The sequence below is a fragment of the Sulfitobacter sp. W027 genome (genome assembly GCF_025143985.1).
In the GTDB taxonomy this organism is placed as follows: domain Bacteria; phylum Pseudomonadota; class Alphaproteobacteria; order Rhodobacterales; family Rhodobacteraceae; genus Sulfitobacter.
This window is the reverse complement of sequence record NZ_CP083564.1, coordinates 3,060,001-3,113,434: the sequence shown is the minus strand read 5'-3', so window position 1 is coordinate 3,113,434 and position 53,434 is coordinate 3,060,001. Positions and strand designations below refer to the sequence as shown.

Genomic DNA, 53,434 nt, shown 5'->3' with positions numbered 1-53,434 from the left:
CGGTCTTGTGAGAGACGATCTCGACCGCATCGAACCTCTCCCTCAGTCCCGATAGCGCCAGTTTGCGCTCTTGATCCAGCAGGTCGCCCTTTGTCACCACGATCAGTCGATATTGGCCGCGCAGGGTTTCCAGTACCTCCTCAACATGGGGCAGCAGTTCAATCGGATGGGCCAGCATCTCTCGCCCGGCGGCGAGCAGATCGTTAATCACCTCAGCGGGAAGTTTGCCGTCTGTCACCTCGATCGCGGTCTCGATCATCGACAGAGTAAAGCCTTTGATGCCGTAGCCGTAATGCGGCAGATTGCGCCGCTCGGCCTCCAGCAGACGGGCCATCAGGTGGTCGCGTTCACTATGTTCGGCCAGAAGGGCTGCAAAACGGTCATGGGAGAGTGCAAAGTAGCGTTCATTATGCCACAATGTGTCATCCGCATCGAAACCGATGGTGGTGAGTGCCCCGCCCATATGTGCTGCCTCTTTCCTAAATTGGTTTAGGGGTTATATAGACGGCTGCACGACGAACAAGCTCTACCCCCAGCCGCAGGAGCAGCAATGCACCGTGACGACGTGAAAGCAGATTGGACGACCCAAGCAACAGACCGGCCCGCGCCGGGCTGGCAGTTGATGGCGAATGGCCCGAAAGACGGTGACGATACCGAGTTGTTGACCAAGACCCGTCCCAAGACCAAACGCCCGCCGCTTTATAAAGTGATGCTGCTGAACGATGATTTCACCCCGATGGAATTCGTGGTGCATGTGCTGGAGCGGTTCTTTGGCCTGAACCACGCGCAGGCCTTTGAAATCATGTTGACGGTCCACAAAAAAGGGCTGGCCGTGGTTGGCGTCTTCAGTCACGAAATCGCGGAGACGAAAGTGGCGCAGGTAATGGATTTCGCCCGGCGTCACCAGCATCCGCTGCAATGCACTATGGAAAAAGAAGAATAACACGTGATTGATCCGCGACTGGAACTGGCCCTGAACGGCGGTGGGCTGGAACTGCCCGAAACAGGCACGATTGTCCTTTTTCAGCCCCCCGTGGATGCCGATTTGGCCGATCTGCCGGTAGAGCGTTGCAAGATCATCCACGATTTCAAACCGGCCTATGACGCTTGGACCGCCCGCGGCTATGACGCCGCGCATTCGGTGGAGGGGCGCTATGCCGCCGCCATCGTCTGCTTACCACGCGCCAAACATGAAGCCCGCGCCCTGGTCGCGCAAGCCTGCGCCGTCAGCGATGGGCCGGTAGTGGTTGATGGGCAAAAGACCGATGGCGCGGATTCGATCCTGCGCGAGATGCGGGCGCGGGTGACGGTTCAGGGGCCGATCTCAAAAGCACATGGCAAGCTTTACTGGATCGACGCCAGCAGCAGCGATTTCTTCACCGATTGGGAAGCGGGCCCAGCCCAGACCGAAGCGGGCTTTTGGACCGCGCCGGGGGTCTTTTCGGCGGATGGGGTTGATCTGGCCTCGGCGCTTTTGGTGGATGTGCTGCCCGATAACCTCGGGGCCGAAGTGGCTGACTTGGGCGCGGGCTGGGGGTTCCTTTCAGCGCATATCCTGACGCGGCCCAAGGTGAAGACGGTGCATCTGGTCGAGGCGGGGCATATGGCGTTGGAATGCGCGCGCCATAATGTGACCGACGACCGGGCGTTGTTCCACTGGGAAGACGCCACCGAATGGCAGCCGCCACATCGAATGGACACAGTGGTGATGAACCCGCCTTTCCATACCGGCCGCGCCGCCGAGCCGCAGATCGGTCAGGCCTTTGTTGCCGCCGCCGCGCGTATCCTGTCGGGGCAGGGCGATCTGTGGATGGTTGCAAACCGGCATCTGCCCTATGAGGCGGAACTGAAAAAACGCTTTGCGCAGGTGGCGGAACTGGGGGGCGATGCGCGGTTCAAACTGTTCCATGCCACGCGCCCGCTGACCCGCCGCCGCTAAGCCTTTAGGGGGTATCCCGATGTCTTTCTCGATCTCTGGTAAAACGGCCATCATCACCGGTGCGGCAGACGGCATCGGCCTTGCCATTGCCCGGCATCTGGCCGACCGGGGCGCCAATGTAATGTGTGCCGACTCTAACGAGAAAAAGCTGATGGAGGAGTTGGGCGACACGCCGGACGAGGGCAATATCCGCGTCTTCGCGGGAGATTTGCGGCAACGTCTGACCATTGCCAATCTCGTCTCAGCCACCATCGACGCATACGATCAGGTCGACATCCTTGTGAACGCCTCGCGGCAGGTGATGCCGACCGATCCGCTGGATGTTGACGACACCTCCGTCGAGACGCTGCTGCAGCAGAACCTGATGACAGCGCTGCAGCTGTCGCAGCAAGTCGCGCGGCGCATGATTAAACAGGCCGAAGGGCAGACCGAGGGGCAGGTGGGGTCGATCATTAACCTCAGCTCCATCGCGGCGCAGCGGCACCAGCCGGATATGATGGGCTATGCCATCGCCTCGGCTGGTGTGCAGCAGATGACCCGCTCTCTGGCGCTGGTACTGGCGCAGCATCGGATTCGGGTGAATGCGATTTCCTTTGGATCGGTGATGAGCGCCTCACTCCGCGCTGCCGTGGCTGACAACCGCGACTGGCGCGAGGACATACGCGCGCATACGCCACTGGGCCGCATTGCGGGGCCGAATGAGCTTTGTGAGGCGGTGCAGTTCCTCGCGGCCGAAAGCTCGGGCTTTATGACGGGTGAGATAATGACCATCGACGGCGGGCGTACGCTGTTGGATGTGGTTTCGGCGCCCGCGCACTGAGGAAAGCCGTCTAGGGCGGCACGCGGTGTTGCGGCATTTTTATAAGGCAAAATCACGATGATCCGGTTTTCGCCCTTGACCCCAATGCGAAGCTGTCTTATCCGACGCGCCACGGCGTTATAGCTCAGTTGGTTAGAGCGAACGACTCATAATCGTTAGGTCCCTGGTTCAAATCCAGGTAACGCCACCATCCTCCCCCTTTTTCGTATGGCCCTTCGGCTTTCGCACGCTGCGCGCCGTTTGCCCTCGGGTTGCACGCCGGGCTGGAAGGGATAGAAGATAGCCAACGTCCCGCGCGGCACTGCGCAGGCCTGAGCAGATGAAGGCAGCCTTATGACCACGGAAAATTTTGTTCACGAGATCAACGTCACTTGGGGCGATTGCGACCCGGCGCAGATCGCCTATACCGCGCGGCTGCCCTATTTCGCACTGGATGCGATCAACGCGTGGTGGGAGGCGCATTTCGACGGCGATGGCTGGTTCCAGCTTCAGATCGACCGCAACATCGGCACGCCTTTCGTGAACCTTTCAATGGATTTTCGCAGCCCGGTCACTCCGCGCCACAAGCTGATGTGTGAGACCTATCCGACCCGGCTTGGCAACAAGTCCATCACCTTCGGCATGAAGGCGCGGCAGAATGGGGCGCTGTGCTTTGAGGGGTCGTTTACCTGCGTCTTTACCATCGCGGATGTGTTCAAAAGCCAATCCGCGCCCGAAGAACTGGCCCACGTGATCAAGCCACTGGTCCGCGCCGACCTCGCCTGAGGCAATCGCCCCGCAAGCAGTTGAAGTTCCCCCGAATGCAGCGTCTTATCGCGCGGCATATCGAGGGAGACGAAGATGACAATCAGAACGGCGGTAATCGGATTGGGGATCATGGGGCGGCGCATGGCCGAGAACATGGTGCTGCACCCCGACTTCACGGTCACCACCATGTGGGATCCGGACCCTGCGGCCTGTTCCGCCGCGCAAGAGGTCGCGCCGGAGGCGGTGGTATCCCCCACGGCGTCCGAGGCGATGGCCGATGTCGATCTGGTCTACCTCGCCTGTCCTCCAGTGCCCCGCAAAGCCTATGCGCTTGAGGCCGCGGCGGCGGGCAAGGCGATCTTCCTCGAAAAGCCGCTCGGGGTGGACATCGCGGAAAGTCGTGCGTTGGTGGCCGAGTTGCAGGCCGCGAGCGTCCCGGCAGCGGTCAACTTCACGCAAGCGGCGGGGGCAGCGCTGACCGATCTGACGCGGTCGATCCGTGAGGGCGCGCTCGGTGATCTTTGCGGTATCGACATTATCGTGACCTACCCGGCTTGGCCGCGCGCATGGCAGGTGGATGCGGATTGGCTGCGCTTTGCCGAAGAGGGGGGCATGACGCGCGAGGTGATCTCGCATTTTCTGTTCCTGAGCGAGCGGGTGTTGGGGCCGCTGACCCTGCAATGGGCCCACGCGGAATACCCCGACGAAAAGCTATGCGAGACCCATGTCGCGGCGCGGCTGTTTAACGCCGAAGGTTTGCCGGTTTCGATCCTCGGCAGTATCGGCGGCGCGCAGCCGGACCGGCAGGAGGTAACGGTAAAAGGTGCGAAAGCCAGCCGCCGCATCTCGGAATTCTCCATCGACACCGTCTCGACCGGAGAGGCATTCGCGCCGACCAACACCAGCCCCGCCGACACCCGCGCCACCAGCCTCAAAGCGCAGCTTGATGACATGGCGCTGCTGATGGCGGGCAAAACCAGCCGTCTGGCGGCACCAGAGGAGGCTCTGCGCGTGCAGGAGCTTATCGAAAGCATCTTGTCCAACGGAGGGGTGCAGTCATGACAGCCACGCTGAATGCATCACCCAAGACTTGCCACTGGGGCTATTTCGAGGCCAGCCGCCCGCCCGCGCTGACCATCCAAAGCGGCGACGAGGTGATCATCAACACCGTTTCCGGCGCGGCCAACTGCCTGCCGCCGGAGGGGTTCCACGTCCCGCCCGAACTTTACGACATCCACGATGCTGGACCGCCGCCGCTGCCCGGTCACATTCTGACCGGCCCGGTGGCCGTCGAAGGCGCGATGCCCGGTGATGTGCTGAAGGTGGATATCCTCGATGTCGCGCTGCGGCAGGACTGGGGGTATAACTTCATCCGGCCCTTGGCTGGCACGCTGCCGCAGGATTTTATCGAGACCTATCACACCAATATCCCGCTGGACGCAGAGCGGGGCATCGCCCGGCTGCCATGGGGGCTGGAGTTGCCCTTGGCCCCGTTCTTTGGCGTCATGGCCGTGGCACCGCCGCCGGAATGGGGCCGGATCGCCACCATTGAGCCGCGCAAGCATGGCGGCAATCTGGATAACAAGGAACTGGTGGCGGGCAGCACGCTTTACCTACCCATCTTCAACGAAGGGGCGCTGTTTTCCTGCGGGGATGGGCATGGCGCGCAGGGCGATGGCGAAGTCTGCGTCACGGCGATTGAGACGGCGCTACAGGGGCGCTTCCGTCTGACCGTGCTAAAGGATCGGGCAGTCAGCTATCCGCAGGCCGAAACGCCAACCCATGTGATCACCATGGGCATGGCCCCCGACCTTGACCGCTGCGCGGAGATGGCCCTGAGGGACATGATCGCGCTGGTGTCTGAGCGCACAGGGATCAGCCGTGAGGATGCCTATGTGCTCTGTTCGCTGGCCGGGGATCTGCGCATCACCCAGACGGTGAACCGCGAAAAGGGCGTGCATATGATGATGGCGAAAGAGTTGATTGGCGGGTAACTGCGCCGCCGCGCAAAGAAAAAGGGCCGCATCGCTGCGGCCCTTTCGCGTTTCTACCTAGTGGCAGATCACTCTTCCGCCCAAGCCATCCGCGCCGGGTGGTATTCAAACCCGATGTGGTGCGCCGCGCCAACCAGCCCCTCACGGGTGTGGTTGTAGAGCGAGCGCCAATAGGGCTGGATCGTGACGCCATCGTCCTGCAGCATCTTCTCGCCCCGCGCCATGATCTCGCGCCGTGCATCGACATCAGCCGTGGCCAGTGCCTCAGATAGCAGGGCGTCGAATTCGGGGTTCGCATAGCCGAACTCGTTCCATGCCTCGCCCGAGCGGTAGGCCAGCGCCCAGATTTGCACGCCCAAAGGCCGCGCGTTCCAGTTGGTGGAGGAGAAGGGGTATTTCACCCAGTCGTTCCAGAAGGTCGAACCGGGCAAGATGGTCCGCTTTACCTTGATGCCTGCGTCACGCAATTGTGCGGCGACGGCATCGGTGGTGTCCTTGCGCCACGCATCGTCGATCGAGAAGAGCTCATGCTCGTAATCGGCCATGCCAGCCTCTTCCATCAGCGCACGGGCGGCTTCCGGATCGGTTTTCAGTGGCTCGATCTCGGCATATTCAGGGTGCATCGGGCCGATATGATGGTTCTCGGCCACGATCCCACGCCCGGCATAACCCAGTTCCAGCAGCACGGCATTGTCCACCGCGAGTTGCAGTGCGTTGCGCACGCGCTTGTCCTCATAGGGCTTCATGCCGTCGATTTCTGCCAGTTGGTTAGGGCGGATCACGATGGTTGCCGCGGTGGCGATCTCGTTCTCGACCCAGCCTTCAAGCGTGCTCATCACGTCGATGTATTCGCCCTCCATAGAGTAGAAGGCGTCAACCTCTTCGGCCTCGGCGGCGGCGATCCATGCGGAAGGGTCGGTGCCGTAGTCGATATATTCCAGACGGTCGATGTAGGGTCCACCGAAGACCTCAGTGCCCCACCATGTGTGGTCTGGGTTCTTCACTAGAACGCTTTTCACGCCGACTTCCAGCGATTCCGGCAGGTAGGGGCCGGTACCCTTGGGGTTGTCCAACATGGTGTCGGGGTCGAAACCCTCGGGTGTGATCGCGGCGGGGTAGTCGGCCATGCCGGGGATCAGCGTGATGTCGGACTTGGGTAGCTTCAGTTTGACCGTGTGATCATCCACCACCTCAATCGCGCCCTCGACAGCTTTGCCGGTCTCTTCATCAACCAGCGTGGCAAAACGGCCCGCCATGGAGTTGCCTTCGAGCGATTTGTCACACCAGCCTTCGATGTTGCGCGCGACGTCCTGCGCGGTGAAAGCGGTGCCGTCGTTCCACGTGACGCCCTTGCGGACGTTCAATGTGTATTCGGTGGCGTCGTCATTGATCTCCCAGCTTTCCAGCAGGCCGGGGGTGAAGGTGCCGTCATTCTCCCAAATCGCAAGGTACTCTAGCCAGCCGCGGCTGAAGTTGGCGATCTGCGACCAGTCGTAGGTGCGTGGGTCTTTCAGGGCACGCACCTCCATCTGCATCCGCACCGTGCCGCCCTCTTTGAGGTTGGCATGGGCCGCGGCGCGTGCGGGCGCGGCCATGCCAAGCATCGCATAGGCCGTGGCGGACGTGGCGCCGAAGGCGCTCGCAATCGCCAGAAACTCGCGCCTGTTGACGGGGTCTTTCTTGGCGTTCTCGGCTGAATTCAGCACGGATTGCGGCAGCGGTTTTCCGGTGCGTGTCAAAAATTCCATGATTTTCCTCTCTGTTGGTGCGATGGCCGGGTGCCGCCACAAATCCCGAGTTTGCGTCGGGTCAGGTGATGCAGTTGACCTGCGTTAATCACGCCTCTTGAGGTGGGCGCGGGGTGTTAGTCTGCCGATCAGGCGCGTTGCGTCAAGCCTGTCGCGGTAAGGTGAACAGCAAGTTAGCGCAGGAAAGCGGCCCGACAAGCGGGGTTGATCAGGGAAATTTGTCTTAAACGGGCGGTTTAAGCCAGATCGCGTGCCGCCGCAAAAAGCGCTTCGAGCCGCGCGCGATCGCCGACTTCATTGGCCAGCATCAAGACCAGCCGTGCGTTGAGGGCGTGGCTTTCGGCCTCGCTCAGCCCTTCGTGGGTGGCCATGAGGACGGCATAGACGCTGTCACCATCGGTTCCGAGGTTGTCGTCAAGGATCATGCGGCAGCTCCTTTTGCACGGTCAAAGGCGCGGGCGATTGCGGCCTTGTCGGGCTGGTCAAAGACGGCGCAGACATGGCCATCAGGGCGCAGCAGATAGAGGAACCCGCTGCCATAGCGCCGCCGCGCATGGCCATCCTTGCCCGCGAAACAGGGGTAGGCATCCTGTGATTGGTCGATGCCGATGCGGATGACACCGGGGAGATCGGGGGCGGTAATGCCGCCTATCGCGAGCAGGGCGAACTGCCCCTGAACCTCTCCCAGAAGCCAGCATTCCCCAGCAGGTCCGACAAGGGGCGCGTCGATGAGGGCGGTGCCGGGGCGCAGAGGCGCATCGCCGGCAGTTTGCAGCGGGCTGTCGTGCAGTGTGCAGGGCTGTGAGAGGCGGCCTGAGTTGATCAGCTTGCGGGCGAAGGGGTGCCGCGCGGCAAGGGTTAGCACCTCATTGCGAAACAGGGTCTCGATGGCGGATTTCGGCGTCATGAAATTGGTCGCGCGGGCGGAGTTGCGCATGTTCTCATCCGCGCCATGGCCGCGTTCGCTGTCATAGGTGTCGATCAGACTGGGCTGAGCCTCGCCCCGTACCACGGCGGCGAGTTTCCAGCCGAGATTATCAACATCCTGCACCCCGCCGTTGCCGCCCCGCGCACCAAAGGGGCTGACCACATGGGCACTGTCGCCGACAAAGATCACCCGGTCATGGACGAACTTTTCCAGCCGCGCACAGCGAAATTTGTAAACGCTCATCCAATCCAGCCGGAAAGGGGCGTCGCCCAGCATCTGTTTCAAGCGCGGTACAACCTTTTCTTCGGTTGCCTCGGCCTTCGGGTCGGTCTCTGGCCCAAGTTGCAGGTCAATGCGGTAGATATTGTCAGGCTGTTTGTGCAGCAAAGCAGATTGGCCGTTGTGGAAAGGCGGCGCGAACCAGAACCAGCGCTCCGGTGTGTCATGGTCGCCGAAGGGGGAGGTTTCCATCTCCACATCAGCGATCAGGAAATGCTCGGCAAAGGTCTGGCCCTCGAAAAGCAGGTTCATGCGTTTACGAGTGGCAGAGCCCGCGCCGTCGCAGGCAATGTACCAGTCGGTTTCCAGTGTATATGGCCCGTCCGGCGTCTCAACCGTAAGTTCGACGTGGTCGGCGTGGCCCTTGTGATCGGTCACTTTATTTAGAAACCGCAGGTCGATCAGATCGGGGAAATCCTGCGCGCGTTCCACTAGATACTCTTCGACATAGTATTGCTGGAGGTTCACGAAAGCGGGGTATTTATGCCCCGGCTCTGGCAGAAGGTCGAAGTTGTATACCTCCCGCTCGCCGTGAAACTGGCGGCCCACTTTCCACGTCACGCCCTTTTCCAGCATCCGCTCACCGATGCCCAGACGGTCGAAAATCTCCAACGTCCGTTTCGCCCAACAAATCGCGCGGGAGCCGAGGGAGACGACGTTGTTATCGTCGAGCACCACGGATTTCACGCCCTTCAGCGCCAAGTCGACAGCCATCGACAGACCAATGGGGCCCGCGCCAACAATCACCACCGGATGCCGCGGCTCGGGCGCGGTCAGGCCGGGCGGCGGGCTGTAGGGGAAAGGGGTGTAGGTATAGGCCATGGCAGCTCCTTTGCTGTTAGGTCACGAGCGTCCGGGCGGCAATCACTGCCAGCAGGATCAGCGAAGCCCAGACCAACCTCCACCGTGCTCGGTGATGGTCAGACGAGCGCAGCCAATGCAGCCAAGACCGCCCTTCATCGCGCAGCCCGGCAAAGGGTTGTCGACTGCGCCGTCCCGCGTCGCGGCGCTGGTCCATCACCATTGCAAAGACAAGATAGGCCCAAACGGCCACGGCCAGCACCAGCAGCGCATTGAGGATCGCGGGCAGCATATCCATCAGTCCGACAGCGCCTCCCACATCTCTTTATCGCGTTTGGCGGTCCAGATGCGCGGGGTGTCGATGTCGAGCGCTTCGTCATAGGCGCGGGCGACGTTGAAAGGCAGGCAGTGCTCATAGATCGCGTAGTCGCCGAACTTGGGGTCACATTCGGCGCGCACGGCGTCCCATGCCTCTTTCAGCGTGCCACCGCGGAGGGCCACACGGGCTGCGGGGCGGTAGGTTGACCTCACAAAGTCTGCAGTGCTGTCGATCGCCGCGTTGACCCTCTCGCGGCCAATGAGCGCGTCGCCGCGACCCGGTGCGATGGCATCAAGGTCAAAGGCGCGGATGCGTTCCAGCGTGCCGGGCCAGTCGTGGAAATGCCCATCCCCGCAATAGCAGGCGGAGTGGTATTCGACGATGTCACCGGTGAACATGACGTTTTGATCCGGCACATAGATCACCGCATCCCCTGCCGTATGGGCGCGCCCCAGTTGCATAATGTCGACCCGGCGCTTGCCGAGGTAAACGCTCATCCGCCCGTTGAAGGTGGTGGTGGGGTAGGTCAGGCCGGGGATGCTCTCGTGGCCTTCAAACAGGCGGGGGAAGCGTTCGAATTCGCTGTCCCAATCTTCTTGGCCGCGCTCGGCGACCATGGCGCGGGCTTTCTCGGACATGATGATTTGCTGCGCGCCAAAGGCCGATGCCCCCAACACGCGTACGGCGTGGTAGTGGGTCAGCACCACATGGCTGATCGGTTTGTCGGTGACAGAGCGGACGCATTCAATGACCTTATTCGCCAGACGCGGTGTGGCCTGCGCTTCGATGATCATCACGCTGTCGTCGCCGATGATGACGCCAGAGTTCGGATCGCCCTCGGCGGTGAAGGCGTAAAGTCCCTCGCCAACTTCGGTGAAGGAGATTTCCTTTTCGGTCATGTCGCCTTGGGATGCGAATTGCTTGGCCATGTGATGTCCTTCTGTCTTGGTTTGTCTGCGCGGTTGCGCGGCCTGTTCAGGAAAAGTCGATTGCCGGGCGGATTTTGCCGGTACAACTGCCGAAACCCACGCGGAAGCCGTCGCCCTGCGCATGCCCGGTGAGGGTTAGCGTGTCGCCGTCTTCGACAAAGCTGCGGCTACTGCCGTCTGCGAGGGTGATCGGCTCCTTGCCGCCCCATGACAGTTCCAACAGCGACCCGCGTTGTGATTTTTCGGGGCCGGAGATCGTGCCGGACCCCAGCAAATCGCCCGCGTTCATCGCACAGCCGGAGGAAGCGTGATGCGTCAGCTGCTGCGCAGCGGAGTAATACATCTCGCGGTAGTTGGTGCGGGCGATTTCCTCAGCCTCGCCACCCTCGGGTTGGAGGATCACGGAAAGCTCGATGTCATAAAGGCCGGGTTTGCTTTCGCGCAGGTAGGGCAGCAGGTCTTTCTCCCGCTCCGGCGTCGAAGTGCGAAACGGCTCAAGCGCGTCGCGGGTCACGATCCACGGGGAGATCGACGTGGCAAAGGCTTTGGCCTGGAACGGGCCCAAGGGCTGATATTCCCACGCCTGAATGTCCCGCGCGGACCAGTCGTTGAGCAGGACGTAGCCAAAGATCATCTCGTCCGCTTGGTCGATGGTGATGGGCTGGCCCATCTCGGTCGAGGTGCCGACGATCGCGCCCATCTCCAATTCAATGTCGAGTTTCTGGCAGGGACCGAAATGGGGCATCTCGGCGTCGGGGGCTTTCAACTGGCCATTGGGCCGTGTGATGTCGGTCCCCGAAACGACGACGGTAGAAGCGCGGCCATTGTAGCCAATGGGAATGTGCAGCCAGTTCGGCGGCAGGGCATTCTCGGCCCCGCGAAACATCGTGCCGACATTGGTCGCGTGATGCTTACCGGCGTAGAAATCCGTGTATTCCGAGACCATCATCGGCATGTGCAGCCGCGCTTCGTCCATCGGCACCAGATGCGGGGCGACAGCGGCCTGATCCGGGGCATCGGCGCTGAGCAGTTCCACCAGCCGCGCACGCAACGACGCCCATGCCGCAGGGCCAAGGTCCATCACATCGTTCCAATAGGGCACATCAAACACCGGCTCTTCGGCGAGGGTGATCAGACCCTCTTCCTCCAGCGCGGCCATGTCCACGATCTGATCCCCAATCGCCACGCCGCAGCGCGCTTCCAGCCGATTTGTCGTAAACACACCGTAAGGCAAATTGTTGAGGGGGAAGTCGGTTTCAGCGCTGTTGGCGCTTTCCACCCAAGAAGTCATCAGGGTCATGTCGGTCCTTTCAGGGGGCAGGCGGGCTTATTTCTTGCCCGGCGTGCCGTCGAATTTCTTTTCTAAGCTCTCCCAGCAGTCGATGTAGTCATCCTGCAAGGGCGCTTCCTTGGCGGCGAATTCGGTCAGGTGCTGCGGGAAGCGAGTCTCGAACATGAAGGACATCGTGTTGTCGAGCTTATGGGGCTGCAGGTCAGCGTTCGACGCGCCCTCAAAGGCGTTCCGATCCGGCCCATGCGGCAGCATCATGTTGTGCAGGCTCATGCCGCCGGGGACGAACCCCTTGGGCTTGGCGTCATACTGGCCGTGAATGTTGCCCATCAGTTCGGACATGATGTTTTTGTGATACCACGGCGGGCGGAAGGTATCCTCGGCCACCATCCAGCGGTCGCGGAACAGAACGAAATCGATATTGGCGGTGCCCTCGACGCCCGAGGGCGCGGTTAGCACAGTAAAGATCGATGGATCAGGATGATCGAACAGCACCGCGCCCACCGGGCAATAGGTGTTCAGGTCGTATTTCACCGGCGCGTAGTTGCCATGCCATGCCACCACGTCGAGCGGCGAATGCCCGATCTTGGTCTCGTGGAACTGGCCGCACCACTTGATCGTCACGGTGGAGGGCACCTCGCGGTCCTCAAAGGCTGCGACGGGTGTCTTGAAATCACGCCGGTTCGCCATACAGTTTGCGCCGATCGGGCCGCGTGTTGGCAGGTGGAACTTCTGGCCGTAGTTCTCACAGACAAAGCCGCGCGCGGGCCCGTCAAGCACTTCCACACGGTAAACCAGCCCGCGCGGTATGATCGCAATCTCTTGTGGGGCGAGATCAATCACGCCCAACTCGGTGCAAAAGCGCAGACGGCCTTCTTGCGGGACGATCAGCAATTCACTGTCGGCGGAATAGAAATAGCTGTCCACCATATTATCGGTGACCAAATAGATGTGGCTCGCCATGCCGATTTGCGTGTTCACATCCCCCGCCGTGGTCATGGTGCGCATGCCGGTGAGCCATGTCAGCGGCGCGTCGGAATGTGGCACCGGATCCCAGCGGTATTGGCCAAGGCTGGTGACATCCTGCGGCTGATGCGGCGCGGACTTCCAATAGGGCAGATCGATCCGCGTATAGCGCGACGAATGTTTCACCGAGGGCCGAATGCGGTAGCACCACGTTCGCTCATTGGCGTGGCTTGGCGCGGTAAATGCTGTGCCGGAAAGCTGCTCTCCATAAAGCCCGTAGTTGCACTTTTGCGGAGAGTTCATGCCCTGCGGTAACGCGCCGGGCAAGGCCTCTGTCTCAAAGTCATTGCCAAAACCGGGCATATAACCCGGATGCGTGCCCAATGTGGTGGCCGCGGTTGTCATGGTAGATGGCGCGCTGTGGCTGGTCATCTGTGCCCCCCTTGCAGAATCTGTTGCGACTGTAATAGTTGGATTTGTAACTAACAAGCGGTGCGGCATGGCGGACGACGAATTTCAACTTCAGTATTTTCTGCCCTATTTGTTGAACCAAGCGGCAGAAGCGTCGTCGCTTGAGTTTCAGCAGATCTACAAAAGCCGCTATGGCATGCTGCGCACCGAATGGCGGGTGTTGTTTCATCTTGGGCTTTACGGGCAGCTCACGGCGAGCGAGATCGGCCAACGCGCGCGGATGCATAAGACCAAGATCAGTCGCGCCGTGCATCGTCTTTCCGAGCGGCGCTTTGTAACCCGTAGCCGCGACGCAGGGGACCGGCGGGTCGAGCATCTGGCGCTGACCCGCCAAGGCCAAGCGGCCTATGACGATCTACGCGCCGTGGCGCAACGCTATAACGCCGCACTGATGGACGCGCTGGACCCGGCCGAGGCGGCGGTGCTGCGTAGGGCATTGCAAAAGCTGTCCGACGCAGGGCAGGGGGGCTTTACTTAGGCGGCGGAAAACGCCACCGATGGCGCATGACCGATCAGACCAAAGGCCTCCTGCTCACCTTTCTTGGGGTGATGTGCATCGTTCCCGAAGCGCTTTTCGTGCGCGTCATTGACGCGCCGATGCTGACGCTGGCGTTCTGGAAGGTGACACTCGTGGGGTTGGCGATTGGAGCCGGACTGCTGCTGGCTCAAGGCACCGCCCCCTTCCGCGCCCTGCGCCGCGCCGGGTGGGCCAGCGCGATCTACATCGGCGGCGTGGCCTGCGCCGGGGTCGGGTTTGTGCTTGCGGTGCGGCTGACCTCGGTGGCCAATGTGGTCTTCATCCTCGCCTCACTGCCGGTCTTCGCGGCAATTTACAGTCGGGTGTTTCTTGCTGAGCCGATCAGCCGGCGCATGTTCTTTACCATCGGCGCGGTATTGGCTGGGCTGGCCGTCATCGCCTTCGGCTCAGGCGAGACCGAGAATGCGTCCCGCGCGGGCGATCTCTTGGCGCTGTCGATCTCGGCGATCTTTGCGGGTGCGCTGACAGCGGCACGCCACGCACGGGCGGTCTCCATGGTGCCAGCGGTTGCTCTGGCCTATCTGCTGGCCGGAGCGGTTTTGCTGCCCATCGCGCAGCCTTTGCAGATGCCGTCAGATGAACTGCCACAGTTGCTGCTCTATGCGGTCTTCATGGCGGCCAGCGCCGGGCTCATCGCGCTTGGGCCGCGCTATATCTCAAGCGCCGAGGTCGGGCTGTTGGTGCTGTTGGAATCCGTGCTGGCCCCGCTTTTGGTCTGGGCTGTGCTGGGCGAAGACCCGGGCCTCTATGCGCTGATTGGCGGGGGGATCGTCGTGAGCGCGCTGTTCTTGTCGAACCTCATCGCCCTGTCACGCCGCCGCCGCGTCGTGCCCCCGCTGCCGCAACATTGAACCTAAAAGTCGGCAGTGACGCCCGGTAGATCCAGCGATTTAATCAAATCCCGCAGTTCTTGCCGCGCGGCGATGTTTGAGATGTTCAGCTGCTTCACCCCGATGTCCTTGAGATCCAGCAGGGTCAGGCCGCGCGGAAACAGCTCGCGAAAGATCACACGCTCGTTGAACCCTGGCGCTGTGCGAAAGCCGATCCGCTTGCTCAGGTTGTTGATCGCGCGCTCCATTTTCTCTTTGTTGACCATGCGTTGAGCGCCCAAACGGTTGCGCACCACAACCCAGTCAATCGCCGAAAGCCCGGCCTGAGCGCGCAACTGCCGCGCATTCCAAACCATCTCGGAGTAAACCGACGGCCCGGTGATCTTTTCTCCATTGGCGTCGATATGGGCCAAAAGGTCAAAATCAATGAAACTGTCATTCAGCGGGGTGATCAACGTGTCGGCCAGCGAATGAGCGACTTGGCTCAGGCGCGTGTGCGAACCGGGGCAGTCGATCAGGATGAAATCATTATCCGGCTCTAACTCCGCCACGGCGGCGCTCAGACGGTGATCATACATGTTCTCACCGGGGCGTAGGGTGCTGGCCTCTACATCCGGTAGCTCACACAAAGTAGGGCTCGCCAGCGTCAGACTAGACTCGCGCATAAAATCGCGGCGGTTCTCGATATAGCGGCCAAAGGTCCGCTGCCGCAGGTCGAGGTCCAGCCCGCTGACCTTATGGCCAAGGCGCGCCAAAGCCGTCGCCACATGCATGGAAACGGTCGATTTGCCCGCGCCGCCTTTTTCGTTACCGACGACGATAATATGCGCCATACTGCTGTCCCTTCGCGCCTGCCGTTTCAGCAGGATATTGTTGATCCGCACTATATGTAGGGTTCACAGCTTTGGAAAGTGGCGTGGGGGCATGTTCGGCCCAACCGTGGCAGGTCTGCAGCTTTTGGACATCATAATGATTCACCCTATTTTCACGGGCACAGGTGCAGTGTAACACCGCGTTTTGCCGCCCCCTTCGGCGGCCCGCGCAACCGTAGAAGCAAGGCCTCCCTATGGCAGACCACACCCCCGGCGCATCCGGCGTTTCAAAACCGAAGACAGCGCGTGGCGTGCTGCCATCGCTGGGCGCTGTGATCGCCGAATTCGCGCTTGTTTGTGCGCTGGTAGCGCTGGTACCGGTCACGGTCTACCTTGATACAACCGTTCTGGGTGATGGCGTCTCCGAAGAGTCGCTGACCGAGCACCTGCACAATACGCTTCTCGCCATCGCTGCTGCGATCTTCTTGCTGGGCGCCTATAAACATGTGGGCATGCGGGGCTATCTAACACTCACGGCCACGCTTTTCGCCTGCATGTTCCTGCGCGAATATGACGCCGCGCTGGACCGTATCCAACACGGCTTTTGGATTTATCCCGCCCTGATCACGCTCGCCGCTGGCTGTTTCGTGGCATGGCGCAACCGTGGAACGACGCTCCTGCCAATGCTGCACCATCTGCAAACCCGCTCGGCCACCTTTGTCTATATTGGTGTGGTGCTGCTGCTCTTTTTCTCGCGGACGTTTGGCACCGGCACCTTGTGGGAAGCCGTCATGGGCGCCGCCTATGACCCACAGGTCAAAACCACCGTGCAAGAGGGGACCGAACTGCTCGCCTATATGCTCATCGCCTATGGCGCGGTTCTGTCCCACCTGCACGGCTACGGTGCCCAAGCCGCCCTGCAAGAACGCCGCCTTTAACCCGGCTGCCAAAGCGCGCGCCGGTGGCGTTCCGCGCGCTCCCTCCCTCATTTCATCCTTTTAAAAATACCGCTGCACCGCGCTTGCCAAAAACGCGCTGACACGGCCCCATCCCCTGAAACGCAAAAGGCGCGACCCATAGGGGCCGCGCCTTTGCATTCGCAATGTAGGGTAGGCTTAGAAGCCCAGACCTGCATATTTGTTTTTGAACTTCGACACGCGGCCGCCGGTGTCCATGATGCGGCCAGTGCCGCCGGTCCAAGCAGGGTGCACGGAAGGGTCGATATCGAGCGACAGTTGGTCGCCTTCTTTGCCCCATGTCGATTTCATTTCCACAACAGTGCCATCGGTCATTTTGACGTTGATGATGTGGTATTCGGGATGTGTATCGGTTTTCATCGACCAGTCCTTTATGCGTTCGCGCGGGGCTTGTAGTGAGCGTTTTCGACGATCCGTGCGGATTTGCCGCGACGGCTGCGCAGGTAGTACAGCTTGGCGCGACGAACGCGGCCACGGCGCACAACGGTGATGCTGTCGATGTTGGTCGAGTGTAGCGGGAATACACGTTCCACGCCTTCGCCAAAGGAAATTTTACGCACGGTGAAAGACCCGGCGATGCCGTGGCCGTTCTTGCGCGAAATGCAGACGCCTTCGTAGTTCTGCACACGGGTGCGGGTGCCTTCGGTGACTTTAAAGCCAACACGAATGGTGTCACCAGCACGGAAGTCGGGGATTTCTTTTCCCAGTTCGGCGACTTGTTCCGCCTCGATCTCTGCGATCAGGTTCATCTGACCATTCTCCTATGATGTTCGCGGTATTCCACGAAATTATGTTGCGACCCAGAGCTTCGGGTTCTGTCGGGCAGCGCCGGGTCATTTCAGACCGCAGGGCTTCCGCCGGAGGTATCGTCGTCATTACTTGGTCTTTTGCGCAAAACGCAAAGCACCGGAGCCGCCAAAGCGATTCCGGATGCGCGGGGTATAGGGGGCAATAGCCACAGGATCAAGGGGGTTGGTGTCGCTTTGATCCTGCGCAGCTTAGGCCAGCGCAATCACGCCCAAGACAACGAGCAGGAAAAGCACCAGAACGATGCCGATCAGTACCTTCGCCCCAGTCATTGCCGCGCCAGACACGCGGCCAAAGCCCAAGAGTGCCGCGACGGCGGCGACGATCAGCAGAATGAGAATAAGTTCAAGCATTTGGTTTCTCCCTCCAATATGGGAGATCAACGCATCGCGCGGGGCCGAGTTCCGGGTGCCTAGTCTTTGTTCTCACGCGCGGCCCACATGTCGGGACGGCGGCTGCGGGTCATTTCTTCGGCCTGCGCCTGCCGCCATTTGGCGATCTCGCCATGGTTGCCCGACATCAGAACGGGGGGAATCTCGCGCCCCTCCCATTCGGCGGGGCGGGTGTATTGCGGGTGTTCCAGAAGTCCCGAGGCATGGCTTTCTTCTTCGATGCTCTCGGCATTACCCAAAACGCCGGGCAAAAGGCGCACGGTGGCGTCGATCATCGCCTGTGCGGCCAGCTCGCCACCCGTCATAACAAAATCGCCCAAACTGACCTCGGTGATGCCGAAATGCTCGATCACCCGTTCGTCCACGCCCTCAAACCGCCCGCAGAGCATGGTGACACCTGCGCAATCGGCCAGATCGCGCGCCATTGCCTGATCGAACCGTCGCCCGCGCGGTGACATATAAAGGATCGGCCAGCGCCCATGCGCATGGCTTTGTGCGCGGGCCAAGGCCGGGCCAACCACATCAGCGCGCATCACCATGCCCGCGCCGCCGCCTGCGGGGGTGTCGTCGACATTGCGGTGCTTGCCAATGCCAAAATCACGCAGGTCATGGGTGTGCAGCTGCCAGCGCCCGTCTTGCAACGCCTTTCCGGTCAGACTGGCCCCCAGCACCCCGGGGAAGAGATCGGGAAACAGCGTGACGATCCGCGCCTGCCAGACATCAGCGTAATCGGGCGTATCTTGCAGCAGGGCACGAGGTTTCATGCTGGGGCGTGCGCTTTGGCGTCCGTGGGAGCGGGTGGGTTTCATGCGGTTCCTGCCTGTTTCAATAGGGCGGTCTTGGCGCTGCGGCGCGCCTCAGGGTCATCGGCGTGTTGGCGGTTGGCGTCAAGCAGAGCTTGCAAAAGAACCGCAGGCAAGCGTTGGTTTGCGGGCGGTGGCAGGGTTAACTGCTTCAATAGGTCTTGCGGTAGCTCACATAGGTCGAGGAGCGGAGTCGCAGGCCCGAGCGGCAGATCGCGGCAATCCTCAAGCCGTGTATGGTGCACCGGGCAGGGCAGGCGGTGGGTGATCTTTTGAACCATCGCGTCCAAGTCCGCCGAAGGGGCATAGCGGGCAGTGAAGTCAGCAAGGTCGAGCGTCAACGACGAGGCTTTGACATGCTCCCAATAGGCCGAGGCGATCCAGTCCTCCGGGGCTCGGGTGGAGAGGTAGACTATGATCTCTGCTTGGGGAAACCGCTGGCGCAGGCTGCGGATGAAGATCTCCAGCAACTCGGGTGCGGCGCTGTAATCGGCCAAATCGCCCCGGCCCGGCAGGTGGCCTGCCAGTTCCTCAGCCGAGAGGATCAACGTGCGGCCCAGCATCTGGGGCAGGCCGTCGATCAGGGTCTCGAACCGATGTTCGGCTTTCAACAGCGACAGTGGATCGCGCCATGTGGAATAGCCACGCGTGGCGTGCAGCAGGCCTTTCATATGCCAGCGCAGGCGCAGCGCGATATGGGGTTTCAAGGCGGTGCGGTTGGCGCGGAGGGTGGCCTGAAGGGAACTGGTCCCGGTCTTGTGAAAGCCGGGGTGCAGGATGATCCGGCGGGGCATCATCCGGCTCCGGTCTCAGCCATCCGTACCATCCGGCAACACGCCCAGGGGCGGGTCGGCAACGATCCGGCCTGAGGCAAGATCAACAGTCGGCACGGCGGCCTTGGTGAAAGGCAGGAAGGTGGTGGCAGAGGTGCCCGCCAATTGCAGTTCCAGCAGATCATCGGCACCGTGGTTCTGTACGGTCTTCACACGGCCCAGCAGTGTGCCGCCGGTGTCATAGACCTCAAGCCCAATGAGGTCGGCGTGGTAAAATTCATCATCCGGCAGGCCGGGCAGCTGATCGCGCGCGGCAAAGAGCGAGACACCGCGCAATTCGTCGGCTTCTTCCTTGGTGGTGATCTCAGTGATCCGGGCGGCAAAGCCGTTTTTGACCGGGTGCAGCAGAGCGAGCGTAAAGGTCCGGCCGCCGTCCTCGGTATAGAGCGGGCGGTAGGCTTCAATATCCTCCGGCTCGGCGCAATAGCTCTTTACGCGTACTTCGCCGCGTACGCCGTAAGCACCGGCGATGGCACCGACACAGATCAGGTCTTGGTCACTCATTGCAACAACTCCGAGTTTACGCAGATGGTCCCGGTCCATTCTCCGGCCCCGGCCTTGCATTCGTTCTGCATCAGGTTTCGATCATAGCGGATGCCGAGAAAGAAGCCGAGCACGAGCACAGCCAAAAGGAACAATAGTCGTCTCATTAACGGGTCTCGATTCTGAGGCGGGGGGCGCGGACTTCCCAACCCTGGGTTTCCAGTTCCGGCGTCAGGCTATTGTCCTCTGGCCACCCCATGCAGAGATAGGCCACCAAGGACCAGCCCTCTGAGGCTGCAAGATCACGGTTCAGCCGCGCAGGGTCAAGCACCGACACCCAGCCCAGCCCAAGGCCGTGGGCGCGGGCGGTGAGCCATAGGTAGTTGATCGCACCCACCACAGAATAGCGGCGCATCTCGGGCATCGTCCCGGCACCAAGGCCGCTGCCCTTGTCGGTGCTGTCATCACAGTAAATCGCCAGTTGCTCGGGCGCTTCGCTCATGCCCGAGAGCTTGAGCCCGGCATAGAGCGCGGCCTTGTCACCGTCATATCCGGCAAGGGCGCGGGCATTGGCTGTCTCGAAATTCTTAAGCGCGGCTCGGCGCGCGGTGTCAGATTGCACACGGATAATCCGCCATGGTTCCGACAGGCCCACAGAAGGGGCGAGGTTAAAACTGTCGAGGCAGGTTTGCACCAGCGCCTCGTCCAGCGGGTCTGTGCGAAAGCGGCGCACATCGCGCCGCCATCGCATCAGGTCGTGCAGCCCGGCACGGAAGTCTTCAGAGAATGCATCCACGCCGGGCGCTCGCGGCTTATTCTGCGGAAGCTTCTTCGGCAGGTGCGTTGGCAGCTTCGGCAGCGGCAGCGGCCTTGTCGGCCTTTTCCTGCACGCGCTCTTGGGCTTTCTTGCCCGGTGCGCCCTTCTTGGGGTTGTTACGCTCGGTCTTTTCGCGGACGCCAGCGGCTTCCAACATACGTGTCACGCGCTCGGTCGGCTGGGCGCCTTTGGCGATCCATGCTTCGATCTTCTCGACGTCCATCTTCACGCGGTCTTCGCTGTCTTTCGGCAGCAGCGGGTTGTATGTGCCCAGCTTCTCGATGAAGCGGCCGTCGCGCGGCATGCGGCTGTCGGCTGCAACGATACGGTAGAAGGGGCGCTTTTTGGAGCCGCCGCGGGCGAGACGAATTTTCATGGCCATGATGAGTAATCCTTTAGGTTGGTTGTGGGGACGGGAGGCCGTCCTATTCTTGGTGGGTTTTGTGGTGCCGAATGACTTCGGCGATGATGAAGTTCAAGAACTTCTTGGCGAAAACGGGGTCTAGGTCCGCTGCTTCAGCCAAATCTTCGAGCCGCTCGATCTGGGCCGCTTCGCGGGCCGGATCGGACGGGGGAAGGTCGTGTGTGGCCTTGAGTTTCCCCACGGCCTGTGTGTGTTTGAACCGCTCGCCCAGCGTATAGACGAGGATCGCGTCGAGCCGGTCGATGCTTGCGCGGTGCTCTTTCAGCAGTTCGGCGGCGCGGGCGGCGGTATCTGTGGTGGCCTCGGTCATTTCTTCTTCCCGAAACCGCTAAGCCCGCTCGGCAGGCCCATGCCGCCGCCAAGACCGCCCAGGCCACCGGGCAGCTTGCCGCCCATCTGCTTGGCCGCCGCTTCCAGCGCCTTGGGGTCCATCTGGCTTGGGTCCATGCCGCCGGGCATCCCGCCCTTGCCCATCATGCCTTTCATGGCCTGCTTGAGCATGCCGCCTTTGCCCATTTTGCCCATCTTTTTCATCATGTCGGACATCTGGCGGTGCATCTTCATCAGCTTGTTGAGGTCGGAGACCTCCATGCCGGCACCGCGGGCAATGCGTTTCTTGCGGCTGGCTTGCAGCAGGGCCGGGTTAGCGCGCTCTTTCTTGGTCATTGACTGGATCAGGGCGATCTGTTGCTTGAGGATCTTGTCGTCAAACCCGGCCTCTTCGACCTGTTTCGCCATTTTCCCCATGCCGGGCATCATACCCATCATGCCCTGCATTCCGCCCATCTTGATCATCTGTTCAAGCTGCATCTTCAGGTCGTTCATATTGAACTGACCCTTCGCCATGCGCTTCATCATCTTTTCGGCCTGCTCGGCCTCGATGGTTTCCTGCGCCTTTTCGACCAGCGCGACGATGTCGCCCATGCCAAGGATGCGGCCCGCGATGCGCTCGGGCTCGAAGGTCTCGAGCGCGTCCATCTTTTCGCCGAGACCGACGAATTTGATCGGCTTGCCCGTAACGGCACGCATGGACAGCGCCGCACCGCCACGGCCATCGCCGTCCATCCGGGTCAGCACGACACCGGTGATGCCGATACGCTCGTCAAAGTTCTCGGCGGTGTGCACGGCGTCTTGGCCGGTCAGGCCGTCGACCACCAGCAATGTTTCACGTGGATTGGCCACGTCGCGCACGGCTTTGACCTGCTGCATCAACTCTTCGTCGATGGACAGACGGCCCGCGGTGTCGAGCATATAGACGTCATAGCCGCCCAAACCCGCCTGCGTCTTGGCGCGTTTGGCGATCTGCACCGGGGTCTCACCTTTGACGATAGGCAGCGTGTCGACACCGATCTGCACGCCGAGAATCGCCAGCTGTTCCATCGCCGCAGGGCGGTTCACGTCGAGCGAGGCCATCAGCACGCGCTTGCCGTCACGCTCTTTCAAACGCTTGGCCAGTTTCGCGGTGGTGGTGGTTTTACCGCCACCCTGTAGGCCGACCATCAGGATCGGGGCGGGCGGGCTGTCGATCTTGAGCGCGCCGGGCTCGCCTTCGCCTTTCAGCGTGTCGATCAGCGCATCATGGACGATCTTGACGACCTGCTGGCCCGGCGTGACCGATTTGGTCACCGCTTGGCCGGTCGCCTTGTCCTGCACGGCTTTGACGAAATCGCGCGCCACGGGCAGCGAGACGTCGGCCTCCAGCAGGGCGACGCGCACTTCGCGCAGGGCGGTTTTGACGTCTTCGTCGCTGAGCGCGCCTTGCTTGGTCAGGCGGTCAAAGACACCAGAGAGCCGTTCGCTGAGATTTTCAAACATGGGCACAGGGCCTTTCGGGTCGGTTGCACTTGCCCCTATTTAAGGACGCGCGCGAAAATGCACAAATGCCCCAGTGGGCGCAACGCGCTGACTGGGGGCGATCCCGACGCCATGCCGGGACCGGAAGGCAATGCTTCCGGAGATTGAGGGGCATTTACGCGCTGGCGGGGCGTGAGTCAAGCCGCGTGGAAGAGGCGACAGAAGGCTGCCAAACGCAAACCGCGCCCCGGGTGAGGGGGGCGCGGCAAAGTCTTTGGATGGAACCAGCTTAGGCCGCGTCGCGCAGCGCGTCGATCTGGGCGTTGGCACGGGCGATGGTGCCTTCGGCGTCAATGGCCAACTGGTCTGCTGCGACAAAGGTCACATTGGTGATGCCCAAGAAACCCAGCACGAAGCGCAGATAGCCGCTGGCGAAATCGGCGGCGGAATCGATGCCCGTCCCGCCAGAGGCGAAGGCGACGATGACGCGCTTGTTCTCCAGCAGGCCAATGGGGCCTTCTGCGGTGTAGTTAAAGGTCACGCCGACGCGGGCGATCAGGTCGATCCACGCTTTTAGCGAGGCGGGGATGGTGAAGTTATAAATCGGCGCGCTGATGACGATGGTATCGGCGGCCTGCACTTCGGCGACCAGTTCGTCTGACAGGGCGAGGGCTTCTTGATCCAGCGCTGTGCGCTCTTCGGCGGGCTTTACACGGGCGCTGGCCCATGTGGAATCGATCAGCGGCAGCGGTTCGGTGGCGATGTCGCGGGTCACCACGTCACTGTCGCCGAGCGTTGAAATGATGCGGTCTGTTAGCTTGCGGGTGACAGAGTTTTCGCGGTTCACGGAAGTTTCGATGCGCAGAGTGGCCATGATGCTGGTCCTTGTTCCAAGGGTAAATCTGATGACATGGAATTGGCCATTGTGCTCGCGAACGCAACTGCCAGAATGAGCGTGACCATGTTCGTAAATGCACAAGTCGGGAAGGCAGGGTGAGTGAATGGACAATTGGGATGAGATCAGGACGGCCTATCAGGTTGCGCAGCTCGGCACGGTAAGCGGCGCGGCCGAGGTACTGGGAGTCCACCATGCGACGGTGATCCGTCATATCGACGCGCTGGAAGGGCGGCTGGGGGTTAAGCTGTTTCAGCGCCACGCCCGCGGCTACACCGCGACCGAGGCGGGCGAGGATCTGCTGCGGGTGGCGCGGGCGACGGATGATCAGTTCAGCCAATTGGCCGGGCGGATTAAGGGGCGCGGCAGCGATGTTTCGGGCGAGTTGGTCATCACCTCGCTCGATTTTCTGGCTCCGCAGCTTGCCCCCTTGCTGACAGAGTTTCAGCGCCAGAACCCCGAATTGGTCGTGCGCTATTTGATTGGGGATCGACTGTTTCGCCTTGAGTACGGCGAGGCTCATGTCGCCATCCGCGCCGGGGCCGCGCCGGACCAGCCGGACAATGTGGTGCAACCCTATGCGCAACTGGCGGTCGGGGCCTATGCGAGCCGGGATTACGTGGCGCAATTCGGCATTCCGCAGGGGCCGGAGGACTACCACAAGCACCGCTTCATCGCTGCCGATAACCGCGACAGCCGCGCGCCCTATCACAAGTGGCTTTGGGCCACGGTGCCAGAGGAAAGCGTAACGTGGCGCAGCACCAGCGGCGCGGCGATGGAGGCGGCGCTGCGGGCCGGGGCAGGAATCGGTGGCCTGCCCGCTGCCATGGGGCGCAATGATCCGCAGTTGGTTGAGATTCATGCCCCGCGCCCTGACTGGAGCAGCGCGCTGTGGCTAGTCACCCATGTCGATCTGCACCGCACCAGCAAGGTGCAGGCGGTGCTGCGTTTCCTCAAAGACCATGCCGAGGATGCCGTCACATGTCCCGACTGAGCGCTTCGGCGCAGGGACATCTGGCGATGCTGTGTTTTTCGGCGCTGGTGGCAGGGTCATTCTCGCTCGGGGCGCAGGTGGCGAATGAGATCACCCCGACGGCGCTGAATGCAGTGCGCTTTGCCTTGGCGACGGTATTGGTTGGCGCGCTGGCGTGGGGGCGGGGCGATATCAGCCGCGCGGGCTTTGTAGCACCTTGGCGGTATTTCGTGCTGGCGGGGCTGTTCACCCTCTATTTCGTGCTGATGTTTGAAGGGTTGAAGACCGCGCCCCCGGTGGCTGCGGCGGCGGTCTTTACCCTCGTCCCGATCATGGCGGCGGGCTTTGCATGGATTTTGATGCGGCAGATCATGACGCCGCGCATGGCGCTGGCACTGGCGATTGGCGGGGCCGGGGCGCTTTGGGTGATCTTTCGCGGCGACCTTGCGGCGCTTTCGGCGTTCGATGTTGGACGGGGGGAGGCGATCTATTTCGTCGGTTGCATCAGCCACGCGCTTTATACGCCGATGGTGCGGCGGCTAAACCGAGGTGAAAGTGCGGTGATGTTCACCTTTGGCACGCTGTTGGCGGGGACGGTACTGCTGGGGCTGTACGGTTGGCAGGATATCCGCGCAACGGATTGGAGTGCGCTGCGGCCTTTGGTTTGGATCACTATTCTATATGTCGCGGTCTTTGCCACTGCGGCCACGGTGGTTCTGTTGCAATTCGCGGCGCTGCGTCTGCCTTCGGCCAAGGTGATGGCCTATACCTATCTTACACCAAGCTGGGTGATCCTATGGGAATTGGGCTTTGGCAATGCGCTGCCGGGTGGAATGGTCTGGGGAGGTGTCTTGATGACGATCTTGGCGCTTTTCCTACTGCTGCGAGACGACAGTGCGGAAAAAATGACAAAAATTCAAAAAGATGCATAATCGGTGGAACCGAAAGTCGGGGTCCCGCGTTGGGGCGTGAAATCAAAGTGAAGGACACAACCATGCGTAGTATTATTTACCTTATCGGGTTGATTGTAGTGGTATTGGCTATTTTACGTTTTGCATTCGGCGTCATCTGACCGTCGATTGATCCTCCCCTTGTCTTATTTACCTCGTGGCAAGGGGGGATCACTCTACTCTGACCCTGAGCGCGGCGCGCCTTCGCCCGCATCAGGCAATTCGATTTCTAAGAAACGTTCAAAGGCATCTAGGTTCACCGGCTCAAACTGCCCGAACCCCTGCATCCAGACCGACGCATTCCGCAAGGCATCCGGTTCAAGCTTGCACCATTTCACCCGCCCCCGCTTTTCCTGACTGATCAGCCCTGCTGCCGTCAGCACGCCCAAGTGTTTTGAGATCGCGGCAAGCGACATCTCAAATGGCTCGGCCACATCCGTCACGGCCATGTCATCCTCCAGCAACATGGCGAGGATGGCACGACGCGTGGGGTCGGCAAGGGCAGCAAACACCTGATCTAGGTCCTGGGTCATGAGCCTGCATAGCGCGGGCTATGGAAGGGGGGAAGCGGGCATTGTGCGTAACTTAACCATTGAGTTGAATAAGGCCGGAGCGCAGTTTTGCTGGCATTTCAGCGCCGCATTGCAAGTCTTGCGCGGGGCCTGTCCATTTAAGGCATTGAATTTGCTCTATAAGTCGCGTTGTCTATCGCGGTTGACTCTAACCCGCCCTGACAGTAGCACCGCAGCAGATATTCCTAAGGGGATTTTGGTGTGACCAGCCCGGACCAACGGCAGCAGATGGAGCAGCTTGAGGCCAAACTGGCAGCTGCGAAACAACGCGGCGCACCCAAGCCTCGAGCGGATGAGCATTATTCTCAGGCCAATATGGCATGGCGGATGGTGATCGAACTTGTGGCCGGTCTTGGGATCGGTTTCGGCATCGGATACGGGCTTGATGTGCTCTTTGGCACGCTGCCCATCTTCATGGTGCTATTTGTAATGCTGGGCCTTGCGGCGGGGGTGAAGACGATGCTCCGCACCGCTGAGGAAATTCAGGGCAAACAACAGCCCGAACCGGCCGAACAGGATACGCCCCATTCGGGCAAGGACGAGGGAGCCTGAGATGGCAACAGAGACAAACGGCGCTGAAACAGGCGGTCTGGAATTCCACCCGATGGACCAGTTCATCGTATCGCCGCTCTTTAGCGATGATGCTTCCGTTGCTTGGTACACCATCACCAACGCTACCTTCTGGATGGCGCTGGCGGTTCTGGCGACATTCGCTCTGCTGGTACTCGGCAGCGCGCGCCGCTCGGTCGTACCGGGCCGGATGCAATCGGTTGCTGAGCTGGCCTATGGCTTCATCCACAAGATGGTCGAAGACATCTGCGGCAAAGAAGGGCTGAAGTTCTTCCCCTATATCATGACCCTGTTCATGTTCATCGTCATGGCGAACTTCCTCGGCCTGATCCCAACAGCCTTTACCCCCACCGCGCATTTCTCGGTGACTGTGGTTTTGGCGCTGGCGGTGTTCATCACCGTGACCGTTGTCGGCTTCGTCAAGAACGGCGCGGCTTTCCTGAGCCTCTTCTGGGTGTCTTCGGCCCCTCTGGCGCTGCGCCCGGTGCTGGCGATCATCGAATTGATCAGCTACTTCGTGCGCCCGGTCAGCCACTCCATTCGTCTGGCGGGTAACGTCATGGCGGGCCACGCGGTTATCAAGGTTTTCGCTGGTTTCGCTGCCATTGCAGTGATCTCGCCGGTGTCGGTGCTCGCGATCACCGCGATGTACGGTCTCGAAGTGCTGGTGGCCTTCATTCAGGCCTATGTCTTTACCATCCTGACATGCGTGTACCTCAAGGACGCGCTGCACCCCGCACACTAACAACCCCAACAACGGCGGGGTTTCCCGCCAAAGTTTTAACTTCCAATCGTAAGGAGATACCCCCATGGAAGGTCAACTCGCACATATCGGCGCAGGCATTGCAGGTCTCGGCACGGGCATCGCAGCCCTGGGTGTCGGCAACGTTGCCGCCAACTTCCTGTCCGGCGCACTGCGCAACCCATCGGCAGCCGCAAGCCAGACAGCGACCCTGTTCATCGGCATCGCGTTCGCAGAAGCTCTGGGGATCTTCTCGTTCCTCGTCGCTCTGCTGCTGATGTTCGCTGTCTAAGCTCTCGGAACTGTAATCCTTACGAGCGGGCAGGCGCGCATCGCCGTGTCTGCCCGGCTGTAACGGCAAAGTTTCCAAGGAGAAGCCACGATGGCAACTGTAACAACCAGCGACGGGCTGGCCGACGCGACCGGCATTGCGACCCATGCTGCCGAAACGCCGGGCATGCCGCAGCTGAACTTCGATCACTGGGGCAACCAGATTTTCTGGCTGATCCTGGCACTGATCGCCACCTACCTGATCCTGTCGCGCGTGGCTCTGCCTCGTATCGGTGCGGTTCTGGCCGAGCGCCAAGGGACCATCACCAATGACATCGCTGCTGCCGAAGACCTTAAGGTCAAGGCGCAGGAAGCCGAAGCCGCCTATGATAAGGCCTTGATCGACGCCCGTGCCGAGGCACAGCAGATGGTGGCCCAAGCCAAGGCGGATATGCAGGCTGATCTGGACATCGAAATGGCCAAAGCCGATGCCGAGATTGCCGCGCAAGTGGCAGAATCGGAAAAAGCCATCGCCGAAATTCGTGCGAGCGCCATGGTCAACGTACAAGCCGTTGCCAAGGACACCGCAGAAGCACTCGTCGCCGCCCTTGGTGGCACGGCAGATGCTGCAACCGTTGATGCCGCCGTCGATGCGCGGATGAAAGGATAAGCCATGACCAAATCCATGCGCCTGACACTTTCGACCCTGCTCGCTGGCATGGTGGCTTCGCCTGCTTTCGCAGCCACCGGACCTTTCTTCTCGCTGCGCAACACGGACTTCATCGTGCTGCTGGCCTTTCTGCTGTTCCTCGGGATCCTGATCTATTTCAAGGTTCCGTCGCTTTTGGTCGGCATGCTCGACAAACGCGCCGATGGCATCAAAACCGAGTTGGAAGAAGCCCGCGCCCTGCGTGAAGAAGCGCAGACTCTGCTGGCCTCTTACGAGCGCAAGCAGAAAGAGGTGCAGGACCAAGCGGATCGCATCGTGTCTTCCGCCAAGGAAGATGCCCGTCTTGCTGCCGAACAGGCACGGGCGGATATGGCCAAGTCGCTTGACCGTCGTATGGCGGCCGCGAAGGACCAGATCAGCTCGGCCGAGGCCGCCGCTGTGAAGGAAGTCCGCGACCAAGCCGTGACCATTGCTGTGGCCGCTGCGCGCGATGTGATCGCCAAGCAGATGACCGCCGCACAGGGCAACAAGCTGATCGACGATGGTATCGCCCAAGTCGAAGCGAAGCTGCACTAAGCCAGCACCCCATCGAATTTTGAAAGCCCCGGTTTTGCCGGGGCTTTTTCTTTTGCGTTAGGCATTTGTTAACCCTGCCGGGGCAGGCTTTAGCCATGCGTTTCCTCGTCCTCTTTGCAGTAGTGTTCGGCCTGACGGCCTGTACGGCCCCCAGCCGGAATTTCAGGGGACTACCGGCGCAACGTGTCACCGTCGACGGCTCGGTCTTTGATGTCCGGGTAAAGGGTGAGCGGGCAGAGGCGGTGCGCGTCAACACACAATACGCGCCGCGTTTTGGCCCCATCCGGGACCGGGCAGGGCGCGCGATGGCACAGGTTAGCGGCTGCGAGGTGAAAGAGGTATTGGGAGATCAAGCGCTAGCCTTGGGTGTCTTGGACTGTGACTGAGGGGTCAGTGGTGATCCTCATGTCAACGGACCATATCTGACAATATCTTGTGGATAACCGCTCATCGCCCCCCTTCCCTTGGGGCTTTTGATTGACTCGGACCCTTCCGAAACGGCAAGTTCGCCGCTCAGGCAAGAATCAATCACGGCAGGGCAAACTTGCGTTTTTCCAAACTCAGATTAACCGGCTTTAAAAGCTTCGTGGACCCGACCGACCTCGTCATCTCCGACGGGCTGACGGGGGTCGTAGGGCCGAACGGCTGTGGCAAATCCAACCTGCTTGAAGCGCTGCGGTGGGTCATGGGCGAAAACCGCCCGACCGCAATGCGCGGCGGTGGCATGGAAGATGTGATCTTTGCCGGAGCCGCCTCGCGCCCGGCGCGCAATTTTGCCGAAGTGGCCCTGCATCTGGACAACAGCGACCGGTTAGCGCCTGCAGGATTTAACGAACAAGACGCGCTAGAGATCGTGCGCCGCATCACCCGTGACGTGGGCAGCGCCTATAAGGTGAACGGCAAGGACGTGCGGGCGCGGGATGTGCAGATGCTCTTTGCCGATGCCTCAACGGGCGCGCACAGCCCGGCGCTGGTGCGGCAGGGTCAGATTGCCGAGCTAATCAACGCCAAGCCAAAGAACCGCCGCCGCATTCTGGAGGAAGCCGCTGGGATTTCCGGGCTTTACCAACGCCGCCATGAGGCCGAGCTCAAGCTGAACGGCGCGGAGCAGAACCTTGCCCGCGTCGATGATGTGATCGAACAGCTTGCGTCGCAACTGGCCACTCTGGCCCGCCAAGCCCGTCAGGCCGCGCGCTACCGCGAGATTGGCGAGGCGCTGCGCCGCGCCGAGGGGCTGCTGCTGTACCGCCGGTGGCGCGAAGCGGATGGGGCCCGTGGTAAAGCCGAAGACGAACTGCGCGCCCGCGTCACGGCGACCTCCGAAGCGGAAGCGCAGGTCCGCCGCGTTGCCAAAGGGCGGGAGGAGGCAGAGGCCGCTCTGCCAGCTCTGCGTGAGGAAGAGGCGATCTCTGCCGCTGTCCTGCAACGTCTTGCCACACAGCGCGACACGCTAAGCGATCAGGAGGCGCGCGCTGCCGCGTTGATTGAGACGCTGACCAGCCGCATCACCCAATTGGCCCGCGACATCGAGCGCGAAGGCGGATTGAACCGCGATGCTGAAGAAACGATCGAGCGCCTTGATTGGGAAGCGCGAGAGTTGGCCAAAGCGGGTGAGGGACATGAGAACGCGCTAGAGACTGCCGCGGAGGCGGCGAGCGAAGCGGCTGCCGTGCTACAGGCCCGCGAGGGTGATCTGAACCAGCAGACCGAAGATGTCGCCCGTCTGGCTGCGCGTCATAGCTCTGCCGAACGACTGCTTCAGGACAGCCGCAAAACGCTGGAGAAGTCAGAGGCCGAAGCGCGCAAGGCCCGTGATGCTGTAGCGCAGAGCCAAGCGACACTTGACAAAGCAGGTCTAGATTTCGCCGTGGCGCAGCAGGCCGAAGCCGCCGCTGTCACCGCTGCTGCTGCTGCCGATGCGGCCCTCTTGGCCGCCGAAGAAACACGCGCTGACACGCAATCGCGCGAGGCCGATGCCCGTGCTGAGCGGTCTGAGGCCGAAGGCGAAACCAACGCCCTCCGGGCAGAAGCCGGGGCGCTGGCGAAGCTGGTTGAGCGTGACACGGCTGAGGGCGGGCAAATCCTCGACCGGTTGCAGGTGGAGCATGGGTTTGAAAAAGCGCTCGGCGCGGCTCTGGCAGACGATCTGCGCGCTCCTGAGGTCGAAGTGGAAGGTCCGTCGGGCTGGTCAGTGCTGCCGGGCTATCTGGAGACGCAGGCGCTCCCCGAAGGGGTGACGCCGCTGACGCAGCATGTCTCGGTCCCCGAGGTGCTGGAGCGCCGCATGAGCCAGATCGGGCTGGTCGATCCTGATGCGGGCACGCGGCTTCAGGCGCAGTTGTTGCCGGGGCAGCGGCTGGTCTCGCCCGAGGGCGATCTTTGGCGGTGGGATGGGTTCCGCGCATGGGCCGAGGATGCGCCATCGGCAGCCGCGCTGCGCTTGCAACAGTTAAATCGCTTGGAAGTGTTAAAACAGGCGCTTGAGCAGGCAAGCCAGCGTGCCGATGGTGCGCGGGCTGCGCATGAGACTCTGCAGCGGCAATTGGCGGAGCAAGCCGAGGCTGACAAACGCGCCCGTGATGCGCGCCGAGATGCGGACCGTCAGGTTGCGGATGCAGGTCGTGCGCTGAGCCGGGCTGAGGCGGATCGGAATCTTGCCCAAAGCCGTCTGGAATCCCTCGGCCTTGCTGTGAAGCGCCATGAAGAGGCCGCGATTGCCGCCCGTGCCGAAGTGCTTGAGGCTGAGCGTACATTGCAGGGGTTGGACGATCTCTCCGCCGCCCGTGCGAAGGTTGAAGACATCCGCATGACAGTCGAGGCGTCGCGGATCACCATGATGTCGCGCCGCTCGGCGCATGATGAATTGCGCCGCGAAGGCGAAGCCCGCACCCGGCGAGCGCAGGAAGTGACCAAAGAGGTCAGCGGCTGGCGACATCGGCTAGAGACAGCGGGCAAGCGAACCGCTGAGCTGGTCGAGCGCAAGAGCGCGTCAGAAGCAGAACTGGCGGACGCGAGCGCTGCCCCGGCTGAAATCGCGGCAAAGCGTGAGGAATTGACCGGCGCGATTACGGCAGCCGAAGCCCGTCGCGCCCATGCAGCAGAGACGTTGAGCGCTGCGGAGGCGGCGCTGAAGGCGGCAACGGATGCAGAGCGGGATGCCGAACGGCAGGCATCGGACGCGCGTGAAGCCCGCGCAAGGGCCGAGGCGCGCAGCGATGCGGCCCGCGAAACGGTGTCCCATGCCGCTGAGCGCATTTACGACGAACGGCAGGTCACCCCCGAGGCGCTGCGCAATGCACTCGACGTCGAAGCTGACCAGATCCCACGCGCCGAAACCCTTGAAGAGGACGTGAATCGTTACAAGCGCCAGCGGGATTCCTTGGGGGCGGTGAACCTGCGCGCAGAGGATGACGCCAAGGAGGTCCGCGAAGAGCATGACACCCTGCTGACTGAAAAGGCCGATTTGGAAGAGGCGATTAAGACCCTGCGCAGCGGGATTGCCGGGCTAAATCGTGAGGGGCGGGAACGGCTGCTGACGGCTTTTGAACAGGTGAACGCGAATTTTTCGATGTTGTTCACCCATCTTTTTGGCGGTGGCGAAGCGAATCTTGTAATGGTCGAAAGCGACGATCCGTTGGAAGCTGGACTAGAGATCATGTGCCAACCGCCGGGCAAGAAGCTCAGCACCCTGAGCCTGCTGTCGGGCGGAGAGCAGACCTTGACCGCGATGGCGCTGATCTTTGCCGTCTTCTTGGCAAACCCGGCGCCAATCTGTGTGCTGGATGAGGTCGACGCCCCGCTTGATGACGCAAATGTGACCAGATTCTGCGACCTGCTGGACGAGATGTGCCGTCAAACCGACACCCGGTTCCTGATCATCACTCACCACGCGGTGACCATGGCACGCATGGACCGGCTCTTTGGCGTTACCATGGCGGAGCAGGGTGTGAGCCAATTGGTGTCTGTCGATTTGAAGAAGGCGGAGGCGCTGGTGGCGTGATGAGGGGGCTGGCGGCGGGCGCAGGGTGGCGCCTACGGAGATTACTGCCTGCCGCCTAACGGATCACATCCTACGTTTTTTCAGGCGTTGGATCGGATTAGGCAGGCCGGCGGCACTCAGCTTTTGCGTGCGACGGTGACGCCAGATACGTCCTCGATAAACGTTAAAATACGGGCTCTTACCGCATCATCCTTGATGGCACCAATTGCATTAACAATGTCGAGCGCGGGGTCATTTTTGGTTTGGGGCGCGTCATCTTCCAGCCCTTCAAAGAAGTAGCCGGGAGTAACATCGAGTATCCGCGCCAACTCATGCAGGCGGCTGGCTGCGATCCGGTTCGAGCCGATTTCATACTTTTGGATTTGCTGAAACGACAGCTTAAGTTCGCGCGCCACATCGGTCTGGGACTGCCGCCGCAGGGTGCGGGCTTGCTTGAGCCGACGACCGACGTGAACGTCTACAGGGTGTGACATGATAGATACCTCAGGTTGAGTTCCATATATTCACTACCCGCAATGTGTTGAGGATCAATTGCCTAGATCTGGCCTATTTGCGTTAACCAATTTACCTTAGGTGGATGGATTATGTTGCGTTGTGGGGTGATTCATGTACCATCCCTTGCCTATGAACCAGCATATGTCCGATATTGAGCCGGCCGCCGCCGTGCTTCAGACCTCCCAAAAGGAACCCGCGCCGGCCCTTTTGTTCGAGATGATACGTTCGTTTGTGACGCTCGCGAGCACCCTGAACCTCAGCCATGCAGTCGCTCGTTTGGCCAGTACGCGACAGACGGTGAGACGGCATATCCAGCAATTAGAGGAGGCGATGGGCGCCCCGCTATTCGCCATTGAGAACCGGCGCTATTCCTTAACCAAGGCCGGCCTAGAGGCGCTGCCTGAAGCGCGCGATATCCTCGACCGGGGAAAGCTTTGGCTGGATGGCAAAACACGCCATGCTGACGGAATGCTGCGCCTATCGCATGAGGAGCCGAACGGTTGGTGCTTTCACCAACAGCAGCAGCCGTTATCGTTGATTTGGGATGGCGGGTCCCCGATGCTGCAGGCGGCCCTTCAGGCGTGGTGCCAAAGCCGGGGGGAACTGGAAAGCGAAGCGTTTCGCGCCATGCGCCCCTATGTGCTGGTCTACCGAGATTCCCCCAACGGTTGGATTTGCACCGAGGTTGGAGAGAAATCTTTCTACACCCAGTGGTGGGGCTGGAGCAACGCGCGCAGCAGCATCGGGCGACCGCTCAAGCTGTTTCCGGGCGGGCCTGAGTTTGAAAATATGCTCAACTTTCCCTTTCGGGAAGTTGAGGCGACTTTTGGCGTTCGTCTTGATGAGGTGGTGACCCAAATCCCGCGGGAGGAGGGGGGAGACCCGGTGCCACTGGCCTATAAGCGCCTGCTGATGGCTGGGCGCTATCCCGACAAAAGCTTTGCCTTGATCGCAGCAGTGGATCGGTCAACTTCGGTAAATATCATCGGGGTGGACGACAGCTTCCTTCACGAGATGCCGCTCGACGCAAAGGTGACCTTCGCAGGGTAGAGTATGCTGCGAGCAATGCAAAAAGGGCCGCCCATTGAGGCGGCCCTTGGTAATCCTGTTAAATTCGTAAAGCCTTAGCTAATTGCAGCGGCTTTCACATCTTCGTCGATATAGGGCAGATACTGCTCAAAGTTGTCCGAGAACATCTTGACCAGTTTGGCCGCCTGACGGTCATAGGACTCCGGATCGTCCCATGTGCGGCGCGGGTCAAGCAGGATGTCGGCGACGCCGTTCACCTCAACAGGGACATCGAAGCCGAAGTTCGGGTCTTTGCGGAACTCGGCATCGGCCAGACGGCCTTCAAGGGCGGCGCTCAGCAAAGCGCGGGTCGCCTTAATCGGCATCCGCGAGCCGGTGCCATAGGCCCCACCGGTCCAGCCGGTGTTAACCAGCCAGCAGGTGGCACCATGCTGGGCGATCTTTTCGCGTAGCAGGTTGCCGTAGACCTCCGGGCGGCGCGGCATGAAGGGCGCGCCGAAGCAGGTGGAGAAAGTGGGCTCGGGCTCGGTCACGCCGCGTTCGGTACCCGCCACCTTGGAGGTGAAGCCAGACAGGAAGTGATACATCGCCTGCGCCGGGCTGAGCCGCGCGATCGGAGGCAGCACGCCGAAGGCATCGCAGGTCAGCATGATGATGTTCTTCGGGTGGCCGCCAACGGCCTTTTCGCTGGCGTTCGAGATATAGTGCAGCGGGTAGGCGGCGCGCATGTTGGCGGTGAGCGAGTCGTCGTCGAAATCGAGCTCAAAGGTGTCGGGATCAAAGACCATATTCTCGATCACGGTGCCGAATTTGGATGTAGTCGCGTAGATTTCCGGCTCTGCCTCGGGGTTGAGGTTGATGGTCTTGGCATAGCAGCCGCCTTCGAAGTTGAAGGTGCCATTGTCGGACCAGCCATGTTCGTCATCGCCGATCAGCGTACGCTCTGGATCGGCTGAGAGAGTGGTTTTTCCGGTGCCCGATAGGCCGAAGAAAACAGCCGTATCAACCGGGTTGCCGTTGGCGTGGTTGGCTGAGCAGTGCATCGGCATGATGCCCTTTTCGGGCAGCAGGTAGTTCAAGAGGGTGAAGACCGACTTCTTGTTCTCGCCCGCGTATTCGGTGCCGCCGATGAGGATCATCTTGCGGTCAAAGTTCATCGCGATCACGGTCTCGCTGCGGCAGTTGTGCTTGGCCGGATCGGCTTGGAAGCTGGGGCAGTTGATGACGGTGAAATCGGCGGTGAAGTCTTTCAGCGCTTCGGCATCGGGGCGGCGCAGCATGGTGCGGATGAAAAGCCCGTGCCATGCCAGTTCTGTCACCATCCGCACATTGATCGCATGTTTGGGGTCGGCACCGCCAACGAGGTCTTGGACGAAGTAATCCTTACCCTGCATATGGGCGATCATGTCTTGATAAAGCGCATCAAACCCTTCGGGCGACATCTCAGCGTTGTTTTCCCACCAGATGCTGTCGGCCACGCTGTCGGTCTTGACCACATGTTTATCTTTGGGCGACCGGCCGGTGAATTTGCCAGTGGTGACGAGGAACGCGCCGCCCTTGCCTAGGCTGCCTTCGCCCCGTTTCAATGCCGCCTCGACCAGCGCAGGCTCGGTCAGGTTGTAATAGACATCGCCGAGCCCGCTGATCTGTTGATCTTCGAGGCTGAACTGCGGGTTTACCCGTCCAAATGTCATATGATGTCTCCTGTGGTAGCGCGTGAGCAGCGCAGAACGTGTCCGAGCGGGCGCAATTGCCCTGGGCATCGGGGCCTTGAGAGCCTCTTAACACGGGCGTTTTCAGGTTGAACAGGCAGCTTTGTCACAGTTAGCGCCATCATCTAAAACTTTGTTTCGAAGCGCTTAGATCCCGGCCAAAAGCTGCCACTGCAACCTGACCTTCACCCTATGCGGGCGAAGTTAAAGTGCGGCAATTTAGCCATTCCTAACCAAATTATGACCCAATTGGTGCATCACGAAGGCACGATTCGCACTTAAGGATTGATTCGATCTGTTATATTGGGGATCACTGACTCCAAAAATAAGAACGAATTGAGCAGCATAAGGAAGCAGGCAATGTCAAAGATTGCATTGGTAGACGATGACAGGAACATCCTGACATCTGTTTCGATGACTCTGGAAGCTGAAGGCTTCGAAGTAGAAACCTACAACGACGGCCAGGCCGCGTTGGACGCATTCAACAAGAAACTGCCGGATATGGCAGTGCTGGACATCAAGATGCCCCGCATGGACGGCATGGATCTGCTGCAACGTCTGCGTCAGAAAACCGCGATGCCGGTGATCTTCTTGACCTCCAAGGATGATGAGATCGATGAGGTTTTGGGCCTGCGCATGGGGGCCGACGACTACGTCAAAAAACCCTTCAGCCAGCGCCTGCTGGTCGAACGTATCCGCGCCCTTCTGCGCCGCCAAGATGCGGTAGAGACGAATGAAGTAGGCGATACCGAAGAAACCAAGGTGATGGAACGCGGCGATCTGCGGATGGACCCTCTGCGTCACGCGGTCAGCTGGAAGGGCAAGGATGTGTCCCTGACCGTGACCGAATTTTTGCTGCTGCAGGCCCTCGCGCAGCGCCCCGGCTTTGTGAAATCGCGCGACCAGCTGATGGACGTGGCCTATGATGATCAGGTCTATGTGGACGACCGCACCATCGACAGTCACATCAAGCGCCTGCGTAAAAAAATGCGCAGCGCGGATGATGAATTCTCGGCGATCGAAACGCTTTATGGCATCGGCTATAGATATAACGAAGAGTAAACCCGGCACTTAACGCGGGTCGAAAGGAAGCTTGTGCGGGACATGGCTGCTGGCAGAGAGGGTGATGTTGTACTGGGGGATGATTGGGTCACCCCTGACAGCGCCGCGCCTGATGAAATTCGGGTCAAGCGCGAACGGCGAGGGCTGTTCTCGCTCCGCTCCTCGCCGCTAACGCGCAAGATCATTACCTTTAACCTCATCGCGCTCAGCGTTTTGGTGGCGGGGATTCTTTACCTTAATTCCTCGCGCGACAGTCTGGCGCTGCAACGCGCCGCGGCACTGGTTTCCGAGACTGAGCTGATTGCGGATGTGATCGAAGCCCAGCTCCCCGCGGGCGCGCCGGTGAACCTCACCACTGGCGATGGTGTTGATGTGGCCGCCACGCTTGAAGGGCTGGACCTGCGCGGCGGCATCGACGTCTTCGTTTATGACCCCGCAGAAACGCTGGTGGCCCGCACGGCTGGTAGCCTCTCTGTGGCTGAAGCCCTTGCCGCTTCTGAGGCGGGGGAGCGGACGCTGCTGAATGACGGGTTGAACTGGCTTTGGGAGCGCGTTTCTGCTCCCTTCAGCACTGAAGAAGACGCCACGACCCCACCGCTTGAAGAGCAACTGCGCCGCATGGTCAGCACAAGCGTGACCGGCGGCACCCGGCTTGAGGGCACGCTCGCCATCGAAGGTGGGACATTGTTCAGCGTCGTAACCCCAATCATGCAGGGCAATACCCCCGTCGGCGTGGTCGCAGTCGCCAGCGCCGCGGGAGAGATTGACCGACTGGTGCGCAGCGAACGTGAGCGTGTTTTGCAGATGTTCGTTATCGCCACGCTCGTGTCCATCGGTCTCAGCCTCGTGCTGGCCTCGACAATCGCCAACCCCTTGGCGGACCTGTCGGCAGCGGCTGAACTGGGCCGTGACAAAGACGCGCGCAAGATGAACCCCGGCCGCATCCGCATTCCGGACCTTACCGCGCGTCCGGATGAAATCGGCCGTCTTTCTGGCGCACTGCGCGGGATGGTTTCGGCGCTTTACAACCGGATTGACGGGAACGAACAATTCGCCGCCGATGTGGCTCATGAGATCAAGAACCCGCTCGCCTCTCTGCGCTCCGCCGTCGGCACGTTGCGCATGGTTAAGCGCGATGACCAGCGCGAAAAACTGCTGAATGTCATCGAACATGATGTGCGCCGCCTCGACCGGCTGGTCAGCGACATCTCCAACGCCTCCCGCCTTGACTCCGAACTGGTCAAGGAAGAGGAAGAGCCCTTTGATCTGCTGCAAATGCTGGGCAATCTGGGGCAGTATCTTGGCGAAGATGCGAAATCCAAGGGCATCGATTTTATCACCGATTTGCCCGCCGCACCGATTACCGTGCATGGGCTTGAGGCCCGTTTGGCGCAGGTTTTCGTGAACCTCATCACCAACGCGATCTCCTTTTGTGAAGACGGGGATGCGATCCGTGTCTGGGCGCGCAAACGGGCCAACCGCGTGCTGATCGTGGTCGAAGACACAGGCCCCGGCATTCCCGAACAGGCGCTCGGCAAAATCTTCAAACGCTTCTATTCGCAACGTCCCGAAGAGCATTTTGGCAATAACTCTGGCCTTGGCCTCGCGATTTCCAAGCAGATCGTCGAAGCCCATGGCGGTGTGATCTGGGCCGAGAACATCCGCCCGACCGAGGCCGATATTACGTCCGAGCCCCTCGGCGCGCGTTTTGTCGTGGGTTTGCCGACCTAAGCAGCGGCGCGGAGCCAAGGGATGACAATCGAGCGCATCAACCTCCACGCCAGCTGCGTGGCAATTAATGGGCGTGGAGTGCTGATTCTTGGCCCCTCGGGCGCTGGCAAATCGGCGCTTGCCTTGCAGTTGATTGCCCTTGGTGCCACGCTGGTGGCAGATGACCGAACCGATGTGATCCGCCATGCGGATCAGGTAATTGCCAGCGTGCCGGAAAATATTCGTGGTCTCATTGAAGCGCGCTACGTGGGCATCCTGCGGGTCAAGGATTACGGCCCAGTGCCCTTAGCGCTCGTCATCGATCTGGCCCATACCGAAAAGCAACGCCTGCCCGAGCGCCACACATATCCGGTACAGGGTGTCACATTGCCCTGTTTTCACAAATGCGATAGCGCTCATTTTCCGGCAGCAATTCATCTGTATATATCAGGTGTGAAAGAACCGAATTGATCAGTCAGACCTCATCAACTGACCTCGCACCCCGGCGATTGGTCCTTGTCACCGGCCCCTCGGGCGCCGGTCGTTCCTCTGCGCTCAATGTGTTGGAGGATGCAGGATTTGAGGCGATCGACAACCTACCTTTGCGGCTGTTGCCTGCGCTGCTCGACCGACCCGGCGACGCACAATCAGTGGCCTTGGGCATCGATGCGCGCAACCGCGATTTTTCAACCGAAGGCGTGCTGGAACTGATGGGCCGCCTGTCGGCAGAGCCGGGGTGGAGCGCGGAACTGCTCTATCTCGATTGCGCGCCGGATGTGCTTTTGCAGCGTTTTTCCGAAACCCGCCGCCGCCATCCATTGGCCCCCGCAGACCGCCCTGCGGACGGTATCGCGCGCGAGCAGGACCTGCTCCATCCGATCCGCGCCCGTGCCGACGTACTGATCGATACGACAACACTCAACGTGCACGAGTTGCGTGCAGAGGTGGAACAATGGTTTGCTCCCGGCGGGCAGCGCAATCTGACGGTGTCTGTGCAAAGTTTCTCCTATAAGCGTGGCCTGCCGCGCGGCGTCGACGTGGTGCATGACTGCCGTTTTCTCAGAAACCCCTATTGGGTGCCCGAACTGCGCAGCGGTGACGGCAGGGATGCGGCTGTCGCGGCCCATGTGGCGGGCGATAAGCGCTACACCGATTTTGCCGACAAGGTGCTTGATCTCAGCCTCCTCTTGCTGCCCGCCTACCGTGAAGAGGGCAAATCGCATATCTCCATCGCCTTCGGCTGCACAGGCGGGCAACACCGGTCTGTCGCCATGGCGGAAGATCACGCTTTGCGCCTTGCAGAGCAGGGCTGGCAGGTGTCAATTAGGCACCGTGAGCTGGACCGCCAGCATCGTGAAGGAAACAAGCCGTGATCGGGATCGTCATCGTCGGACATGGGGGGCTGGCGCAAGAGTATCTTGCCGCCATCGAACATGTCGTGGGATCCCAATTTGGCGTGCGCGCCATCGCTATTGAGCCCGATCACGACCGCGCGGATAAAGAGCGTGAGATCTGCGCCGCCGCCGATGCGGTGGATCAAGGCGCAGGTGTCGTCGTGGTCACTGACCTTTTCGGCGGGTCTCCCTCAAATCTCAGCCTCTTGGCCTGCCGCCCAGAGAACCGGCGCATCATCTACGGCGCGAACCTGCCAATGCTCATCAAACTCGCCAAATCACGGCATATGGATGTGCCGGACGCCGTGCGCGCCGCGCTCGAAGCTGGTAAGAAGTATATCGACAGCCAGAATGTCAGCGCAGGTTAGAAGGCCCCAAGACGTCATGCCCGAATTTTCTTTAAAGATCGTAAACGAAAAAGGCCTGCACGCACGCGCCTCCGCCAAATTGGTCGAAGTGGTCGAGGCGTTCGATGCCCGCGCCGAAGTCAGCAAGGATGGCATGTCAGCCTCGGGCGACAGCATCATGGGGCTTTTGATGCTTGGCGCGTCGCGCGGCACGACGATTGATGTCCAAACCTCCGGCCCCGATGCCGAGGCCTTGGCCGAAGCTTTGACCGCCCTCGTGGCGGATAAGTTCGGCGAAGGATACTAAGCCCGCATGGCGGGAAAAAGGATCCTCCGACCCCATGGATGACGCGCAAAAGATTGCGGGCGAACCGGCCCAGACAGGTGACGGTACGGTGACTTTCACCAAATACGACCGCCGCAGCCTGTCCTACGCCTCGACATTCGATGATCCGTGGAAGGCGCGGGTGATTTCCGCAATGGAGCTCTTCACTGGCAAGCTCAAGATCTTAAGGCTGATCCGCAAGTTCGAGCAACGCGGCACCCCCTCGGGCCAAGCCTTCTGGCGCGCGGCGCTCGACACCATGGGGATCGATCTTACCACCCCCCAAGAGCAACTTGACCGTATCCCCAAAGAGGGGCCCGTCGTAGTCGTGGCCAACCACCCTCACGGCATGGTTGATGGTATGATCTTCGCCGACCTCATTGGCCGGGTGCGCCCTGATTACCGCATCCTCACCCGATCTCTGCTCACCTCTATCGACGAAGTGGCGGGCAGCTACATGATCCCGGTGCCCTTCCCACATGACCCGGACGCGCAGCGCAAAGGCGTGGAAATGCGTGCCAAAGCCATGGCGCACCTCAAGGAGGGCGGCGTCGTCGCTCTCTTCCCCTCTGGCGTCGTTGCCACGTCGGAAAGCTGGTGGGGCCCGGCAGTCGAGGCGGAATGGAATGTCTTCACCGCCAAGATGATCCGTCGCTCCGGGGCGCAGGTGGTGCCAATGCGCTTTCCCGGCCAGAACAGTCGCGCCTATCAGATCGCCAACCGGCTCAGCCCGATGCTGCGCCAAGGCCTTCTGTTGCATGAAATCGCCCATGCCTGCGACAAACCCCAAGGGCCCATTGTCGGCCATCCGCTAAGCCAACAAGAGATTGACCGCTGGGCAGACGACCCGCGCGGCTTCATGGCTTGGCTGCGCGCCCATACTCTGGCGCTGACCAACTAACTTCATCCTTTTAAAAATACCCGCGGGGGAATCGCGCCTTTGGCGCGATGGGGGCAGGGCCCCCTATACCCTTGCGGCTTAGCGCGTCGGTACTGGTTTCTCGCCGCGGTAATCATAGAATCCGCGCTGTGTCTTTCGACCCAGCCAACCGGCTTCGACATATTTGGTCAGCAGCGGGCAGGGGCGATACTTGGTATCGGCCAGCCCGTCGTGCAGCACGTTCATAATCGCCAGACAGGTGTCCAGGCCGATGAAGTCCGCCAGCTCCAGCGGGCCCATCGGATGGTTTGCCCCCAGCTTCATCGAACTGTCGATCGACTCCACATTGCCGACGCCTTCGTAAAGCGTATAGACCGCCTCGTTGATCATCGGCATCAGGATGCGGTTCACGATGAAGGCGGGGAAATCCTCGGCGGAAGCGGCGGTTTTGCCCAGACGATCCACCACGGCTTTGCAGGCATCATAGGTTTCGCGGTCCGTGGCAATGCCGCGGATCAGTTCGACCAATTGCATCACCGGGACGGGGTTCATGAAGTGGAACCCCATGAATTTCTCAGGCCGGTCGGTGCGGCTGGCCAATCGGGTGATCGAGATCGACGAGGTGTTCGACGTCAGAATCGTTGTCGGCTTGAGGTGCGGGATCAGGTCTTCGAAGATCGCCTGTTTCACCGTCTCCCGCTCCGTCGCGGCTTCGATCACCAGATCGCTCTGGCCTAGATCGCTTAGCGTCTGCGTGGTGGTGATACGTGCCATGGCAGCATCCCGGTCAGCGGCGGAGATTTTCTCACGGCTGACCTGACGATCCATGTTGCCGGTGACGGTTTTCATGGCTTTGGCCAGCGCATCGGCGCTGACATCGTTCAGCATCACATCATAGCCTGCCAGCGCCATGACATGGGCAATCCCGTTGCCCATCTGCCCCGCTCCCACGATACCGATTGTCTGGATGTCCATGGCCTGTCCTTTGCTTGAGTTCGGCGCACAATAGGGCGCGTGGCGGGGGTGCCGCAAGTGCAGCCGTTGACGAAATATAACAGCAAATTTGACCGTTAAGAGAATCGCAGTTCCTGCTGTGCAATCTGGCTTTGGGTGAACAACAAAGGTGGGTTCAATGACCTATGACGCAATGGGGCCAGCCCCTCTCGATTATCTTCCTTGCCGCTACGGCACCTCAAAGTTGATGTTTCGCGGTCCCCGCCGCCGGTTGGAGGGCCCCTATATCGCCTTTCTTGGTGGAACAGAGACCTACGGCAAATATATTGAGCAGCCCTTCCCGGCGCGGGTAGAGGCAGAGCTTGGTAAAACTTGTGTAAACTTCGGGTTTCCCAATGCCGGGATCGACGCATTTGCACATGATCCCTTTGTCGCGCAGGCGGCGTCTCAGGCGGATGTGACAGTGGTTCAGGTCATGGGCGCGCAGAATATGACCAATCGTTTCTATTCGGTCCATCGGCGCCGGAATGACCGCTTTGTCGGTGCTTCGGCCCTTTTGCAGACGATTTACCGCGAAGTGGATTTCTCGGAATTTCATTTTAACCGCCATATGCTCACCCATCTTATGCGAGTCTCCCCTGAGCGGTTCGAGGCGGTGCGCGCAGAGTTGCAGCACGCATGGCTGGCGCGCATGCGGCTGATGCTGGGGCAGATACAGGGGCGGACGCTGCTGTTGTGGCTGGCTGACCGTCCCCCGGTGGCCGCCGCCGAACAGCCGGTGGGGGAACTGGGCTATGACCCGCTTTTCGTCACCCGTGAGATGTTTGAGGCAGTGGCCCAACATGCCACCGCCAAGATTGAGGTGGTCTCCCCCAAAGACCCATCTGCCGGGCCAACCGCAGGCATGGTGGTGAGCGAATTGGAGACCCAAGCCGCGTCAGAGATGCTGGGTCCGATGGCCCATGCCAATGCCGCCGCTGCCTTGACCGATGCGCTGCAAAGCATGTCCTGAGCGTTCCGGTAAGGGGACATGCAATAAAAAAGGCCCGCCGAGAGCGGCGGGCCTTTGGTGTTTCACGTGAAGAGCTTTACAGCTTTTCGATCAGCTCAGGCACCGCGTCGAAGAGATCGGCCACCAGCCCGTAATCGGCCACTTGGAAGATCGGCGATTCTTCGTCTTTGTTGATCGCGACGATGATTTTGGAGTCTTTCATCCCGGCGAGGTGCTGAATCGCACCCGAGATACCAACCGCGATATAAAGATCAGGGGCGACGACCTTACCGGTCTGACCCACCTGCCAATCGTTCGGGGCATAGCCCGAATCAACCGCCGCACGCGACGCGCCAACAGCGGCACCGAGCTTGTCGGCCAGCTTCTCGATCAGGGCAAAGTCTTCTTCGGAGCCGACGCCACGGCCACCGGAAACCACCACGCCCGCGCTGGTCAGCTCGGGACGGTCGGATTCGGCAACTTTGTCTTCGACCCAAGTCGACAAGCCGGGGTTTTCGACAGCCGAGATCGTCTCGACCGAGGCAGAGCCCCCTTCACCGGCCGCATCGAAGGTCGATGTGCGGAAGGTGATGACTTTTTTGGCGTCGTTAGATTTCACGGTCTGAACCGCGTTACCGGCATAGATCGGGCGCTCGAACGTGTCAGCATCGACAACACCGGAAGCATCCGAAATCACCATGACGTCCAAAAGCGCTGCCACGCGGGGCATCACGTTTTTAGCGTCGGTGGTGGCCGGAGCGACGATATGCTCATAGTCACCCGCGAGCGACACGATCAGCGCTGCGGTGGCTTCGGCCAGACGGTGGCCCAGCATCGGGTCTTCAGCGACCAGCACCTTGGACACGCCGTCGATCTTGGAGGCCGCTTCGCCTGCCGCAGCGGCAGAGCTGCCTGCCGCCAGAACGGTCACGTCGCCCAGAGCCTTGGCTGCGGTTACCGCCTTGGCGGTGGCATCCATGGACAATTCGCCATCGGAGATTTCGGCAATCAGAAGAACAGCCATTACACAGCCCCCACTTCTTTGAGTTTCGCGACAAGCTCGTCAACCGAACCAACCTTGATGCCCGCAGCACGTTCGGCAGGCTCAACGGTTTTAACGATCTCCAAGCGGTTAGAGACATCGACGCCATAGTCTTCGGCGGTTTTCTCATCCAACGGCTTTTTCTTGGCCTTCATGATGTTCGGCAGCGACGCATAGCGCGGCTCGTTGAGGCGCAGGTCCACGGTGACGACTGTCGGCATGGTGACCTCAATGGTCTGCAAACCGCCATCGACTTCGCGGGTGACTTTCGCCTTGTCGCCTTCAATGGTGACCTCGGAGGCGAATGTCGCCTGAGACCAGCCCATCAGCGCCGACAGCATTTGCCCGGTAGCGTTCATGTCGTTGTCGATCGCCTGTTTGCCGCAGAGCACGAGGCCCGGCTGCTCTTCGTCGACGATGGCTTTGAGGATCTTTGCCACGGCCAGCGGTTCGATGTCCTTGTGCACATCGTCCGAAGCGATCACGAGAATCGCGCGGTCAGCGCCCATGGCGAGCGCGGTGCGCAGGGTTTCCTGCGCTTGCTTCACACCGATGGAGACGGCGACGATCTCATCAGCCTGACCAGCTTCTTTCAGACGAATCGCCTGTTCGACGGCGATTTCGTCGAAGGGGTTCATCGACATTTTCACATTGGCGAGATCAACACCCGATCCGTCCGCTTTGACACGAACTTTCACGTTATAGTCGATCACGCGTTTGACAGGCACCAATACCTTCATGAGCGGTCTCTCTCCTCAGTTTGTGACGCGGGCTGGTGGCCCGGTCTCCCTAATTCTCCAGACGGGTGTAACGAAGCGGATCGGATCAAAACAGGCCAAAATCGGCAGTTCAGCAGTTTTGAACGCGGCGTTTTCCCGGTTTTTCTTCTGTTAGCGCTAATTTCTCAGCGGTTCGCCCCCGGCACCCAAAGCACGTCTTCTTTGCCCGCGTTGTTGGCCATACGTGCGGCAACGAAGAACCAGTCGCTGAGACGGTTGAGATAGGTCACCGTTGCCGGGTTGATCGTGGTCTGTTCTGACAGCAGCACCGCCAGCCGTTCGGCGCGGCGCGCCACAGTGCGGCAGACATGCAAATGCGCTGCCAGCGCGCGGCCCCCGGGCAGGATGAAACTGCGCAGCGGGTCCAACTCAGAATTCATCACGTCGATTTCGCGCTCAAGCCGGTCAACTTGCTCTTGGGTGACCCGCAAAGGCGGATATTCTGCCTTGCGATCTGCTTCCATATCGGGGCGGCAGAGGTCGGCACCGAGGTCGAAGAGATCATTTTGAATGCGCGCCAGCGCTTCGTCCGTGGCGCCGGTGGCTTCGAGCCGTGCGACGCCGACAAAGCAATTTAATTCGTCGGAAGTGCCATAGGCTTCGACCCGCGCATCATGTTTGGCGACACGGTCACCATTTCCAAGCGCCGTGGTGCCCTTATCCCCTGTGCGGGTGTAAATCTTGTTCAGTACAACCATCAGATCGTTCCCCCTCGGAAATAGACATAGGCAAGGATCAGCAGCACTGCGATGAACTGGGCGATGATCCGCCAGCGCATCAGCTTGTTTGCGTTGCGTTTGTTGAACTTGCCCCCGGTGGCAAAGCCGCCCAGCCCCATCAGGAGCACGACGGCGACCGCAACGACGGAAATCAGGACGATCACGAAAAACGGATCATTTGGCATGGGCTGTCCTTTCGTTGCCCCGAGATGTAGCGGCGCGCGGCAGCCGCGCAACCAAAATCAACGACTGGTCACCCAATCCAACGCGCGCGTCGGCAGGATACGCCGCAAAACACTGGCGATATGGGTTGGGGTTGTGACGAAATAGCGCGGGCGGGGTCGGGGGGACTCGACGGCATGGGCCAGCTTTTCGACCACCGCCTCGGGGAGGAGTTCAAAGCGGTCCTTCTTGCCGCTGACATCATAGAGCCGGGGGCGCATGGTGCTTTCATATTCCGCTGCACGGGGGCTGTTTCTCCAATCAATCCAGCGCTCGAAGCGGGGGATCGCCTTGGTCCGCAGTTCGGAGGTGACGGGGCCGGGCTCAATAAGGATTAATTTAACCCCGGTGCCGCGCATCTCAAGCCGCAGGGTATCTGTCAGCCCTTCGAGTGCAAATTTCGTGGAGTTATACGCACCCCGCCACGGCATTGCGACCATGCCAAGCACCGAGGAGCACTGCACAATCCGCCCGTGTCCCTGTCTGCGCATCACCGGGATGACCGCACGTGTCAGGCTGTGCCAGCCAAAGAAATTGGCTTCAAATATCTCGCGCAGGGCCTCGGTGGGCAGGTCTTCGACCAAACCGGGCGTCGCATGTGCACCGTTGTTAAAGACGGCATCCAAGGTGCCGCCTGTCTGCTCCAACACATGTGCGAGCGCCGATGAAATGCTGGCCTCGTCGGTGTAATCGATCCGGGGCGCGTCAAACCCTTTGGCGCTGAGGCGGTCGCAATCGGCTTGCTGGCGGCAGGCGGCAAAGACCTGCCAGCCCCGCGCGCGCATACCATGTGCAGCAGCATAGCCGATTCCACTGGAACAGCCTGTGATGAGGATGGATCGGGTCGCAGACATGCAAAGGGCCCTTCATATGAAAGGCCCTTCATCGCGCGATGCTATAGGATTGGCAAGTTAGCCGTTGCTGAGCAGGAAGTCGGCCATCCAACCGGATTCTGCACCGTCTACGCTGCGGAACCGCACCCAACCTGCACCATTGTCTTCGATGATCTCAACGGCGTCGCCTTTACCTAACTTGCCAACCACACCAAAATTGGTGCCTGGACCGCCGCGCACATTCACCCGTGTGCCACTCACTTTCCGGATATCGGCCTGCGTGGTGCTCACATAGGTCGCGCTGTTGTCGCCGGAATTGATCAGGCTCGGAATGACAACGGGCGTGCTAGAGGTGGTCACTGAATAGGATGCATTCTGAACCATCGAAGCGGAAGCATTGACGGTCTTCGCCTTTACAACCTTAGCGCCAGCCCGGGTTTCCGGCGTCGCCACGGCTTTCTGCACCATTGCATCATTGGCCTGTGGCAGATCGCTCAACGTGGTCAGGTTCAGCGCCACGCGGGTTGCGGTATCATCGCGCGCCGGGGCTTTCTGTGCGAAGGGGGTGATCGGGCTTTCGGCCTTGCGGGCTGCGTTGGCGGCAGCGGCGGTGACCAAGCTGGAAGAAGTTGTGCCCGCATTGGCGCTGGCGATGAGCGTCGAATCGGCAGCTTCGGAACCTGCCAACTGTGGACCTGCAGGTACGAAATCGGCCCCGCCGCTCATTTCATAAAACGCCCAGCCCATGAAACCAAAAGTCAAAAAGATGAACCGTTTCATTATGCTGTTCCCCGTCCTTGTCAAAACCATGTCGCTGTTGAGAGACCAACGCGAAACTTCGCGAATGGTTCAATTTCAATTGGCAAGAATTCGCATAGCGCCAAAGTATTGCTTTTTTCTCACTTGAAACCGTGACAGGGGCGCATTTGCTGAGTCGGCCTTCAGCAATCTGTCGCTTGCTCGCCCTGTCACGCTTGGCTAAAAGACCCGTCATGTCAGACATAACCACACCCCCAGAACTCGACCCGAATGACCTGTCCGAGCCGCTACGCCGCGCCTTAGGAGAGCGGTATCTGACCTATGCGTTGTCTACGATCATGCACCGCGCATTGCCGGACGCACGAGACGGGCTAAAGCCAGTCCACCGTCGGATTCTTTTTGCCATGCGCGAGCTGCGGCTGTCCTCGACGGGCGGTTTCCGCAAGTCGGCAAAGATTTCGGGCGATGTGATGGGTAACTACCACCCGCACGGCGATGCCGCGATCTATGACGCGATGGCGCGTTTGGCGCAGGATTTCAACGTGCGCTACCCGCTGGTCGACGGGCAGGGTAACTTCGGCAACATTGATGGCGATAACCCGGCGGCCTCGCGGTACACCGAAGCGCGGATGACCGCCGTGGCCGAGGCCATGCTGGAAGGGCTGAACGAGAACGCCGTCGATTACCGCGAGAACTATGACGGCACGCTGACCGAACCTGTGGTGCTGCCCGCGCAGTTTCCGAACCTGCTGGCCAATGGCTCTTCGGGCATCGCCGTGGGCATGGCCACCAACATCCCGCCGCATAACATCGCCGAGCTCTGCGACGCCTGTATCCATCTGATCAAGACGCCCGACGCCCGCGACGAGACGCTCTTGAACTATGTGCCCGGTCCCGATTTCCCCACCGGCGGGGTGATCGTCGAACCGGCCGAGAATATCGCCAATGCCTACCGCACCGGGCGCGGCTCTTTCCGTCTGCGCTGCCGTTGGGAGGTCGAGGATCTGGGCCGGGGTCTGTGGCAGATCGTGGTCACCGAGATTCCCTATCAGGTGCAAAAATCGCGGTTGATCGAAAAGATCGCCGAATTAATCCAGACCAAGAAGATCCCGATTCTCGGCGATGTGCGCGACGAATCCGCCGAAGACCTGCGGATGATCATCGAGCCGCGCTCGAAAAACGTCGATCCGGCGGTGCTGATGGGCATGCTGTTCCGCAACTCAGATCTTGAGGTGCGATTCTCGCTCAACATGAACGTGTTGATCGACGGGCAGACGCCCAAAGTCTGCTCGCTGAAAGAAGTGCTGCGCGCCTTCCTTGACCACCGGCGCGAGGTGCTTCAGCGCAGATCGCGGCACCGAATGGACAAGATCGACCACCGGCTGGAAGTCTTGCAGGGGCTTATCACCGCGTTCCTGAACCTAAACCGCGTGATCGAGATCATCCGCTATGACGATGACCCCAAAGCCGCCTTGATGTATGAGGATTGGAGCCGGGTGCATCAGGACACGCTCAGCCGTGCGATGGACGAGGCTGCCTATGTCTCCCCGCTGGCTGGTGTCGACGTGTCCAAGCTCGCGGTGATCGCAGATTCCGAGGCGCAGGCGACGGGTGTGTTGGCCGAGAGCGGCGACACCCGCGCCGTGCCGCATAGCTATGCGGGCCGCGAGAATGGTCTCTCTGATGTGCAGGCCGAAGCGATCCTGAACATGCGGCTGCGGTCTTTGCGGCGTTTGGAAGAAGACGCCTTGGTGAAAGAGCGCGATGCGCTGATGTCCGAACGTGCGGGGCTTGAAGACTTGCTCGACAATGAAGAACTGCAATGGACCACCATCGCAGATCAACTGCGCGAGACGAAAAAGCAGTTCGGCAAGGATTGGGTCATCGACGGCATCAAACGCGGGCAGCGACTGACCACTTTTGAGACCGCAGGCGAAGTCGAGGACGTGCCGATCGAGGCGATGATCGACCGTGAGCCGATCACCGTGGTGTGCAGCCAGATGGGCTGGATCCGGGCCATGACCGGCCATATCGATCTGAACCGTGAATTGAAGTTCAAAGACGGCGACGGCCCACGTTTCATCTTCCATGCGGAGACCACGGACCGTCTGCTGGTCTTTGGCTCGAACGGACGATTCTACACCGTTTCCGCCGCCAATCTGCCCGGTGGGCGTGGCATGGGCGAACCGCTGCGGCTAATGGTCGATCTGCCCAACGAAGTGCAGATCGTGTCGCTGTTCATTCATCAACCGGGGCGCAAGCTTCTGGTGGCCTCCAGCGCGGGCGATGGTTTCATCGTGCCCGAGGATGAGGTCGTGGCCCAAACCCGCAGCGGCAAGCAGGTACTGAACGTGCGCGGCGAAGGTGTCGCGGCGCTGGTCTGTCGTGCTGTCTCGGGGGATAGCGTTGCGACCGTGGGCGAGAACCGCAAGGTGCTGGTCTTTGGCCTTGATGAACTGCCCGAAATGGGCCGTGGCAAGGGCGTCCGGTTGCAAAAATACAAGGACGGCGGCCTGTCGGATGCCACCACCTTCACACGCGAAGCGGGCCTAAGCTGGCAAGACCCGGCAGGCCGCACGCGCACCGAGGTCGATCTTGCGGAATGGACCGGCAAGCGCGCCAGTTCGGGCCGTATGGCGCCCCGTGGCTTCCCACGCGACAATAAGTTTAACTGATTTGACGGGCCCCGCTTTGCGGCGGGGTCAGCTGAGCGGCTCTGCCGTCATCCAGACACCGCCTTCAGGCCGCAGAGTCAGGATCATCACCGGCTCAGGGTCTTTGCCCGGAACCGGGGTGAATTTTAAACGGCTCAGCAACGTGGCTAGGATAATCACCGCCTCTTGCAGCGCGAAGCTTGCCCCGATGCAAATGCGCGGCCCGTCCCCAAAGGGCAGATAGGCATAGCGGTCAATCGCCTTGCGGTCGGCAAAACGCTCGGGCCGGAAGGCGTCGGGCGCGTCCCACAGGAGTTCGTTGCGGCCAAGGGCATAGATCGGGATCATGACCGTATCGCCGGGGCGTATCTCGCGGTCACAAAGCGTATCGTGTTTTTGCGCCGTGCGAGAGATGATGCCGGCAGCCGGGTAGAGGCGCAGCGCCTCATCGACGATCATGCGGATCAAGGGCAGTTGATCCACGTCCTCCCCGCTGCACGCGCGGCCCTGTAGCACCGATTGCACCTCTGCCCGCGCGCGGTCTTGGATGTTTTGATCGAACCCCATCAGGTACATCGACCACGCCAGCGTCAGCGCAGTTGTCTCATGCCCCGCAACGATGAAGGTCAGCAGGTTGTCGCGTAACTCTCCGGTGTTCATCTTGCGTTTTGTCTTGGGGTCGACGCCTTCGAGCAGCAGGTCCAGCAAATCAGGCGTGCCTTCATGCCCACGGGCAATGCGGGCCTCGATGGCGCTATCAGCCATGGCCTTCATCTGCTTTAACGCTTGGCCCGACATCATCCGCCCCGGTCGCGGCAGCCAGTCGGGAAAGCCCAAGATGTCGAACAGGCTGATTTTGCCAGCTTCGGCAATATAGTCGTCAATCGCACCATGCACCTTGTCGCGGTCAAAGGTGCCGTCGCCTGAAAAGGTCACGTCGCCGATTACGTCAAAGGTCGTCGTCACCATCTCGTCGAGCATATTTACCGCGCGCGGCCCGGCGGCAGCGATCCGGTCTGCCGCGCGGATGGCGGCGGCTGTCATCACCGGGGCAAGATTGCGCACATTACGCTGGGAAAACACCGGGGCTGCGGCGCGACGCTGCCAGCGCCAATGCGCACCTTCGGCGATAAACAGCGATTCCCCGATAGCCGGGCGCAGCAGGTTCTTGGTCACGTCCGACTTGGGGTAATCGTCTAACCGGTCGAGCAGAATCTCCCGGATTGCGCCGGGGTCCATCACCATATGCCAGCGCTTGCCGGTCTTGCCCGAGACCATGGGTTGCGTCGTGGCGATCTTGGGGATGATGCTCAGCACATTACGCCGCGCCATTTGTAGGCTGCCGAGCAGGCCAACAGGTTCCGTAACAAGGGGCACGCGCACGGGCAGGGGGGCTGGTTGGGTCATGATGATGTCCTCACACCTAACCAAGATAGGGCGGGGGGAGAGGGGCGCAACTGCGGCAAATGATTGCGCCCCTCCCGGCCATCGGCTAGGCCTTTTGAGATATTAACACCCCGAGGGATATGCCGATGATCCGTGTTCTTGCCGTGCTGATGACTGTTGTGACGCTGGCCGCCTGTAATGGCGCATCCGATCTGGGCGATGCACCGACGCCACTGGGTGACTTCAACCTGCACCACAATATCGTCGTGGCTCCCAAGGCACAGAAGGGTCCGCTGAGCCGTGAGGTCAGCAAAGACGACCTGGCCGAGGCCGTGCGCGCCGCGACAGCAGAGCGGTTCGACCGCTACGAAGGCGAACGGCTCTATCACTTCGGCATCAGTGTTGAAGGCTATGTTCTGGCCCAGCCGGGCATCCCGCTGGTCTTTGCGCCGAAATCCATCCTGATCCTGAACCTGACCGTCTGGGATGACGCCAAAAACAAGAAGCTGAACGCCGAACCGCACCAGATCACCGTCTTCGAATCCCTCGATCAAGGTCCGGTCGTCGGCTCGGGCTATACCAAATCTGCCGAAGAGCAATTGAAGAACCTCAGCCAGAATGCCGCCAAATCGATCGAAAATTATCTGGTGAAGCAAAACCGCGAGCAGGGTTGGTTCAACGGCGGTGTGGCAGTGTCCTCTGCCGGAGGGCCTGAAGACAAATGATGGCGCCTGCGGGGTCCCGGATTGCGCGGTGCTATAAGCGCGGCTGGCTTTAAGTGACCCCAAGGCGCAAGTCCCGCTTGATTTTACCGCCCGAACCCAATACATCGCCCGCCAGATAGGGTTCGGGTCCCCGTTGGGGCCCCTCAATTAAAAGGGCGCCACCATGGCAAAGGCAAAGTTTGAACGCACCAAACCGCACGTCAACATCGGCACAATCGGCCACGTTGACCACGGTAAAACCACGCTGACCGCGGCGATCACCAAGTATTTCGGTGACTTCCAAGCGTATGACCAGATCGACGGCGCGCCCGAAGAAAAGGCCCGCGGCATCACCATCTCGACCGCTCACGTTGAGTATGAGACCGAAGCACGTCACTACGCCCACGTCGACTGCCCCGGCCACGCTGACTATGTGAAGAACATGATCACCGGTGCCGCTCAGATGGACGGCGCGAT

63 protein-coding genes and 1 tRNA gene (2 of these 64 running past the window's edge) are annotated in these 53,434 nt (G+C 60.7%); 31 read left to right on the top strand and 33 right to left on the bottom strand.

Annotated features, from left to right (window positions below):
• Window positions 1-463, bottom strand: the 5' portion of a protein-coding gene (locus tag K3759_RS15280; protein WP_259983064.1) for an HAD family hydrolase. 245 nt of this gene lie to the left of the window's left edge; the window shows 463 of its 708 coding nt (coding positions 1-463); its start codon is at window positions 461-463; its stop codon lies off the left edge, out of view.
• A 159-nt stretch (window positions 464-622) separates the two neighbouring features.
• On the opposite strand from K3759_RS15280, the gene clpS reads away from it, so the two are divergent.
• The 7 genes from clpS (at window position 623) to K3759_RS15245 (ending at window position 5,500) form a co-directional block, all read left to right on the top strand.
• Complete coding sequence (clpS, locus tag K3759_RS15275) at window positions 623-943, top strand: ATP-dependent Clp protease adapter ClpS (protein WP_259985657.1); 321 nt, start codon at window positions 623-625, stop codon at window positions 941-943.
• Between the two features lie 3 nt (window positions 944-946).
• Window positions 947-1,939 (top strand): class I SAM-dependent methyltransferase, encoded by a 993-nt coding sequence (locus tag K3759_RS15270; RefSeq protein ID WP_259983062.1) that lies wholly within the window; start codon window positions 947-949, stop codon window positions 1,937-1,939.
• 19 nt (window positions 1,940-1,958) lie between these two features.
• Window positions 1,959-2,759 (top strand): SDR family NAD(P)-dependent oxidoreductase, encoded by an 801-nt coding sequence (locus K3759_RS15265; RefSeq protein ID WP_259983059.1) that lies wholly within the window; start codon window positions 1,959-1,961, stop codon window positions 2,757-2,759.
• Between the two features lie 113 nt (window positions 2,760-2,872).
• Window positions 2,873-2,949: transfer RNA gene (locus K3759_RS15260), tRNA-Met, on the top strand.
• A gap of 143 nt (window positions 2,950-3,092) precedes the next feature.
• Window positions 3,093-3,524, top strand: coding sequence for a thioesterase family protein (locus tag K3759_RS15255; RefSeq protein WP_259983057.1), 432 nt, complete (start codon window positions 3,093-3,095; stop codon window positions 3,522-3,524).
• Window positions 3,525-3,599: 75 nt separating this feature from the next.
• Window positions 3,600-4,568, top strand: coding sequence for a Gfo/Idh/MocA family protein (locus K3759_RS15250; RefSeq protein ID WP_259983055.1), 969 nt, complete (start codon window positions 3,600-3,602; stop codon window positions 4,566-4,568).
• Entirely contained in the window at window positions 4,565-5,500 is a 936-nt protein-coding gene (locus K3759_RS15245; protein ID WP_259983053.1) for an acetamidase/formamidase family protein, read from the top strand. The genes K3759_RS15250 and K3759_RS15245 overlap by 4 nt, the downstream gene beginning before the upstream one ends.
• 68 nt (window positions 5,501-5,568) lie before the next feature.
• On the opposite strand, the gene K3759_RS15240 is transcribed toward K3759_RS15245, so the two are convergent.
• The 7 genes from K3759_RS15240 to hmgA form a co-directional block, all read right to left on the bottom strand.
• Window positions 5,569-7,248: an ABC transporter substrate-binding protein gene (locus K3759_RS15240; protein ID WP_259983051.1), complete on the bottom strand. Its 1,680-nt coding sequence runs from the start codon at window positions 7,246-7,248 to the stop codon at window positions 5,569-5,571.
• 236 nt (window positions 7,249-7,484) lie between these two features.
• Window positions 7,485-7,673: a DUF2783 domain-containing protein gene (locus K3759_RS15235; RefSeq protein WP_259983048.1), complete on the bottom strand. Its 189-nt coding sequence runs from the start codon at window positions 7,671-7,673 to the stop codon at window positions 7,485-7,487.
• Window positions 7,670-9,277 (bottom strand): FAD-dependent oxidoreductase, encoded by a 1,608-nt coding sequence (locus K3759_RS15230; RefSeq protein ID WP_259983046.1) that lies wholly within the window; start codon window positions 9,275-9,277, stop codon window positions 7,670-7,672. The genes K3759_RS15235 and K3759_RS15230 overlap by 4 nt, the downstream gene beginning before the upstream one ends.
• A gap of 16 nt (window positions 9,278-9,293) precedes the next feature.
• The gene (locus K3759_RS15225) at window positions 9,294-9,554 is read right to left on the bottom strand and encodes a hypothetical protein (protein WP_259983045.1); all 261 of its coding nucleotides are present in this window, start codon (window positions 9,552-9,554) and stop codon (window positions 9,294-9,296) included.
• On the bottom strand, window positions 9,554-10,504 hold the full coding sequence (locus K3759_RS15220) for an MBL fold metallo-hydrolase (RefSeq protein WP_259983044.1): 951 nt from the start codon (window positions 10,502-10,504) through the stop codon (window positions 9,554-9,556). Before K3759_RS15220 ends, K3759_RS15225 begins: the two co-directional genes overlap by 1 nt.
• Before the next feature lie 46 nt (window positions 10,505-10,550).
• Window positions 10,551-11,804, bottom strand: coding sequence for a fumarylacetoacetase (fahA, locus tag K3759_RS15215; RefSeq protein ID WP_259983043.1), 1,254 nt, complete (start codon window positions 11,802-11,804; stop codon window positions 10,551-10,553).
• A gap of 27 nt (window positions 11,805-11,831) precedes the next feature.
• On the bottom strand, window positions 11,832-13,193 hold the full coding sequence (gene hmgA / locus K3759_RS15210) for a homogentisate 1,2-dioxygenase (protein ID WP_409202492.1): 1,362 nt from the start codon (window positions 13,191-13,193) through the stop codon (window positions 11,832-11,834).
• 67 nt (window positions 13,194-13,260) lie between these two features.
• Here hmgA and K3759_RS15205 point away from each other — a divergent pair, with 67 nt between their 5' ends.
• Both K3759_RS15205 and K3759_RS15200 read left to right on the top strand, forming a co-directional pair.
• Window positions 13,261-13,710, top strand: coding sequence for a MarR family winged helix-turn-helix transcriptional regulator (locus K3759_RS15205; RefSeq protein WP_259983042.1), 450 nt, complete (start codon window positions 13,261-13,263; stop codon window positions 13,708-13,710).
• Window positions 13,711-13,736: 26 nt separating this feature from the next.
• Window positions 13,737-14,621: a DMT family transporter gene (locus K3759_RS15200; protein ID WP_259983041.1), complete on the top strand. Its 885-nt coding sequence runs from the start codon at window positions 13,737-13,739 to the stop codon at window positions 14,619-14,621.
• Between the two features lie 2 nt (window positions 14,622-14,623).
• Here K3759_RS15200 and K3759_RS15195 read toward each other — a convergent pair whose 3' ends face one another.
• Window positions 14,624-15,433, bottom strand: a complete 810-nt coding sequence (locus K3759_RS15195; protein WP_259983040.1) for a division plane positioning ATPase MipZ — start codon at window positions 15,431-15,433, stop codon at window positions 14,624-14,626.
• Window positions 15,434-15,666: 233 nt separating this feature from the next.
• On the opposite strand from K3759_RS15195, the gene K3759_RS15190 reads away from it, so the two are divergent.
• Complete coding sequence (locus tag K3759_RS15190; protein ID WP_259983039.1) at window positions 15,667-16,350, top strand: hypothetical protein; 684 nt, start codon at window positions 15,667-15,669, stop codon at window positions 16,348-16,350.
• A gap of 177 nt (window positions 16,351-16,527) precedes the next feature.
• Here K3759_RS15190 and rpmE read toward each other — a convergent pair whose 3' ends face one another.
• The 12 genes from rpmE to K3759_RS15130 form a co-directional block, all read right to left on the bottom strand.
• The gene (gene rpmE, locus K3759_RS15185; protein WP_067262252.1) at window positions 16,528-16,749 is read right to left on the bottom strand and encodes a 50S ribosomal protein L31; all 222 of its coding nucleotides are present in this window, start codon (window positions 16,747-16,749) and stop codon (window positions 16,528-16,530) included.
• 11 nt (window positions 16,750-16,760) lie between these two features.
• Complete coding sequence (gene rplS / locus K3759_RS15180; protein WP_093927311.1) at window positions 16,761-17,138, bottom strand: 50S ribosomal protein L19; 378 nt, start codon at window positions 17,136-17,138, stop codon at window positions 16,761-16,763.
• A gap of 249 nt (window positions 17,139-17,387) precedes the next feature.
• Entirely contained in the window at window positions 17,388-17,549 is a 162-nt protein-coding gene (locus K3759_RS15175) for a DUF1328 family protein (RefSeq protein ID WP_082849512.1), read from the bottom strand.
• A gap of 59 nt (window positions 17,550-17,608) precedes the next feature.
• Window positions 17,609-18,352 carry a tRNA (guanosine(37)-N1)-methyltransferase TrmD gene (trmD, locus tag K3759_RS15170; protein ID WP_259983028.1) on the bottom strand — a complete coding sequence of 248 codons (744 nt, stop codon included), beginning with the start codon at window positions 18,350-18,352 and terminating at the stop codon, window positions 17,609-17,611.
• 41 nt (window positions 18,353-18,393) lie between these two features.
• Window positions 18,394-19,185, bottom strand: a complete 792-nt coding sequence (locus K3759_RS15165) for a hypothetical protein (RefSeq protein WP_259983026.1) — start codon at window positions 19,183-19,185, stop codon at window positions 18,394-18,396.
• A 15-nt stretch (window positions 19,186-19,200) separates the two neighbouring features.
• Window positions 19,201-19,728, bottom strand: coding sequence for a ribosome maturation factor RimM (rimM, locus tag K3759_RS15160; RefSeq protein WP_259983024.1), 528 nt, complete (start codon window positions 19,726-19,728; stop codon window positions 19,201-19,203).
• Entirely contained in the window at window positions 19,725-19,874 is a 150-nt protein-coding gene (locus tag K3759_RS15155; RefSeq protein ID WP_259983022.1) for a hypothetical protein, read from the bottom strand. Before K3759_RS15155 ends, rimM begins: the two co-directional genes overlap by 4 nt.
• Window positions 19,874-20,503 (bottom strand): 5,6-dimethylbenzimidazole synthase, encoded by a 630-nt coding sequence (gene bluB, locus K3759_RS15150; protein WP_259983020.1) that lies wholly within the window; start codon window positions 20,501-20,503, stop codon window positions 19,874-19,876. Before bluB ends, K3759_RS15155 begins: the two co-directional genes overlap by 1 nt.
• Before the next feature lie 16 nt (window positions 20,504-20,519).
• The gene (rpsP, locus tag K3759_RS15145) at window positions 20,520-20,906 is read right to left on the bottom strand and encodes a 30S ribosomal protein S16 (protein WP_067627189.1); all 387 of its coding nucleotides are present in this window, start codon (window positions 20,904-20,906) and stop codon (window positions 20,520-20,522) included.
• Between the two features lie 43 nt (window positions 20,907-20,949).
• Window positions 20,950-21,258, bottom strand: coding sequence for a chorismate mutase (locus tag K3759_RS15140; protein ID WP_259983017.1), 309 nt, complete (start codon window positions 21,256-21,258; stop codon window positions 20,950-20,952).
• On the bottom strand, window positions 21,255-22,763 hold the full coding sequence (gene ffh / locus K3759_RS15135) for a signal recognition particle protein (protein WP_259983015.1): 1,509 nt from the start codon (window positions 22,761-22,763) through the stop codon (window positions 21,255-21,257). The genes K3759_RS15140 and ffh overlap by 4 nt, the downstream gene beginning before the upstream one ends.
• A gap of 268 nt (window positions 22,764-23,031) precedes the next feature.
• A complete protein-coding gene (locus K3759_RS15130) occupies window positions 23,032-23,616 on the bottom strand; it encodes an FMN-dependent NADH-azoreductase (protein ID WP_259983013.1) in 585 nt (194 codons plus the stop codon).
• A 127-nt stretch (window positions 23,617-23,743) separates the two neighbouring features.
• Here K3759_RS15130 and K3759_RS15125 point away from each other — a divergent pair, with 127 nt between their 5' ends.
• Entirely contained in the window at window positions 23,744-24,631 is an 888-nt protein-coding gene (locus K3759_RS15125; RefSeq protein WP_259983012.1) for a LysR family transcriptional regulator, read from the top strand.
• Complete coding sequence (locus K3759_RS15120; RefSeq protein WP_409202491.1) at window positions 24,619-25,542, top strand: DMT family transporter; 924 nt, start codon at window positions 24,619-24,621, stop codon at window positions 25,540-25,542. Before K3759_RS15125 ends, K3759_RS15120 begins: the two co-directional genes overlap by 13 nt.
• A gap of 194 nt (window positions 25,543-25,736) precedes the next feature.
• Here K3759_RS15120 and K3759_RS15115 read toward each other — a convergent pair whose 3' ends face one another.
• The gene (locus K3759_RS15115; RefSeq protein WP_243261561.1) at window positions 25,737-26,093 is read right to left on the bottom strand and encodes a helix-turn-helix transcriptional regulator; all 357 of its coding nucleotides are present in this window, start codon (window positions 26,091-26,093) and stop codon (window positions 25,737-25,739) included.
• A gap of 240 nt (window positions 26,094-26,333) precedes the next feature.
• Between K3759_RS15115 and K3759_RS15110 the strand changes: the two genes are divergently transcribed.
• The 7 genes from K3759_RS15110 (at window position 26,334) to K3759_RS15080 (ending at window position 32,960) form a co-directional block, all read left to right on the top strand.
• Window positions 26,334-26,684 (top strand): AtpZ/AtpI family protein, encoded by a 351-nt coding sequence (locus tag K3759_RS15110; protein WP_259983010.1) that lies wholly within the window; start codon window positions 26,334-26,336, stop codon window positions 26,682-26,684.
• A 1-nt stretch (window position 26,685) separates the two neighbouring features.
• Window positions 26,686-27,447, top strand: a complete 762-nt coding sequence (locus tag K3759_RS15105; protein ID WP_259983008.1) for a F0F1 ATP synthase subunit A — start codon at window positions 26,686-26,688, stop codon at window positions 27,445-27,447.
• Between the two features lie 64 nt (window positions 27,448-27,511).
• Window positions 27,512-27,736 carry a F0F1 ATP synthase subunit C gene (locus K3759_RS15100; RefSeq protein ID WP_007118046.1) on the top strand — a complete coding sequence of 75 codons (225 nt, stop codon included), beginning with the start codon at window positions 27,512-27,514 and terminating at the stop codon, window positions 27,734-27,736.
• Between the two features lie 90 nt (window positions 27,737-27,826).
• Window positions 27,827-28,384, top strand: coding sequence for a F0F1 ATP synthase subunit B' (locus tag K3759_RS15095; protein WP_259983007.1), 558 nt, complete (start codon window positions 27,827-27,829; stop codon window positions 28,382-28,384).
• Between the two features lie 15 nt (window positions 28,385-28,399).
• Window positions 28,400-28,960: a F0F1 ATP synthase subunit B gene (locus K3759_RS15090; protein WP_259985654.1), complete on the top strand. Its 561-nt coding sequence runs from the start codon at window positions 28,400-28,402 to the stop codon at window positions 28,958-28,960.
• A 95-nt stretch (window positions 28,961-29,055) separates the two neighbouring features.
• Window positions 29,056-29,346, top strand: a complete 291-nt coding sequence (locus K3759_RS15085; protein ID WP_259983006.1) for a hypothetical protein — start codon at window positions 29,056-29,058, stop codon at window positions 29,344-29,346.
• 158 nt (window positions 29,347-29,504) lie between these two features.
• Window positions 29,505-32,960: a chromosome segregation SMC family protein gene (locus tag K3759_RS15080; protein ID WP_259983004.1), complete on the top strand. Its 3,456-nt coding sequence runs from the start codon at window positions 29,505-29,507 to the stop codon at window positions 32,958-32,960.
• A 116-nt stretch (window positions 32,961-33,076) separates the two neighbouring features.
• Here K3759_RS15080 and K3759_RS15075 read toward each other — a convergent pair whose 3' ends face one another.
• Entirely contained in the window at window positions 33,077-33,433 is a 357-nt protein-coding gene (locus K3759_RS15075) for a helix-turn-helix domain-containing protein (RefSeq protein ID WP_259983002.1), read from the bottom strand.
• A gap of 163 nt (window positions 33,434-33,596) precedes the next feature.
• Here K3759_RS15075 and K3759_RS15070 point away from each other — a divergent pair, with 163 nt between their 5' ends.
• A complete protein-coding gene (locus K3759_RS15070; protein WP_259983001.1) occupies window positions 33,597-34,505 on the top strand; it encodes a LysR family transcriptional regulator in 909 nt (302 codons plus the stop codon).
• 74 nt (window positions 34,506-34,579) lie between these two features.
• Here K3759_RS15070 and K3759_RS15065 read toward each other — a convergent pair whose 3' ends face one another.
• Entirely contained in the window at window positions 34,580-36,178 is a 1,599-nt protein-coding gene (locus K3759_RS15065) for a phosphoenolpyruvate carboxykinase (RefSeq protein ID WP_259982999.1), read from the bottom strand.
• Window positions 36,179-36,556: 378 nt separating this feature from the next.
• On the opposite strand from K3759_RS15065, the gene K3759_RS15060 reads away from it, so the two are divergent.
• Genes K3759_RS15060 through K3759_RS15030 form a run of 7 tightly spaced genes read left to right on the top strand, consistent with a single transcriptional unit; the run spans window position 36,557 to window position 41,935 of the window.
• Entirely contained in the window at window positions 36,557-37,258 is a 702-nt protein-coding gene (locus K3759_RS15060) for a response regulator transcription factor (protein ID WP_067260621.1), read from the top strand.
• Between the two features lie 42 nt (window positions 37,259-37,300).
• Window positions 37,301-38,989, top strand: coding sequence for a sensor histidine kinase (locus K3759_RS15055; RefSeq protein ID WP_259982997.1), 1,689 nt, complete (start codon window positions 37,301-37,303; stop codon window positions 38,987-38,989).
• Window positions 38,990-39,010: 21 nt separating this feature from the next.
• Window positions 39,011-39,439 (top strand): HPr kinase/phosphorylase, encoded by a 429-nt coding sequence (locus K3759_RS15050; RefSeq protein WP_259982995.1) that lies wholly within the window; start codon window positions 39,011-39,013, stop codon window positions 39,437-39,439.
• The gene (gene rapZ, locus K3759_RS15045) at window positions 39,436-40,341 is read left to right on the top strand and encodes an RNase adapter RapZ (protein ID WP_259982993.1); all 906 of its coding nucleotides are present in this window, start codon (window positions 39,436-39,438) and stop codon (window positions 40,339-40,341) included. The genes K3759_RS15050 and rapZ overlap by 4 nt, the downstream gene beginning before the upstream one ends.
• On the top strand, window positions 40,338-40,730 hold the full coding sequence (locus tag K3759_RS15040; RefSeq protein WP_259982990.1) for a PTS sugar transporter subunit IIA: 393 nt from the start codon (window positions 40,338-40,340) through the stop codon (window positions 40,728-40,730). Before rapZ ends, K3759_RS15040 begins: the two co-directional genes overlap by 4 nt.
• A 16-nt stretch (window positions 40,731-40,746) precedes the next feature.
• Window positions 40,747-41,016 carry an HPr family phosphocarrier protein gene (locus K3759_RS15035; RefSeq protein WP_259982988.1) on the top strand — a complete coding sequence of 90 codons (270 nt, stop codon included), beginning with the start codon at window positions 40,747-40,749 and terminating at the stop codon, window positions 41,014-41,016.
• Window positions 41,017-41,050: 34 nt separating this feature from the next.
• Complete coding sequence (locus K3759_RS15030) at window positions 41,051-41,935, top strand: lysophospholipid acyltransferase family protein (RefSeq protein ID WP_259982986.1); 885 nt, start codon at window positions 41,051-41,053, stop codon at window positions 41,933-41,935.
• 78 nt (window positions 41,936-42,013) lie between these two features.
• On the opposite strand, the gene K3759_RS15025 is transcribed toward K3759_RS15030, so the two are convergent.
• A complete protein-coding gene (locus K3759_RS15025) occupies window positions 42,014-42,889 on the bottom strand; it encodes a 3-hydroxybutyryl-CoA dehydrogenase (RefSeq protein ID WP_259982984.1) in 876 nt (291 codons plus the stop codon).
• 157 nt (window positions 42,890-43,046) lie between these two features.
• Between K3759_RS15025 and K3759_RS15020 the strand changes: the two genes are divergently transcribed.
• Window positions 43,047-43,880, top strand: coding sequence for a DUF6473 family protein (locus tag K3759_RS15020; protein WP_259982982.1), 834 nt, complete (start codon window positions 43,047-43,049; stop codon window positions 43,878-43,880).
• A 76-nt stretch (window positions 43,881-43,956) separates the two neighbouring features.
• Here the strand turns inward: K3759_RS15020 and K3759_RS15015 are convergent, their stop codons facing one another.
• The 7 genes from K3759_RS15015 to K3759_RS14985 form a co-directional block, all read right to left on the bottom strand.
• On the bottom strand, window positions 43,957-44,883 hold the full coding sequence (locus K3759_RS15015) for an electron transfer flavoprotein subunit alpha/FixB family protein (protein WP_259982980.1): 927 nt from the start codon (window positions 44,881-44,883) through the stop codon (window positions 43,957-43,959).
• Window positions 44,883-45,641: an electron transfer flavoprotein subunit beta/FixA family protein gene (locus K3759_RS15010; protein WP_259982978.1), complete on the bottom strand. Its 759-nt coding sequence runs from the start codon at window positions 45,639-45,641 to the stop codon at window positions 44,883-44,885. The genes K3759_RS15015 and K3759_RS15010 overlap by 1 nt, the downstream gene beginning before the upstream one ends.
• A 164-nt stretch (window positions 45,642-45,805) precedes the next feature.
• Entirely contained in the window at window positions 45,806-46,378 is a 573-nt protein-coding gene (locus K3759_RS15005) for a cob(I)yrinic acid a,c-diamide adenosyltransferase (RefSeq protein ID WP_259982977.1), read from the bottom strand.
• Window positions 46,378-46,584, bottom strand: coding sequence for a twin transmembrane helix small protein (locus K3759_RS15000; RefSeq protein ID WP_067260586.1), 207 nt, complete (start codon window positions 46,582-46,584; stop codon window positions 46,378-46,380). The genes K3759_RS15005 and K3759_RS15000 overlap by 1 nt, the downstream gene beginning before the upstream one ends.
• A gap of 57 nt (window positions 46,585-46,641) precedes the next feature.
• Window positions 46,642-47,475 (bottom strand): SDR family NAD(P)-dependent oxidoreductase, encoded by an 834-nt coding sequence (locus tag K3759_RS14995; RefSeq protein WP_259982975.1) that lies wholly within the window; start codon window positions 47,473-47,475, stop codon window positions 46,642-46,644.
• Window positions 47,476-47,532: 57 nt separating this feature from the next.
• Window positions 47,533-48,234: an SH3 domain-containing protein gene (locus K3759_RS14990; protein WP_259982974.1), complete on the bottom strand. Its 702-nt coding sequence runs from the start codon at window positions 48,232-48,234 to the stop codon at window positions 47,533-47,535.
• Complete coding sequence (locus K3759_RS14985) at window positions 48,182-48,457, bottom strand: hypothetical protein (protein WP_259982973.1); 276 nt, start codon at window positions 48,455-48,457, stop codon at window positions 48,182-48,184. Before K3759_RS14985 ends, K3759_RS14990 begins: the two co-directional genes overlap by 53 nt.
• On the opposite strand from K3759_RS14985, the gene K3759_RS14980 reads away from it, so the two are divergent.
• Window positions 48,447-50,888, top strand: coding sequence for a DNA topoisomerase IV subunit A (locus K3759_RS14980; protein ID WP_259982972.1), 2,442 nt, complete (start codon window positions 48,447-48,449; stop codon window positions 50,886-50,888). The genes K3759_RS14985 and K3759_RS14980 overlap by 11 nt on opposite strands.
• Window positions 50,889-50,915: 27 nt before the next feature.
• On the opposite strand, the gene K3759_RS14975 is transcribed toward K3759_RS14980, so the two are convergent.
• Window positions 50,916-52,274: a cytochrome P450 gene (locus tag K3759_RS14975; RefSeq protein WP_259982970.1), complete on the bottom strand. Its 1,359-nt coding sequence runs from the start codon at window positions 52,272-52,274 to the stop codon at window positions 50,916-50,918.
• 125 nt (window positions 52,275-52,399) lie between these two features.
• Here K3759_RS14975 and K3759_RS14970 point away from each other — a divergent pair, with 125 nt between their 5' ends.
• Together K3759_RS14970 and tuf are read left to right on the top strand one after the other, a co-directional pair.
• The gene (locus tag K3759_RS14970; protein WP_259982968.1) at window positions 52,400-52,978 is read left to right on the top strand and encodes a hypothetical protein; all 579 of its coding nucleotides are present in this window, start codon (window positions 52,400-52,402) and stop codon (window positions 52,976-52,978) included.
• Window positions 52,979-53,141: 163 nt separating this feature from the next.
• Window positions 53,142-53,434, top strand: the start of a protein-coding gene (gene tuf, locus K3759_RS14965; protein ID WP_259982967.1) for an elongation factor Tu. 883 nt of this gene lie beyond the right edge of the window; the window shows 293 of its 1,176 coding nt (coding positions 1-293); the start codon lies at window positions 53,142-53,144; its stop codon lies off the right edge, out of view.

What these genes read in the sequence shown, in the direction of transcription:
- K3759_RS15000 (WP_067260586.1), bottom strand. Translation starts at nt 46,584, where the DNA reads ATGCCAAATGATCCGTTTTTCGTGATCGTCCTGATTTCCGTCGTTGCG.
- K3759_RS15230 (WP_259983046.1), bottom strand. Translation starts at nt 9,277, where the DNA reads ATGGCCTATACCTACACCCCTTTCCCCTACAGCCCGCCGCCCGGCCTG.
- K3759_RS15255 (WP_259983057.1), top strand. Translation starts at nt 3,093, where the DNA reads ATGACCACGGAAAATTTTGTTCACGAGATCAACGTCACTTGGGGCGAT.
- K3759_RS15115 (WP_243261561.1), bottom strand. Translation starts at nt 26,093, where the DNA reads ATGACCCAGGACCTAGATCAGGTGTTTGCTGCCCTTGCCGACCCCACG.
- K3759_RS15140 (WP_259983017.1), bottom strand. Translation starts at nt 21,258, where the DNA reads ATGACCGAGGCCACCACAGATACCGCCGCCCGCGCCGCCGAACTGCTG.
- K3759_RS15105 (WP_259983008.1), top strand. Translation starts at nt 26,686, where the DNA reads ATGGCAACAGAGACAAACGGCGCTGAAACAGGCGGTCTGGAATTCCAC.
- K3759_RS15015 (WP_259982980.1), bottom strand. Translation starts at nt 44,883, where the DNA reads ATGGCTGTTCTTCTGATTGCCGAAATCTCCGATGGCGAATTGTCCATG.
- K3759_RS15235 (WP_259983048.1), bottom strand. Translation starts at nt 7,673, where the DNA reads ATGATCCTTGACGACAACCTCGGAACCGATGGTGACAGCGTCTATGCC.
- trmD (WP_259983028.1), bottom strand. Translation starts at nt 18,352, where the DNA reads ATGAAACCTCGTGCCCTGCTGCAAGATACGCCCGATTACGCTGATGTC.
- K3759_RS15030 (WP_259982986.1), top strand. Translation starts at nt 41,051, where the DNA reads ATGGATGACGCGCAAAAGATTGCGGGCGAACCGGCCCAGACAGGTGAC.
- K3759_RS15125 (WP_259983012.1), top strand. Translation starts at nt 23,744, where the DNA reads ATGGACAATTGGGATGAGATCAGGACGGCCTATCAGGTTGCGCAGCTC.
- K3759_RS15155 (WP_259983022.1), bottom strand. Translation starts at nt 19,874, where the DNA reads ATGAGACGACTATTGTTCCTTTTGGCTGTGCTCGTGCTCGGCTTCTTT.
- K3759_RS14980 (WP_259982972.1), top strand. Translation starts at nt 48,447, where the DNA reads ATGTCAGACATAACCACACCCCCAGAACTCGACCCGAATGACCTGTCC.
- K3759_RS14990 (WP_259982974.1), bottom strand. Translation starts at nt 48,234, where the DNA reads ATGAAACGGTTCATCTTTTTGACTTTTGGTTTCATGGGCTGGGCGTTT.
- rpsP (WP_067627189.1), bottom strand. Translation starts at nt 20,906, where the DNA reads ATGGCCATGAAAATTCGTCTCGCCCGCGGCGGCTCCAAAAAGCGCCCC.
- K3759_RS15175 (WP_082849512.1), bottom strand. Translation starts at nt 17,549, where the DNA reads ATGCTTGAACTTATTCTCATTCTGCTGATCGTCGCCGCCGTCGCGGCA.
- K3759_RS15225 (WP_259983045.1), bottom strand. Translation starts at nt 9,554, where the DNA reads ATGGATATGCTGCCCGCGATCCTCAATGCGCTGCTGGTGCTGGCCGTG.
- rpmE (WP_067262252.1), bottom strand. Translation starts at nt 16,749, where the DNA reads ATGAAAACCGATACACATCCCGAATACCACATCATCAACGTCAAAATG.
- K3759_RS15120 (WP_409202491.1), top strand. Translation starts at nt 24,619, where the DNA reads ATGTCCCGACTGAGCGCTTCGGCGCAGGGACATCTGGCGATGCTGTGT.
- K3759_RS15200 (WP_259983041.1), top strand. Translation starts at nt 13,737, where the DNA reads ATGACCGATCAGACCAAAGGCCTCCTGCTCACCTTTCTTGGGGTGATG.
- ffh (WP_259983015.1), bottom strand. Translation starts at nt 22,763, where the DNA reads ATGTTTGAAAATCTCAGCGAACGGCTCTCTGGTGTCTTTGACCGCCTG.
- K3759_RS15075 (WP_259983002.1), bottom strand. Translation starts at nt 33,433, where the DNA reads ATGTCACACCCTGTAGACGTTCACGTCGGTCGTCGGCTCAAGCAAGCC.
- K3759_RS15005 (WP_259982977.1), bottom strand. Translation starts at nt 46,378, where the DNA reads ATGGTTGTACTGAACAAGATTTACACCCGCACAGGGGATAAGGGCACC.
- K3759_RS14970 (WP_259982968.1), top strand. Translation starts at nt 52,400, where the DNA reads ATGATCCGTGTTCTTGCCGTGCTGATGACTGTTGTGACGCTGGCCGCC.
- K3759_RS15020 (WP_259982982.1), top strand. Translation starts at nt 43,047, where the DNA reads ATGACCTATGACGCAATGGGGCCAGCCCCTCTCGATTATCTTCCTTGC.
- K3759_RS15095 (WP_259983007.1), top strand. Translation starts at nt 27,827, where the DNA reads ATGGCAACTGTAACAACCAGCGACGGGCTGGCCGACGCGACCGGCATT.
- K3759_RS15010 (WP_259982978.1), bottom strand. Translation starts at nt 45,641, where the DNA reads ATGAAGGTATTGGTGCCTGTCAAACGCGTGATCGACTATAACGTGAAA.
- K3759_RS15090 (WP_259985654.1), top strand. Translation starts at nt 28,400, where the DNA reads ATGCGCCTGACACTTTCGACCCTGCTCGCTGGCATGGTGGCTTCGCCT.
- K3759_RS14995 (WP_259982975.1), bottom strand. Translation starts at nt 47,475, where the DNA reads ATGTCTGCGACCCGATCCATCCTCATCACAGGCTGTTCCAGTGGAATC.
- K3759_RS14985 (WP_259982973.1), bottom strand. Translation starts at nt 48,457, where the DNA reads ATGTCTGACATGACGGGTCTTTTAGCCAAGCGTGACAGGGCGAGCAAG.
- clpS (WP_259985657.1), top strand. Translation starts at nt 623, where the DNA reads ATGGCGAATGGCCCGAAAGACGGTGACGATACCGAGTTGTTGACCAAG.
- K3759_RS15025 (WP_259982984.1), bottom strand. Translation starts at nt 42,889, where the DNA reads ATGGACATCCAGACAATCGGTATCGTGGGAGCGGGGCAGATGGGCAAC.
- K3759_RS15070 (WP_259983001.1), top strand. Translation starts at nt 33,597, where the DNA reads ATGTCCGATATTGAGCCGGCCGCCGCCGTGCTTCAGACCTCCCAAAAG.
- K3759_RS14975 (WP_259982970.1), bottom strand. Translation starts at nt 52,274, where the DNA reads ATGACCCAACCAGCCCCCCTGCCCGTGCGCGTGCCCCTTGTTACGGAA.
- K3759_RS15165 (WP_259983026.1), bottom strand. Translation starts at nt 19,185, where the DNA reads ATGCCCCGCCGGATCATCCTGCACCCCGGCTTTCACAAGACCGGGACC.
- K3759_RS15060 (WP_067260621.1), top strand. Translation starts at nt 36,557, where the DNA reads ATGTCAAAGATTGCATTGGTAGACGATGACAGGAACATCCTGACATCT.
- K3759_RS15100 (WP_007118046.1), top strand. Translation starts at nt 27,512, where the DNA reads ATGGAAGGTCAACTCGCACATATCGGCGCAGGCATTGCAGGTCTCGGC.
- K3759_RS15035 (WP_259982988.1), top strand. Translation starts at nt 40,747, where the DNA reads ATGCCCGAATTTTCTTTAAAGATCGTAAACGAAAAAGGCCTGCACGCA.
- K3759_RS15205 (WP_259983042.1), top strand. Translation starts at nt 13,261, where the DNA reads ATGGCGGACGACGAATTTCAACTTCAGTATTTTCTGCCCTATTTGTTG.
- K3759_RS15265 (WP_259983059.1), top strand. Translation starts at nt 1,959, where the DNA reads ATGTCTTTCTCGATCTCTGGTAAAACGGCCATCATCACCGGTGCGGCA.
- K3759_RS15055 (WP_259982997.1), top strand. Translation starts at nt 37,301, where the DNA reads ATGGCTGCTGGCAGAGAGGGTGATGTTGTACTGGGGGATGATTGGGTC.
- K3759_RS15050 (WP_259982995.1), top strand. Translation starts at nt 39,011, where the DNA reads ATGACAATCGAGCGCATCAACCTCCACGCCAGCTGCGTGGCAATTAAT.
- K3759_RS15220 (WP_259983044.1), bottom strand. Translation starts at nt 10,504, where the DNA reads ATGGCCAAGCAATTCGCATCCCAAGGCGACATGACCGAAAAGGAAATC.
- K3759_RS15085 (WP_259983006.1), top strand. Translation starts at nt 29,056, where the DNA reads ATGCGTTTCCTCGTCCTCTTTGCAGTAGTGTTCGGCCTGACGGCCTGT.
- hmgA (WP_409202492.1), bottom strand. Translation starts at nt 13,193, where the DNA reads ATGACCAGCCACAGCGCGCCATCTACCATGACAACCGCGGCCACCACA.
- rimM (WP_259983024.1), bottom strand. Translation starts at nt 19,728, where the DNA reads ATGAGTGACCAAGACCTGATCTGTGTCGGTGCCATCGCCGGTGCTTAC.
- fahA (WP_259983043.1), bottom strand. Translation starts at nt 11,804, where the DNA reads ATGACCCTGATGACTTCTTGGGTGGAAAGCGCCAACAGCGCTGAAACC.
- K3759_RS15190 (WP_259983039.1), top strand. Translation starts at nt 15,667, where the DNA reads ATGGCAGACCACACCCCCGGCGCATCCGGCGTTTCAAAACCGAAGACA.
- K3759_RS15250 (WP_259983055.1), top strand. Translation starts at nt 3,600, where the DNA reads ATGACAATCAGAACGGCGGTAATCGGATTGGGGATCATGGGGCGGCGC.
- K3759_RS15065 (WP_259982999.1), bottom strand. Translation starts at nt 36,178, where the DNA reads ATGACATTTGGACGGGTAAACCCGCAGTTCAGCCTCGAAGATCAACAG.
- K3759_RS15195 (WP_259983040.1), bottom strand. Translation starts at nt 15,433, where the DNA reads ATGGCGCATATTATCGTCGTCGGTAACGAAAAAGGCGGCGCGGGCAAA.
- K3759_RS15240 (WP_259983051.1), bottom strand. Translation starts at nt 7,248, where the DNA reads ATGGAATTTTTGACACGCACCGGAAAACCGCTGCCGCAATCCGTGCTG.
- rplS (WP_093927311.1), bottom strand. Translation starts at nt 17,138, where the DNA reads ATGAACCTGATCGCAGAGATCGAGGCGGAACAAGTCGCCGAACTGGGA.
- K3759_RS15245 (WP_259983053.1), top strand. Translation starts at nt 4,565, where the DNA reads ATGACAGCCACGCTGAATGCATCACCCAAGACTTGCCACTGGGGCTAT.
- K3759_RS15130 (WP_259983013.1), bottom strand. Translation starts at nt 23,616, where the DNA reads ATGGCCACTCTGCGCATCGAAACTTCCGTGAACCGCGAAAACTCTGTC.